Raw genomic sequence first — 56314 nt, forward strand, 5'->3', positions numbered from 1 at the left:
AAAACCCGCCTACACCGCCGTCCTCAACGCCCTCAACACCGGCGGCACCACCACGCCGCCGGGTCAGGTCGACACGAGTGCCTGGTACGTGCTGGTCAACCGCAACAGCGGCAAGGCCCTCGATGTCTACGGCAAGTCCACCGCCGACGGCGCCCGCATAACCCAGTGGACCCGCAACGACGGCGCCAACCAGCAATGGCAGTTCGTGGACTCCGGCGGCGGCTACTACCGCCTCAGGTCCCGCAACTCCGGCAAGGTCCTCGACGTCAACGGCGCCTCCACCGCCGACGGCGCCGCCATCATCCAGTGGACCGACCACAACGGCACCAACCAGCAGTTCCAACTCGCCGATTCCAGCGGCTACCTGCGCCTGATCAGCCGCAACAGCGGCAAGGCCGTCGAGGTACAGGGTGCCGCCACCACCGACGGTGCCAACGTCGTCCAGTACACCGACTGGAACGGCGCCAACCAGCAATGGCAACTCGTCCGGGTGGGCTAGCCGGCTCGCCCACCGCCGCGGGCGTACGCTCGCGAACCGGCTTGATCCGCTGACCGGGCGTCCCGGTGCTGCCTCGACGGAAGCACCGGGACGCCGACGCGGTAGCGCAAGGGGGCAGCGCCGACACCCGCCCCGATGCCATAGTGGCGCGATGAAGGCGGACCTGCACAGTTACCTGAAGGGCGGCCGCGACACGCTGCTGTGGAAGCTCGACGGGCTCAGCGAGTACGACATTCGGCGCCCGCTGACCAAGACCGCCACCAACCTGCTCGGTCTGGTGAAACACTCGGCGGCCAGCGAGATCCTCTACTTCGGCGTCGTGTTCGACCGGCCGTTCGCAGAGGAGCTGTCGTACGTCGGCGACGGAGCGGAGACCAATGCCGACATGTGGGCGACCGCGGACGAGACCCGCGAGGAGATCGTCGACCAGTACCGTCGCGCGATCGCCCACGCCGACAGCACCATCGAAGCCCTTGCGCTGGATCATGTCGGCCGCGTGCCGTGGTGGGGCGATGCGGCGGTCACGTTGCACCACGTCCTGGTTCACGTCATCGCGGAGACACAACGGCACGCCGGCCACGCTGACATCGTGCGCGAACTCATCGACGGCGCGGCCGGGCTGCTGCCCAGCAACGACAACCTGCCCCCCGCCGACGAGACATGGTGGCGGGACCACCGCCAGCGAGTGGAGCAGGCCGCCCTCGACGCCGGCAGACGCGGCAATCAGGTGTCGGTCGAGTCTCGATCGCTGCCGGGTCTGCTGAACGGCCGGCCGACATGACCGAACTCGGCCCCGTCGCCTGGCCGCCCGAGCCGATCCGGACCGAGCGGCTCACGCTCCGGGCGTCCGAGGCCCGGGACCGTCCGGCGTTCATCGAGCTGCTGGCGTCGCCGGAGGTGCACACCTACCTCGGCGGCCCCCGCCCGCGGGACGAGCTCGAGCGCGAGATGCCCGGGGTGCCCGGGCGGTGGCCCGGAAGTTTCGTCGTTGACCTCGACGGGGCGATGATCGGCCAGATCCTGCTCAGGAGAGCAACCGGGCACCGCCGGCCGGCGGCCGAAGGGAAGGCCGATCTCGGCTACCTGTTCCTGCCGAGGGCGTGGGGATGCGGGTACGCCGCCGAGGCGTGCGGGGCGGTGCTCGGCTGGTTCGACGGCGTCCTTCCCGGCGAGCCGGTGGTGCTCACCACCCAGACCGCCAACGCCGGCTCGATGCGCCTCGCCGCGAAGCTGGGGTTCACCGAGGTGGAGCGGTTCCAGGCCTGGGGCGCCGAGCAGTGGCTCGGCCTGCGGTCCCCGGTCACACTCCCTGTTTGAGCTCCCTCGCCGTGGCCGGGCGACCGCATCCGTCGCCCGGCCACGCTGCGAGTGGTCAGCTGCGCAGGATCCACTGCTGGTTGGCGCCGCCGTGGCAGTCCCAGAGGACGATCTTCGTCCCGTTGGCGGTGCCCCAGTTGTACGCGTCGAGGCATCGCCCGGACTGGACGCCGCTGATGGTGCCGTTCGGGTTGATGTTCCACTGCTGGTTGGCACGGCCGTTGCAATCCCAGGTGATCACCCGGGTGCCGTTCGCGGTGCCACCGCCCTCGGCGTCCAGGCACTTGGTGCCGAGCACCTGCAACTGCTTGGCCGCCGTGTAGGTCCACCGCTGCATGGTGCCGCCCCAGCAGTCGTAGAGCTGCACCTGGATGCCGTTGGTGGTGCTGCCGTTCGGCACGTCCAGGCACCGCCCGGACTGCGCGCCCACGATCTGGGTGGTCGATCCGCCCGTGTCACCCGGGGTGCCGATGCTGCCGGGCACCGCCTGCAGGGCGCCGTACCAAACGGCGGCCATCTTGTCGTAGCCGTTGGCGGTGGGATGGATGCCGTCGATCAGGTCGGCGGTCGTCACGGCGCTGTGCATGTCGACGAGGTGGACGTGCTTGCCGGCGTTCACCTTGCTCTGCACGATGCCGGGGATGGCCGCGTTGAAGGTCCGCACGGCGGATTCCTGGCCGCTGTTCGCCAACGGAGTCAGCTGCGCGACGAACACCTCCGCCGCCGGGGCGGTGTTCGTGATGTGGTCGATCAGCGTGGACAGCCGGTTCGGTGCGGTGGAGACGTTGTAGTTCTGCAAGATGTCGTTGGTGCCGATGTGCAGCAGGACGGTGTGCGGCTGGTACGTGTTCAACCAGCCGACGATGTTGGCGTCGATCTGGTCGATGCGCCAGCCGGGGTGGCCCTCGTGGTCGTGGTCGCCGAGACTGGCCGGCCCGTTGTACTGGGATCCGACGAAGTCGGTGGTGTACCGGCCGTTGGCGAGTCGCTGCCACAGGCCGATGCGGTAGCCGCCCGGCACCTGGGTGCCCTCGGTGATGGAGTCACCGAGCGGCATCACCCGTACCCCACCGTTGGATTCCGCGCTGGCCGAACCGGCCTGGGCCACCAGGCCGGCGACCATGACGGTCATCGCGGCGCCCGCCGCGAGCCACCGTGCGCTTGTTCGCATGACTCTTCCTCTCAGGTCTGCGCGTCAGGTGGCGGAGAGCGTGCCACTCCGCCACCTGGCGCGCGGGAAGGTTCGGGCAGGTCGTCCCTGCCCGATCGCTAACTCACGCCGCTGGTGCAGGTGAGCGATGGTGTCGACGCCGAGCCGTTCGCCAGGAAGCCGAAAGTGGTCGATCCGGCCGGGGGCAGGGACCCGTTGTACGACACATTGCGAACGGTCGCCGTGGAGCCGCTGGTGCTCAGGGTGCCGTTCCAGACCTGGCTGATGCTCTGACCGCTACCGAGGGTCCACTGCACGGTCCAGCCGTTGATCGCCGCGGCGCCGGCCGTCACGGTCACCTCGCCCTGGAAGCCGCCCGACCACACGTTGGTGGTGCGGTAGCTCGCCGCGCAGGCACCGCCGCCCGGTGGCGGGCTGCTCGGCGGCGGGCTGCTCGGCGGCGGTCCGCCGTCGCCGGGAGCGAACTGCCAGTAGTTGACGTTGAACAGGTAGCCGCTGCCGCCGGTGAACCTCAGGTAGAGATCGTGGGTCCCGGTGGCCCCGCTGACCGGACAGGTCGTGTCGGTCCAGGTCTGCCAGCCACCGGTGCCGGTCACCCGGCAGGTGCCCACCAGGGGGCCACTCACGCTGTCCAGGCGCAACTCGATGTTGCCCCCGCTACCGCCCGACGCCACCCGGGCCGTGTACGAGGCGGCGCCGGTGCCGAAGCCCACCCCCTTGACCTTGAGGTAGTCCCCGTTCTCGATCCAGCCGACGTCCATCCCACCGCCGGTCGTCGGCTCGGTCTCGACCCCCGACTCCCAGGCGATCGTCTCGGCCTCCTGCCGGACGTACGGATCCACGGTCCCGACCTGGGGAGCCCCCGTGGTCGTCATGGTGATCGTCGGGATCGTGCCGTCCGCACCGTAGGCGAACTTCTCCACCGCCACCGACCGGGTGAAACCACCGCCGCCCGGCAGCGCCCCGTTGTGGTAGAAGAAGTACGAGCCGCCCTTGAAGTCGATCACCCCGGGATGGTTGGTGAAGCTGCTTCCCTGGGTCGGCATGATCGTCCCGCGATACGTCCACGGCCCCAGCGGACCGGGCGCCGTCGAGTAGGCGATGAACTCCGAACAGCACTTGGCCGCGAAGACCAGGTAGTACAGGCCGTTGCGCTTGTACACCCACGGCCCCTCCTCGAACAAGGTCGGCCGGTTCGCGTCGCCCGTCCGGGTGCCGAACCCGGCCGTGGTCAACGCGATCTGTGTCGGGCTGCCCGAGTACGAGACCATGTCCTGGTTCAGCTTCACGTACCACAGGTGCGGGTTACCCCAGTACAGATACGCCTGGCCGTCATCGTCGATGAACACCGTCGGGTCGATCTCCCCGTTGCTCACCAGCGGATGCCCGATGGCGTCCCGGAACGGCCCGGTCGGGCTGTCGGCCACCGCCACCCCGATCCCCATCTGGCCGGTCGCGCGTACCGTCATCGGCACGTACCAGTAGAACTTGCCGTTGCGGTAGACCGCCTGCCCCGCCCAGGCGTCGGCACTGGCCCAGCTGAAGCTGGCCAGGTTGAGCGGTGAGCCGTGGTCGGTCCAGTTCACCATGTCGTCCGACGACCAGACCCGCCACTCCTTCATGGTGAACCAGGTCGAGTTGTCCTCGTCATGCCCGGTGTACAGGTACACCCGGCCGTTGTGCACCAGCGGGGCCGGATCAGCCGTGTAGATGGTCTGCACGATCGGGTTGTCCGCCCGGGCGGTCCCCGGGAACAACCCCAGCAGCGCCAGCAGGCTCACGACCAGTGCCACCCTGCGCCTGGTCCTGCGGTTGTCCCGCGTTGGCCGCCGCGCCGCGACACGACGGCCGCGGCGGCCGAACATCGAAGACACTGACATGGTCGAAATCCGCATCAGCCCCGGCTCCACTTCTGGTCGTTGCCGCCGGTGCAGGTGGCGAGGACGATCGGGGTGCTGTTGGCGCTCCCGCCGCCGTTGGGGGCCAGGCAGATGCCGGACTGGACACCGGTGATGGTGCCGTCGGTGTTGACGTTCCACTGCTGGTTGGCGCCGCCGTTGCAGTCCCAGATGATCACCTTGGTGCCGGGGGTCGTGCCCTGGCCGTAGGCGTCCAGGCACTTGCTGCCGTACACCTGGAACTGCTTGCCCGAGGTGTAGGTCCACTGCTGGTTGGCGCCGCCGTTGCAGTCCCAGAGCGTCACCTGGGTGCCGCTGGTCTGCGACTGGTTGGGTACGTCCAGGCACCGGCCGGAGTTGGTGTTGCGAAGCGGACTGGTGGTGCCGCCCGGGTCGCCGCCGGGGCCGGCCACCACGGACAGGTTGTCGAACTGGGCGGTCTGGCCCTGGCTGGTGCCGAAGCCCACCTGGCCGGCGACGAAGGAGGTGTCGCTCGCGGTGCCCACCGTCGTGCCGTCGATCGTCGCGGTGATGGTGCTGCCGGAGAAGCCCAGGGACAGGCTGTGCCAGCGGTTGGTGCCCAGCGCCGGGACGGTGCCGCTGCGCAGGGTGGCCAGTTGCCCGGCGGTGTTGTTGCGCAGGATCGACCAGGAGCCGGTGTCGGTGACGCGCAGGAAGTAGGCGTTGTAGCGGCCGATGGGATCCAGGTTCGTGGTGCCGACCCGGCCTTCCAACTGGGCGTAGCCCGACTTCTCGAGCATGGCGTCGGCGGAGACGGTGTAATTGCCCCAGGCCAGGCTGCCGCCGTAGGTGGCGGGGTCGGCGAGGGTCTTCCAGGTGATCGGGGCCTGCGGCGACATCTGGCGCAGGCACATGCCGGACCGGCCGCCGCCACAGGCGACGGTTTCGAAGGCGCCCTGCATGTCCTGCAGGTACTTCGGCATCCGGCCGCTGGCGTAGCTGTCGAAGTCGTCGCGGTACGGCAGGTTCAGCGAGCCCTGGCCGGGGCTGGTGGCGGTGCCTTTGCCCTGGCCGGTGGTGGTGGTGATGCTGTAGAGGTAGCCGGGCTGGACGGTCAGCGAGAAGGTGCCGCCCGACGGGGTGATGTCGCTGGTGTGCACGAAGAAGTCGTTGGTGCTGTTCGAGTTGAGGTTGGTCGCCCAGACGTGCACCGGGCCGGTGGACAGGCCGCCGGTGACGCTGACGTTGAGCTGCTGGGCGCTGGTGGCGTCCATCGTCTCGATGATGGTGCTGTAGTCGGTGTTGTTGGTCGACTTCAACGACACGTAGCTGCCGTTGTTGCGGTTCCCGCCGAGGTAGCCCGTGGCGGAGTCCAGGTACTTCCAGCCCGGCGCGGTGAACTGGGTCGTGTGGGCCAGGGCCCAGGTGTTCTTGCCGACCGAGTACCAGCCCGACCACGGCTGGTTGGCCAGGACCAACCCGACGGTGGCCCACGGGAGGTTCGGGGTGATCGCCGCGATCAGGTCCCAGTTGAGGTAGGCGACCATCCTGCCGTCGAGGTAACCGCGGTTGATGCCCCGGGCCAGTGGCTTGGCGCCGTCGTTGTAGTCCTGTGACCCGCCCTCGCTGTCCCACAACGTCTTGCCGGTGCTGGTGGCGGTCGACGACACCGTGCACGAGGTCTGCGCGCTGAGGTAGCCACAGGGGTAGTGTCCGCTGAGCACATCGATGCTGTTTCGCAGCGTGGTGTTGCTCGCCACCGCGTTGGCCGGGTTCCAGCTGCCCGGGTAGTCGTCACCGTAGATGATCTTCACGCCGCTGTAGCCGTTGCTGTTCAGCGCGCTGCGCAGGTTGATCGTCCAGCTCGCGTCGGTCTGCTTCTCGTTCTGCGCGGCGGTGATGTAATCCATGGTCAAGTTGTGCTGCCTGGCGCAACCCAGCCAGTCCACGAAGTAGTTGATCATGTCCTGGGACATGAAGGTGCCGTTACCGATCCAGCCCGGGGCACCCCAGGGCAGCGCCGCCAGCTTGATATCGGGGTTGCGGGCCTTGGCCTGCTCCATGATCCACCACTCGTAGCCGCGGTTGCAGTTGAGGTCGCCGCGGAAGTGCTCGTGGCTGGGCTCGGAACCGCTGGTCGAGTTGGTGTCTCCACCCATCTCCACCTTGAGGATCTGCAGGGCGGCGCCGTAGCCGGGCTTGAACAGGTAGTCGAGGATCTGGCCACGCTGCGGCTCCGGGTAGTCGATGAGCAGTCGACTGTTGCCGCCACCGCCGCTGACCGCGCCGACACCGTCGAACGTCTGCCCGCCGGAGGACCCGTTGATGGTGATCGACGTGGCGGCCTGGGCCGGGCCGGCCGTCGCCGCCACCAGACCGGTGGCGGCCAGGACCGCGGCGGCCAGCGCCGCCGCCGGTCGCGATGGACGGAGGAGATTCTTCAGTCTCGACATGCGCGGATCCCTTCGATAGCGGTACGGATGCGCCGGGGCACGGCGGCGGACAGCCCCGCTCCCCGGGCCGGGCCGGCCGCGAAACGGCAAGAGGTGCTGGTCAGCGGTAGCCGGCGGCGACCACGTTGGCCTGGACGGCGTTCTCGGTCGCGTCGGACGGGTAGCCCGCCACCATGGCGCCCTCGTAGAAGGTGCCGGCGCTGAGGTTGGCGCCGCCGCCGGGCTTGCAGCAGTCGCCACCGCTGCCCAGGATGATGGCGCCCTGCTTCTTCATCGGGCTGTAGCCGTTGGGTAGCGCGCCGTCGTAGAGGGTGTAGAGGTTGCCGGACTGGGCGTTGCTGCCCTTGATGGCGAACCGTGAGGTGCCGTTGTTCTTCAGGGTGGCGGTGACGAACTTGCTGGTGAAGGCGCGCTGGTTGTAGTTCCAGGACTGGCTGCCGCCGGGGTAGAGACCCCACTCCAGGTCCGCCTGGACCCAGGGACCGGTGCCGGAGCAGCCGCCGAACCAGCAACTGGTGCTGAAGTTGATCGCGTCCATCGCGCCGGCGGCGTCGGCGCTGCGGGTGGTCTCGCTGTTGCCGTAGTCGAAGCAGCAGCCGCTGTTGACGTGGGTGCCGCTGGTGACCATGTACATACCCTCGGGTGCGCTGCCGGTGGGGACGCCGGTCGCGTGCCCGTCCCGCCAGTAGCTGTTGCCGGGATTGATGTACAGCGAGTACGCCCTGGCGCCGCCGACGGTCAGCGACTCGCTGGTGGCGACGGCGGGCCGGCTGGAGGTCGACCCGGGGACCTGCGGCGAGCCCTGGTACCACAGGTCATTGCCGCGCCCGGACTGGTCGTAGACGACGGTGATGACACAGGTGGCGCCGGCGCAGAACGAATCCTGCGCCGCCGCGTTGGCGGAGCCGCCGGCGCTGAGCACCCCGATGTCCCGCGTCGCGTTGTCCGAGGAACGGCGGACCTGGTAGAGGTTGCCGCCGTACGCCGAGAACAGCGCCCGGGTGGTGCTGTGCGCGGCGACGCAGGGGGTGCCGCCCGCGGCGTAGATGTCGCACGGACGGCCCCCCGGCGGCGGGGTGGTGGACGGCGGAGACGACGGGGCGGTCGACGTGCTCCACCGCTGGTTGGCCTGCCCGTTGCAGGTCCAGAGGATGATCTTGGTGCCGTTGGCGGTGCCGGCGCCGTTGGCATCCAGGCAGAGCCCCGACTGCACGCCGGTGATGGTGCCGTCCGAGTTGACGCTCCACTGCTGGTTGACCTGGCCGTTGCAGTCCCAGATGATCACCTGGGTGCCGGGGCTGGTGCCCTGGCCGTTGGCGTCCAGGCACTTGCTTCCGTACACGGTGAACTCTCGGGCCGACGTGTACGTCCAGGTCTGCATGGCCCCGCCCCAGCAGTCGTACAGCTGGACCTGGGTGCCGTTGGTGGTGCTGCCGTTCGGTACGTCGACGCAGCGACCGGACTGCACGCCGACGATCGCGCCCGGCCCGGGTGCGGCGACGGCCGCGCGGGTCTGCGCCACCAGGGCCGTGCCGCCGACGACGAGGGCGAGCACCAGGACCGGAAGTATCAGACGCGATCTTCTGGACCGGGCCGGCCGGAATTGCGAGACCACCATGACGGCTCCTCGGATACGCAGGGCTCCGCCCCGGCGGTGGAGCCTCACGGGTAAATGGACGTCGATATAAACGCTAACATCCGCAGCAGGCACCCGATCGACGGCAGCCCCGGCGCCCTCTCGTCCTAGCGGTTCAGGCAGCCAATGTGACGACGGCGATTGAGCAACGGCCGTGATGTTATCGATAACATCGACGCAAGTGATTAAAGCACATCCTCCCCGGCGACGCCGCATCCCGACGGCAACGGACCGCCAGTTTCCGGAGCTCGGGTCCCGCGTTCGTCCGCAGTGGCCGGTGACCCGGCAGGTCTTCTCGAGCGGTCGTCAGTGGAGCTTCGGCCGCCCGGACGCCTCGTGCGGTGACACGACAACCAATATCGTCCAGATATATCGAGGCGATATATCTGGACGGCAGTTCCGGCCGACCGGCTGACGCGGAGGGTGCGATGAGGTCGATCGACTACGACACCGAGCAGTACCAGGACTACGCGCGCGGCCGCGCGCTCAACCAGCGGCAACTCCAGGTATGGATCAGCGCCTTCGCAGCGGTGCTGCCCGACCGGCGTCCACTGGCGGGTCTGGACGTCGGCTCGGGCACCGGCAGGTTCACCCCGGCGCTGGCGGAAGCGTTCGGGCCGGTCACCGGCATCGAACCGTCGGTCCGCATGCGCGAGGTCGCGCAGGCCCGGTCCCAGCACCCCGGTGTGCGGTACCTGGCGGGCAGCGCCGAGGACCTGCCGGTGCCGCCCGGCAGCGCCGACTACGCCCTGATGTTCCTGTCCTGGCACCACGTCCAGGACAAGCCCCGGGCGATCCGGGAGCTGGCCCGGGTGCTCAGGCCCGGCGGACGGCTGCTACTGCGCGGGAACTTCAGCACGGCGCCCGGACTGTACTGTCCAAGTGACCGGCACCGGCCACCCCGTCAGTCAGCCGTCAGTGAGCGGAAGCAGCAGCGGCGATCGTCAACAGTTCCGCCGCGAGGGCGGCCGGGGTGCGGCCCAGCCAGAGAGCGTGCAGCGGGCGGGTCAGCGGGAGATTCTCGACCCGGAGTTCGACCAGTTCTCCCGCGGCGACACCGGGCGCGGCGGCGCGCGCGCTGATCACACCGATGCCACCACCGGCGCAGACCGTGGACAGGATGGTGGTGGTCGAACCGAGGCTGATGGCGTGCGGCAGCGACGGCGCGAAGCCCAGGGCGTGCTCCATCGCGCTCAGGAACGTGTGGCGGGTGCCGGAGCCCGGCTCGCGCAGCAGCAGTGGCTGATCGGCGAGGTCCGTGGGCCGCAGTGCGCGCCAGGCGTGCGCGGCCAGCGGATAGCTGGCGGCGACGACCAGGGTGAGCCGGTCCTCGCCCACGATGCGGGCGGTCAGACCGGCCGGGATGTCGGGTGACTCGACGAACCCGAGGTCGACCGCGCCCGAGCGGACGGCCTCGACGACACCGTTGCTGTTCGCGACGTCGGCCGAGATGTCCAGTTCGGGATGGGTACGGCGCAGGCTCAGCAGCCAGGCCGGCAGCAGGTACTCGGCCACGGTGAGGCTCGCCGCGATACGCAGCCGCGCCTGCCGGTCGGCGCGCAGGGTCAGCACTCCGTCGGCGAGGGTCTGCGCGGCGTCGATGACGCTGCGCGACCAGACGACGACCGTCTCGCCGGCGGGCGTGAGAAAGCTCCCGCGCCGCGAACGCACCAGCAGCGGTACGCCGAGCCGGCGCTCCAGCTTCGCGAGCCGTGCGCTGGCGCTGGGCTGGGTGATCCCGTGCGCCTGTGCCGCGCGCCCGACGCTTCCCGTCTGGGCGACGGACAGCAGCAGGTCGAGCGCCGGCAGGTCGCTTATCCAGGGCGGCAGTGGCATTCTGCGCAGTCTGTCACAGGTGCTTCGGCGTCCGGCTCAGCCCGGGCCTGGTCATCAAGTCAGCAGGTACTGCAGCCCCAGGCTGGTCGCACTGACCGCGGCCCAGAGGATCAGGCCGAGCAGCAGTGGTCGGGCACCGGCGCGGCGGAGGGCGGCCACGTTGGTGGAGAGCCCGACGGCGGCGAGGGCGACCGCGATGAACAGCAGCGCCACGTGGTGCAGCGCGGTCTGGGCGGCGGCCGGGATCAGTCCGCCGCTGTTCAGCGCGGCCACGGCGAGGAATGCCACCAGGAACCAGGGCACGAGGGAGACCGCAAGCCGGGCCTTCGAGGTCTCTGCCAGGGCCGCGCGGCGGCCGCTCAGCGTGGTGAGGACGAGGACGACCGGGATGATCATCAGGGTGCGGACGAGCTTGACGACGACGGCGTACCCCTCGGCGTCCTGGCCGTAGGCGCCGGCGGCGGCCACCACCGAGCTGGTGTCGTTGACGGCGGTGCCCGCGAAAAGCCCGAACGCGTGCGCGCTCATCCCCAGGGCGTGCCCGACCGGCGGAAAGATCAGCACGGCCGCCACGTTGAAGAGGAAGATCGTCGAGATCGCGTACGCCACGTCGGTGCTCTTCGCCCGGATCGCCGGTGTCGTGGCCGCGATGGCGGAGGCGCCGCAGATGCCGGTGCCGACACCGATCAGCGTGCGCAGATCGCGGGGCACGCCGAGCCGCCGGCCCACCAACCAGGCCAACAGCAGGCACACCCCGAGCGTGCCCAGCATCACCGGCAACGACCCCGCGCCCACCGTCAGCACCTGGCGAAGCGACAACTGGGCGCCGAGAAGCACGACCGACAACTGCAGCACCAGCCCTCTGGCCAGGCCCAACCCCGGCTCCAGCGCCTCGGACCGGCGCCGTGCCAGCGGGCTCAGCAACACCCCGGCGACCACGGCGAAGACGGGCGCACCGACCACGGGGACCAACGTGCCGGCAACCGTCGCGGCGAGCCCCAGCGTCACCGCCGGGCCGAGCCCGATGGCGCGGACCGATGCGCGGCGACGGGTCGGCGCGTCAGCAAGAGAGATCACCGTTCCAGGCTTCGCGCGCGCGGCCCTTCCCGGTAGCGACCGTTTCCGGACCGCGGTCATAGCCGATCCCTATGACCGAACCGGCCGTTGGCGGCCGTGGCGGCCCAGGAAGCGGGGCGGGGATGAGGTCGCTTGCGGCGCTCGTGGGCTAATCGAAGGTGAGCCGCTCGCTGCGGCGCGGCATCAGCAGCAGCGCGCCCAGCCCAAGGACCGCGAGCACGGCCAGCGCGATGAAGACGTGGTGTGCCGCGTCGTACAGTGCCGCGCGGACGTAGTCGGCCACGGCCGGCTGGGTGGACTGGCTGTGCCCGCCGAGCACGACGCTGGTGGCGTCCAGGTGCTCGGGCAGCTCGGCGCCGATCCCGGCCGGCGGGTGCGCGAAACGGTCGGCGAGGGTGGCGTTGGCGATCGCCCCGAAGACGGCGGCGCCGACCGCGCTGCCCAGTGACCGGCTGAACATGTTGGCGCCGGTGACCACGCCCCGGCGGTCCCATCCGACGACGGACTGCACGGCGACCAGGGTCGGACTGGCGGTCAGGCCGAACCCGACGCCGAGCACGAAGGCCGCTGCGGCGGCCGCCCACACCGTCGAGTCGGGCCCGAGCAGCGTGGTCAACGCCGCGCCGCCGATCACGAAGACGGCGCCGATGAGCGCCGTGTCACGGAAGCCGATTCGCAGATAGATTCGCCCGGCGAGGCTGGCCGCCAGCGGCCAGCCGACCGACAACGCCGCGAGGGAGAATCCGGCCACCAGCGCGCTCGTCCCGAGCACGCCTTCGGCGTACGTGGGCAGGTATGAGCTCAGGCCGATGGTGAGCGCGCCGACGCACAGCGCGGTCAGGGCCGCCGGCGAGAACCCGGCGTCCGAACACCCACAGCGGCAGTACCGACTCGGTGGCGCGGCGCTCCACGGCGATGAACGCGGCGAGCGCGAGGACGCCGATCACGAGGATCACCACGCTCTGGACGGACGCCCAGCGCCAGGCCACGCCGCCTTGGAGCAGGCCCAGGATGATCAGCCCGAAGCCGATGGTGAGCAGGGCCGCGCCCGCGTAGTCCACCCGGTGCCGGTTGCGGGTGATCCGTTCGGTGAAGTGACGCGCGAGCGCCCAGGCCGCCACCGCACCGAGCGGCAGGTTGAGGTAGAAGATCCACCGCCACGACAGGTACTCGGAGAAGACACCGCCGAGCGTGGGGCCGAGCACCGCGGAGACGCCCCAGACACTCGCCGGATAGCCCTGCACCCGGGCGCGTTCCTGCACCGTGTAGAGATCGCCGACGATCGTCATGCTCATCGGCTGCACCGCGCCCGCCCCGATGCCCTGTACGGCGCGCGCGACGATCAGCGCGGGCATGCTCCACGCGACGCCGCACAGGATCGAGCCGAGCAGGAACAGCGCGATGCCGAAGAACATCACGGGCTTGCGCCCCAGCGAGTCGGCGAACTTGCCGTAGATCGGCACGGTGACCGCCTGGGTGAGCAGGTAGATCGAGAACAGCCACGGAAACTGCGAGAAGCCGCCGAGATCACGCACGATCGATGGCACAGCGGTGGCGATGATCGTGGAGTCCAGGGCGACCAGGCCGGTGCTGAGCATGATCGCGGCGAGCACCGGGCCGCGGTCGGAACGGAAGCCGACGCTCTTCGCGACCTGGTCACTGTCCGCCGGCCCGGGACCGTTTCCGGCCGCAGGTGTCGCCACCATGCCCGCCACTCCTCCGCTGGACAGCAAACCGCCGAAGTCAACTATTCGTGAGCCGAACCATTTCCGGATCGCGCCGGCTGCCCAGTGAGACCTACGCCACTCTGCGGGGATGGCCGTGGCGGCCGTCCGAGCCGAGGTCGCCGTGGCACCGGCACACGGCGTGGGACGCCGACGGGCCGGTGCCGTCCAGGGAGCTACTCGGTGCGCAGGGCGACGGCGGTGCGGGTGCGGGCGGCCCAGCCGGCCGGCAGGAACGCGACGGCGACGGCGATGAGCAGGCCGCCGAGACCGAGAAGTAGCAGCATGGCCGGCTGGTAGACGTCGGTGATGGAGGCGGGCAGGTTGATGCCGGCGCCATGGCCCATGGCGGGTATGACCGCCCAGTGCACGGCGACACCGATCGCGACGCCGATCGCGCCGCCGGCCAGTCCGGTCACGACCACCGACGCGATGACCATCGCCATGGTGTCAAGCACGACCGTGTTCAGCACGCCCATGGCGGTGAAGCCCGAGGTTGCCAGCGCGCTGTTCAGGCCGGCGAGGTACCTGGTCACGTCGACGCCGTCGACGAGGCGGATGTGGTAGCTCGCGCCGGTCAGGTTCGGCGTGGTGGTGGCGAACGTACCGGATTGATCGACCCGGCGACATCGCCGTAGGCCGCCGGCGTTCGCCAACGCCGCGGCTGGGCGGCCACGCCCCGGACGGCCACGGCGCCGGCACCCGAGCAGCGTCCGGCGGCGCTCGAACCGCCGGGGTGGGTCAGCCCGGCACCTCCCCGCACAGACCTTCGGAAGCCCGAAGCGCGACCCGGTGGACACCGCGCTAGCTTTGCGCGGTGCGTGGGTATCGAGTCGGCATCCTCGGACGGATCGAGTTGAGCGTCGACGGCGTAGCTGTGCCGCTCGCCCCGCTGGAACGGGCATTCGTGGCGAGCCTGGCCGCCCACGGTGGACGGATCGTCCCGGTCGACCGGTTGATCGACGGCCTCTGGCCGGATGATCCGCCCACGGGAGCGCGCAACCGGGTCCAGGCGATCGTCGCCTCGGTCCGTCGCGGCACCACGCCGGAGCTGATCCTCACCAGGTCGCCCGGCTATCAGTTGAACCCCGCGGTGATCGTGGACGCGGCGCAGTTCACCGCCGACGTGCAGGCCGCCGCAGCGGCCCCCGACCCCCGCTGCGCCGTGGAGCTGCTCGATCGGGCGCTGGCGCGCTGGCGCGACGACGCCTTCGTCGACGTCGGTGCGAGGCTGGTCGACTTCGAGCGCGATCGCCTTCGCGAGCTGCGCGACCACGCCGTCGAGCTGCGCGTCGAGGCGATGCTGTCGCTCGGCCTGCACCAGGAACTCGTACCGGAGCTGACCACACTGGTCCGCGACCGGCCGCTGCGGGAGCGGTTGCGCGGCCAGCTCATGGTGGCCCTGCAGCGCAGCGGCCGGCAGGCGGAGGCGCTCGCCGTCTACCGGTCCGGAGCCCGGGTCCTCGCCGAGGAGCACGGCATCGACCCGGGGCCGGAACTGCGACAACTGCACCGGGACATCCTCCACAGCGAGCAGGCGACGGCCCCGCGAGCGTGGATCCGTCCCCACCAGCTCCCCGGCGTCACCGGTGACTTCGTGGGACGGGACAAGGAACTCGGGCTGCTGCTGTCGTTGCTGGGTCGGCCCCCGTCCACCCCCGGGGCTGCCCAGGTGATCGTCGTGGCCGGGCTTGCCGGAACGGGCAAGACCACGCTGGCGCTGCGCGCGGCGCACGAGAGCCGCCACCGCTTTCCCGCCGGCTGCCTGTACGCGGAGTTGCGCGGTAACACCACGGACCCGGCGCGGCCCGGCGCGGTGCTCGGCGCCTTCCTGCGCGCACTCGGGGTGGCGGGTGAGGCCATCCCGGTGGCGGCCGAGGAACGCGCGGCGCTGTACCGATCCGTGCTCGCCGAGCACACCATGCTGGTGATGTTGGACGGCGCGGCGGACGCCGCGCAGGTGCTCCCGCTGCTCCCGCCCGGCGGCAGCACTGCCCTCATCACCAGCACGACGGCGTTGCCCGGTCTGCCGGGCACCGAGGTGGTCCCGCTCGACGTCCTGCCGATCGACGACGGCTTGGACCTGCTGGCCGGCCTGGCCGGAGCCGAGCGGATCAACCGGGAGGCCGCAGCGGCCGCCGACGTCGTGGAGCTGTGCGGCCGGCTGCCGCTGGCGTTGCGCATCGCCGGGGTACGGCTGGCCGAGCGGGAGGCGATGACCGTGGCACGACTGCGCGAGCGGCTGCGCGACGAGCGACGCCGCCTCGACGAACTGTCGCTCGACGGGCTCGACGTGCGCAGCAGCTTCACCCTCGGGTTCGAGCGGTTGCCGCCGCCCGCCGCGCGGCTGCTCGCCGTGCTCAGCCGCACGTCACTGGGCAGCTTCGGCATGTGGGACGAGACCACCGAGCCGCTGCTGGAACAGCTGTGCCGGGCCCACCTGCTGACCGACGACGCGAGCGGCCGGGTACGCATGCACGACCTGGTCCGGCTGCACGCCCGGGAGCGCACCGAGGTCGCTGCGGATGAGGTGATCGCCTGGTACGCGCGGCTGCACGGGTACGCCGAACGGGCCGACGCGTCGCTGCCCTGCAAGATCCTGCCGGTGGCCGACGCGGGGACCCCGATCGACGCGTGGGCCGCCGTCGACTGGTTCGAGGCCGAGCGGGAGAACCTCGTCGCGGCGGTGCGCGACCTGCTGCGACTGGACGCGATCGAGCTGGCGGGGCGGCTGGCCTGCACGATGGGCAACTTCGCGATGATGCGCACCCAGCACCTGCCGGAGGTCGTCGACTGTCTGCGCGGCGTGCTCGACCGGCACGCCGACCTGCCGTCGCCGACCCGGATGTCGCTGCGGCTCCACCTCGGCACCGCGTACCGGATGTTGAACCGGCACGCCGAAGCGGTGCCGCTGCTGCGCGCCGCCCACCGGGACAGCCGCGGGCCATGGCTCGCGCACCGGCTGGTCGCGTTGCAGGGCTACTCGCTCTGCTGCCGGCAGATCGGCCGGTTGCGGGAGGCGGACGCCGCGCTGCTGCTGACGGTGCGGTTGTGCGCCGCGCACTGGCCGGTCGGTCCGGTCGGCGGGCACGTGCTGCTGACCCTCGGCATGCAGTACGGGCAGTACCAGCTCACCTCCCCGTTCGCCCACGCCGCGTGCGAAGCGGCCCTGCAGGTCTTCGCCGACGGTGGCGACCGGTGGGGCGAGGCGCTGGCGCGGGAGAGCATCGGGCTGCTGCACCGGCATGCCGAGCGGTGGCCGCAGGCGCTGGCGCAGCTGCGGCAGGCGGTGGCCGTCGCGCGCCGGCTCGGTGACCGGATGAGCGTGACCACCGCCGAGCAGGCGCTCGCCGCCACGCACCTCGCCGCCGGGGACCGCGACTCCGCACGACGCCTGTTGAGCCGTACCGCGCCGGCGTTCCGGGAGATGCGCTACGGGTGGGGCGAGGCGATCTCCCGCCGGCTGCTGGGGAAGTCGCACCTCGAGGAGGGCGACGCGGACCAGGCGGTGGTCGAGTTGGAAGGCTCGGTGGCGATGCTGCGCGAGATCGGGCAACCGTTCCCACTGGCGAACTCGCTGCACCTGCTGGCCCGGGCCCAGGCCAGCCTGGGCCGGCCCGACCGGGCCGTGGCGCTGGGCGAGGAGGCGCTGCGCATCTTCGCGCACTTCGACGCCCCGTACGCCGATGAGCTGCGCGTACAGCTGCCGGGCTGGCGGAGCGCAGCCGGCGCGCAGTAGAAGCGCAGGGCGCGCGCAGCGGCGAGCGGCACAGTGATGGGCAACCACCCACAACAGGAGGTCTGCTCATGACCAGGATCATCAGCCGCGTCGGCGACACGTTCCTCGGCAAGGTGCTCGGCCGCGAGGAGGCCGGCGCCTGCGTGCCGGAGAACGGCCAGGCGTGCTCGTGCGTCGCGTCCAACGGCTACTGCTCGGGCGGGACGTACTTCCGCTACTACCGCCAGGGTTACTACAACTGCTACGGCTCGTGCGTGACCTCGACGTCGCGGCCGGTCTGCTACGTGAAGAAGGCTGGCGTCTGCTGACCTGGCTTCCCCTCGGGGCCGCGCCGGCCGGCGCGGCCCCACCCCCCTGACTCGCCGAGGAGTTCCCCATGCCGGGTTTCGCCTATGCCGCCGTCGCTGTCATCGGTGCCGTCGCGGTGCTCAACCTCGTCCTGACCCTGGCGTTGGCCCGGCGGCTGCGCGAGGTGCGGGCCGGCCACACCCACGACGGGGAGCCGATCCCCGAGGTGCTGCCCGCCCCGGGCCTGGACGTCAGCGGCTTCCCGCACGCCGACCTGGCCGCCGGCCGCCGCACGGTGGTCATGCTGACCCCGACCTGCCCGCCGTGCCAGGACGTCCTGGACGCCCTGACCGGCGACGCGGACCGCTACCGCCACGACGCCCTCGTTCTCATGATCGGCACGCCGGCGGAGACGGCGGCGATGGCCCCCCGCCTGGCCGGCTTCGACACCGTGACGGTCTCCGAGTCGCTCGCCGAGAAGGAGTTCCGGGTCAAGGGCTTCCCCGCCGTGCTGTCGGTCGTCGACGGCGTCGTCGTCGACGCCAGCCATCAGCTTCCGGTCCTGGCCTGACGGTGGGCACCCTCCGAGCCGCCCTGCGGCTGGGCTGCGCCGCCCCGAAGGCCCTCACCGCCATGGTGGTTCTCGTCCTCGTCGGCGCGGTGCCGCCGATCGGCATCGCGTGGTTCACCAAGCTGCTGTTTGACGAGGTCAGCAGGGGCCGCTCGGCCAGCCCGTCGACCGCGACCTGGTACGCCGTGGCGATCGCCGTCCTGGGGGCCCTGGCGGCGATCGCCAACCGCCTGTCCGGCTACTTCACCACGGCGTTGCAGCAGGCGATCACGATCGCCGCCGATGTACGGCTGTACCGGAAACTGAACAGCTTCCTCGGCCTGGGCCCCTTCGAGCAGCCGGCCCTGCGCGACCGGCTGGCACTGGCCCAGCAGGCCGCCGACCAGGCGCCGTACGCGGTTGTCATGTTCACCGTCCAGGTGGCCCAGAGCGTCGTCACCATCGGCGGCTTCGCCGCGATCCTGGCGTCCCTCTGGCCGCCGGCCGGCCTGCTCCTGCTCGCCGTGGCCGGGCCCGAGTTCCTCATCCAGCTGCGGCTGTCCCGGCGCGCCGCGCGGGCGGTGGAGGACAGCGCCGGGCTGTTCCGGGCCCGATTCCTGTTCCAGACGGTACTGACCGACCTGCGCGCCGCCCGGGAGGTGCGCCTCTACCACCTCGGCCGGTTCTTCCACGACCGGCTCACGGGCGCCCTGCGGGCCGCCGGCCGGATCGAGCTGGCCGCCGCGCGGCACGCCACCGTGGTACAGACCTGCTGGGCGCTGGCCGGGGCCGCCGTGACGCTCACCGCGACGGTGATCGCGGTGAGCGCCGCGGTCCGCGGCCGGCTCAGCCTCGGTGACCTCACTCTCCTGCTGGCCGCGTTCGGCGCGGCGCAGAGCGGCCTGGCCGGCATCGCCGGCCAGCTCGGCGAGGTCGGTACGGCGATGCGGCTGTTCCGGCACTACGTCGAGGTTCTGCACAGTCCCGCCGACCTGGCCGACGGGACCCTGCCCGCGGCGCCGCTGCGCACCGGGATCCGGTTCGAGGACGTGTGGTTCCGCTACGACGAGGGCGGCCCCTGGATCCTCCGGGGCGTCGACCTCACCATCACCGCCGGCGAGGCCGTCGGGCTCGTCGGCCTCAACGGCGCCGGCAAGAGCACCCTGGTCAAGCTGCTCTGCCGGTTCTACGATCCCGACCGCGGTCGCATCACCTGGGACGGCGTGGACCTGCGTGAGCTGCGGATCGAGACGCTGCGCCGGCGGATGGGGGCGGTGTTCCAGGACTTCATGTGCTACGACCTCACCGCGGCGGAGAACGTCGGCATCGGGCGGCTGCCGTACACGACCGGACAGGTCGAGGAGGCCGCCGCGCGGGCCGAGATCCACGACCGTCTCCGCGCCCTCCCCCACGGATACGCCACGCTGCTCAGCCGTACCTTCGCCGACCAGGACGGCGAACCCGGGGTGACGCTCTCCGGCGGGCAGTGGCAGCGGGTCGCGCTGGCCCGGTCCCTGATGCGCGCCGACGCCGACCTGCTCGTCCTGGACGAGCCCAGCTCCGGGCTGGACGCCGACGCCGAAACCCGCGTGCACGCGTCGCTGGCCCGGATCCGCCGCGGCCGCACCGGGCTCTTGATCTCGCACCGGCTCAGCACCCTTCGCGACGCGCGGCGCATCGTGGTGCTGGACGCCGGACGGATCATCGAGTCCGGCGCGCACGACGAGCTGATGGCGACCGACGGCGAGTACGCCCGGCTGTTCCGCCTCCAGGCCGGCGGCTACCAACTGGCGGCGTCATGACGGGCTGGCTACGCCGCCGGTGGCGCCTGGTGGTCGTCCGTGGAAACAGCATGGCGCCGACGCTGCACGACGGCGACCGACTCATCGTCCGCGTCGGGCGGGCACCGGCCACCGGTGACCTCGTGGTCTTCCGGGCCCGCGACGTGGTCCCGGGGGCCGACCTGCCGTGGATGGTCAAGCGCGTCCAGCGGGTCGAGCCGGACGGTGCCGTGACGGTACGCGGGGACAACCCGCACAGCCAGGACTCGCGACATTTCGGGGCGGTGCCACGTGCGGCGATCCTCGGCGTGGCCACAGGGAGGCGATGACAGGTGTACGTCGAGATCGGGTGCCGGGTGCTGCTCGGCACGGTCCTGCTGGCGGCGGCGATCGGCAAGGTGACCGGCCGGGCCGCCTACCGCGAGTTCACCCGCTCGGTGCGTGACCTGGGCTACCGGCCGGCCGGCCCGCTCGCCGCGGCCGTGGTCGCCGCCGAGTTCACCGCCGTCGTCCTGCTGGCGGTGTTCCCTCCGGTCGGCTTCGGGGTGTCGGCCGCGCTGCTGCTCGCCTTCACCGTCGCCATCGCCACGAACCTGCGGCGGGGTGGCGGCACTTGCCGGTGCTTCGGCCGCACCGCCGCACCCCTGGGCCGGCACCACCTGTGGCGAAACGCGTTCCTCGTCGGCTGCGCGGTCACCGGCGCGCTGGCGCCGTCCGGGCCCGTACGCCCGGACGGCGCGGTGCTGGCCGTCGCCGGCGCGTTGCTCACCGGCGTGCTGGTCGTCATGCTCGACGACCTGCGGTACCTGTTCGGCGCGACCGGGCGGACGTGAGGCCGTGCCCGGCGGGCTTTCCGGGGGCGCGGCCCGGTCCCGTCACCGGCCCAGCCAGCCTCCGTCCACGGCGAGGATCGTGCCGTGCACGTAGGCGGCCGCGTCGGATGCCAGGAAGACCGTCGCCCCGGCCAGGTCGTCGGGCCGGCCCCACCGGCCCGCCGGGATGCGGTCGAGGATCGCCTGGTTGCGTTCCGGCTGGTCGCGCAGCGCCCGGGTGTTGTCGGTGGCGATGTAGCCCGGGGCGATCGCGTTGACGTTCACCCCCCGGCCGGCCCACTCGTTGGCCAGTGCCCGGGTCACCCCGGCGATGGCCGACTTCGCCGCCGCGTACCCGACGACGTTGACCCCGCCCTGGAAGCTGAGCATCGAGGCGGTGAAGATGATCCGGCCGGCGCCCCGGGCCAGCATGTCCCGGCCCAGCTCACGGGCGAGCACGAACGGCGTCGACAGGTCGACCTGGAGCACCTCGTCCCAGTCCGCGTCGGGGTGTTCGGCGGCCGGCGCGCGCCGGATGGTGCCCGCGTTGTTGACCAGGATGTCCACCGGCCGGGGTCCGGTGGTCAGCTCGGCAGCCAACGCCGCCACCGCCACCCGGTCGGCCAGGTCCACCCGGTACGACGTGAACGTCCGGCCCCGCGCCTCGACCCGGCGGGCCGCCTCGCTGCCCTCGGTCTCCAGCGAGGCGCTGACCCCGACTATGTCGGCCCCGGCGCCGGCGAGAGCCTCGGCCATGGCCAGACCGATGCCGCGGCGGCAGCCGGTGACCACGGCCAGCCGGCCGGTCAGGTCGAACATGGTCATGCATCGCCTCCGCAGTCGATCAGGACCTTGACCACGCCGCCACGTTCCAGCGCGTCGAACGCCTCGGTGACGTGCCGCAGCGGCACCACCTCGGAGATCAGCTCTTCGGTGGGCACCGCGCCGGCCGCCAGCAGCCGGACCGCCTCGGTGAAGTCGTCCCGCTGGTAGACCCGAGCGCCGACGATCTCCAGTTCCCGCCAGAAGACCCGGTGCAGATCCACCTCGCGAGGGGTCGGGTGGATGCCGACCACGACCAGCCGACCGCGCACCGCGAGCAGGCCAGTGGCGGTACGCACCCCGCCCGCCGAGCCGGAGACCTCGAACACCACGGCCGCCCCGGCCATGCCGGTCCAACCGCCGACGAACTCGGCGGGATCCGTCGCCGCCGGGTCGAGCACGGTGAATCCGAGTCCGGCGGCGACCGCACGCCGGTGCGGGTCGAGTTCCACCAGCGCCACCTGCGCGCCGACCGAGCGGGCGACGCAGGCGATCAGCAGCCCGACCGGGCCGGCCCCGATCACCACCGCGTGCTCGCCGGCCGCCAGCCGGGACCGGCGTACGTCGTGCACCGCCACCGCGGCCGGTTCGATCAGCGCGCCGTGCCGCAGGGACAGCCCTTCGGGCAGCCCCACCAGCAGCTCGGCGGGGACCGTCCAGGACCCCTGCATCGATCCCGGGGAGTCCACGCCGACGAAGGTGAGCCGGTGGCAGATGTGCTGGTGTCCGGCCCGGCAGGCCGGGCACTCACCGCACCAGTCCAGCGGCATCACGGTCACCGCGTCGCCGACCTGCCAGTCGGTGACGCCCGCGCCCACCTCGGCGACCCGGCCGGCCATCTCATGCCCGATCACCGCCGGCACGGCCACCCGGTGGTCCATCGTCCCGTGCCGGACGTGCAGGTCGGTCCCGCAGATCCCGGTGTAGGCGACGTCGATCCGGACCTCACCGGGCCCCGGTGGCACCGGCGGCCGTGGCTCGACGGTGAAGGTCCGGTTCCCCACGTACAGCGCGCCCAGCGTCATGCCTCTCCACCTTCGCTCAGATGCCAGACCTCCCGCATCGGCGTCCACCAGTGCCCCGAACCCGGCTCGGCCAGGGACTCCTGGCACGGGTCGGTGAGCCGCCACCACCGCTGCGTCTGCGGGTCGGCCGCGATCCGTGCCTGGTCGGCGTCGTGGTCGGCGCCGACGTACTCGTAGTAGCCGAACAGCAGGTCGCCGTGCAGGAAGATCGTGTAGTTGCGGATGTGGGCCGCCCGCAGGGTCCGCTCCACCGCCGGCCAGACCTCGGCGTGCAGCCGCAGGTACTCCGCTCGCCGCTCCGGGCGTAGCCGGATCACCGTGCCGTACCGTTGCATTTCTCTCCTCCGCTGTCCGGGCCCGGTGCGCCGGTCACACCGCGAGCCCGTACGTCCGCACGGCGGTGGCGGCGAAGATCTCGTCCCGTTCGGCGGCCGAGAGCGGGGGTAGCGCCGCCACCAGCCCGTCCCGCACCCCGCGGTAGTCCGCGACCAGCAGGCACACCGGCCAGTCGGAGCCGAACATCAGCCGTGACGCCCCGAAGGCGTCCACCGCGGCGGCCACGAACGGCCGGAGCGCGGCCACCGTCCAGTCCGGTCCGGCCTCGGTCACCAGCCCGGACAGCTTGGCCGTCACGTTGGCGTTGGCGGCCAGCGCGGCCAGGTCGTCGCGCCACCCGACCAGCCCGGCCGCGCCGGCGTGGATGCGTGGCTTGCCCAGGTGGTCCAGGACGAACGACAGTTCCGGCAGGGCCCGGGCGGCGCGGGCCGCGGCGGGCAGCTGGTCGGCCCGGACCACCAGGTCGAAGACCAGGCCGGCATCGGCCACCGCGGCCAGGCCCCGGCGGACCGCCGGGCGGTCCAGGTAGTCGGGGTCCGGCTCGCCCTGGACCTGCGCGCGGACCCCGACCAGCAACTCGCCGCCGCGCAGCCGCCGGTAACCGGCCAGGATCGCCGGCAGGTCCGGGTCGGCGACGTCCGCCCAGGCCACCACGCCGGCGATCGGCTCGGTGTCGGCGGCGTACCCGAGGAACTCGGGCACCTCGTCGGCGTGGCAGCGGCCCCCCTCGACCAGCACCGTGTGCCGTACCCCGGCGCCGGCGATCTCGGCGCAGAGGTCGTCCGGCGTGAACGGCCGCCGGATGCGGGCCAGCTCGGGATCGTCCAGCCAGGCGTAGCCGCGCTCGGGACGCCACAGGTGGTGGTGCGCGTCGACGGCCGGGTGGGCGGCGGGCGAGGGTGGTGGTTCGGGCATCGCTTCCTCGTTCGGTCGTCGGTGCTTCTGGCGTCGGCGGCGTCCGGGGGCGGTGTCCCGGCCCCCGCCAGGACAGCGCCGGCCGTTCAGCCGACCGCCGTGGCGGCTGCCACCGCCCCACCGGCCGCCGCGCTCCACTGCGGCCCGTCGGGGAAGCGGTAGGCCGCGAGGGATTCGGCGATCAGCTCGCCGCTCATGCCCGGCGCGGTGGGCGCGAGGTAGCGCCCTCGCTGGATCCGGACCGGGTCGACGAAGTGTTCGTGCAGGTGGTCGACGTACTCGATGGCGCGGTCGTCGAGCGTGCCGCTGACCGCCACGAAGTCGAACATCGCCAGGTGCTGCACCAGCTCACAGAGCCCGACCCCGCCGGCGTGCGGGCAGACCGGTACGCCGTACTTGGCGGCCAGCAGCAGGATCGCCAGATTCTCGTTGACCCCGCCCACCCGGCAGGCGTCGATCTGCACGACGTCCACCGCGCCGGCCTGCAACAGCTGCTTGAACATGACCGCGTTGTGCACGTGCTCGCCGGTGGCCACCCTGATCGGTGCCAGGGCCCGCCGGACCACCGCGTGGCCGAGAACGTCGTCGGGCGAGGTCGGCTCCTCGATCCAGTACGGGTCGAAGCCGCGCAGCTGCTCCATCCAGCCGATCGCCTCCGGGACGCCCCAGATCTGGTTCGCGTCCACCGCGAGACGCACCCGCGGGCCGACCGCCTGGCGGGCCAGCTCCAGCCGGCGCACGTCGTCCGTCAGGTTGCCGCCGACCTTGAGCTTGATCAGGTCGTAGCCGTCATCGACCGCTTCGCGGCACAGTCGGACGAGCTTCTCGTCGTCGTAGCCGAGCCAGCCGGGAGTGGTGGTGTAGGCGGGATAGCCCTCGGCGCGCAGCAGCCGCTCCCGCTCGGCCCGCCCCGGCACACCGGCGTTCAGCAGCGTCAGGGCCTCGTCCTCGGTGAGGGCGTCGCGCAGGTAGCGGAAGTCCACCTGGGCGACGAGCTGCTCGGGGGTGAGGTCGGCCAGCAGCTTCCACAGCGGCTTGCCGGCCCGCCGCGCGGCCAGGTCCCAGACCGCGTTGACGATGCCACCCGCGGCCATGTGCACGACCCCCTTCTCGGGACCCAGCCAGCGGATCTGGCTGTCCCCGACCAGCCGGCGGGCGAGCGCCCCGGGGTCCGCGACCAGCTCCTCCACCGGTTCGCCGACGACCAGGGCGGCCAGCGCCCGTACCGCGGCCACCTGCACCTCGGTGCCCCGGCCGACCGTGAAGACCAGGCCGTGGCCCGCGGCCCCGGCGGTGGTGCGCAGCACCAGGTAGGCGGCGGAGTAGTCGGGGAAGGGATTCATCGCGTCGGACCCGTCCCGGTGCCGCGACGTCGGGAATCGCACGTCGAAGGTGTCTACGGCGGAGATGAATTCAGTCACCGTCGGGCTCCCGGAGGTTGGTCGGCGAAAGGGGTGGCCGGGTGCACGGCTGCGGCCCGGTCATTCCTGGGCCTTCCCGCCGGTGATCCGCGACAGCACCAGGGCGACCAGGATGACCGCGCCGTTGAGGAAGTTGGTCCACTGTGCCGGCACCCCGGCCAGCGTCAGCACGTTGACGATCATGAACAGCAGGAGCACCCCGGTGAAGGCCCCGAACATGCTGCCCTTGCCGCCGTTCAGGCTCACCCCGCCGATCACCGCCGCGGCGAAGACCTGGAAGATGGCCCCGTCGCCCTGACCGCTCGGGATCGAGGCCAACCGCCCGGCCTGCAGCAGACCGGCCAGCGCCGCCAGCACGCTGGCGATGATGAGCGTCAGCCAGAGGATCCGGTCGGTCCGGATGCCGGCCGCCCGGGCCGCGTCCAGGTTGCCGCCGATCGCGTACAGCGCCCGGCCGCTGGTCGTGAAGCCCAGGGCCACGATGGCCACGGCGAACGCCACCAGGCACAGCCAGATGGAGACCGGCACACCGAGCCAGGAGGCGCTGCCCAGGTAGGTCATCGACGGCGGCAGGCCGAAGAAGGTGCTGCCGCCGGAGATGCCGGTGAGCAGACCGCGCAGCACGATCAGCATGCCGAGGGTGACGATGAAGCCGTTGAGCCCGTACCGGACGATCAGCAGACCGTTGAACGCGCCGATGAGCGCCCCGACCAGCAGGGTGACCGGCACGCCCCAGCCCCCGTCGAGCAGGTTGACGCCGAGGCCGTGGGTGATCGCCGGGTCGACCACCAGCCAGGCGGCGATGCCCGGCGCCAGGCCGAAGGTGGACTCCAGCGACAGGTCCATCTTGCCGGTGATCAGCACCAGCGTCTCGGCGAGCACGAGGATCGCGATGGCGGACATGCTCTGCAGGATGTTGATCAGGTTGTCGCCCTGGAGGAAGACCGGGTTGACCACCTGCCCGACCACCGCGATCACCACGATCGCGGGTACCAGCACCAGGTCCCGCAGCCGGGCCAGCGCGGGCAGCCGACGGCGGGCCGGCGCACCGTCGGCGGGCGCCGGGGCACCCGTGGTGATGAGCGTGTCAGACATGGCCGACGTCGACCCCTTCCATGGCGGCCACCAGGTCGGCGTCACGCCAGCCCCGGGGCATCTCCCGGACGATGCGTCCGGAGAACATGACGAGTACCCGGTCGCAGTCGCGCAGGTCGTCGAGCTCGTCGGAGACCACCAGCACCGCGGTGCCGCGGGCGGACACCTGGTGCACCGCGCCGAGCAGGTTCTGCTTCGACCGCACGTCGACGCCGGCGGTCGGGGTGATCAGGACCAGCAGCTTCGGGTCGCTGGCCAGGGCGCGGCCCAGCACCACCTTCTGCTGGTTGCCGCCGGAGAGGCCGGAGACCGGCTGGCCCGGACCGCCGGTCTTGATGGCCAGCTCGGCGATGGTCCGCTCGGCGAACGCGTCGCGCCGGGCCGGCGACACGAAGCCGCGCCGGCGCAGCCTGCCCGGCACGGTCATGGTGATGTTCTCGCCGACGGACAGCATCGGCACCAGTCCCTGCCGGTGCCGGTCCTGCGGCACCAGGCCGACGCCGGCGGCGAGCGCGTCGGGCACGCTGCCGGGGCGCAGGCGCCGTCCGTCGAGACGCACGGTGCCGGCCGCGGGGCGGCGCAGCCCGACGATCGTCTCGGCCACCTCGACCTTGCCGCTGCCCCCACCGCCGGCCAGGCCCACCACCTCGCCGGCGCGGACCCGCAGCGAGGCCTCGGCTCCGGTGTTGGTGACCAGCCCGTCGACCGTCAGCAGGTCGGCGGCGTCGGCCGGCGGCGCGGGCCGGGTGGCGGACGGGACGACGGCGTCTTCCCCGGTCATCGCGGTGATCAGCTCGGCCGGGGTGACGTCGGCGACCGCCGCGGTGCGGATGTGCCGGGCGTCGCGGAACACCGTCACCGTGTCGCAGATCTCGAAGATCTCCTGCAGGTGGTGGCTGATGAACAGGAAGGTCACGCCCTGCCGCTGCAGCTCGCGGATCCGGATGAAGAGCCGGTCGATCCCGGCGGCGTCGAGCTGCGCGGTGGGCTCGTCGAGGATGATGAACCGGGCGCCGAACGACAGCGCCCGGGCGATCTCGACGAACTGCCGGTCCTCGACGGTGAGCGTGCCCGCCGGTTGGTCCACGTCGGCCGCCACCGACCAGTCGCGCAGCAACCGCTCGGCCTCGCGGCGGACCGTCGCCCAACGGATCAACCGGTCCCGCCCCCGGGCCTGCCGGTTGAGGAAGAGGTTCTCGGCCACCGTGAGGGTGGGGATGATGGTCGACTTCTGGTAGACACAGGCGACCCGGCGGCGCCAGGCCCCCCGGTCGCTCAGTGGTGGCGCCGGTCGGCCGGCGAAGGCGACCTGGCCGTGGTCCGGCTCCTGCAGGCCGGTCAGGATGCTGACCAGAGTGGACTTACCGGCACCGTTGCGGCCGACCAGCGCGTGGGTCTCCCCCGACCGGATCAGGATGCTGGCCGAGTCGAGGGCCAGGGTGGAGCCGTACCGTTTGGTGATGTCGACCGCCTCGACGACGGGCGGGCCGAGCTCAGCCCGCCCGTCGTCGGGGCCCCCTGCGGCCTGACTCATCAGGAGTTGCCCCAGAGGGTCTTGTCGTCGTACTTCACGGTGGGCTCGCCGGCGATCGGCGCGCCGTCGGCGGTGACCAGCGGCGCGGCGAGCTGGTCCTCGAGCAGGCCGTCGCGGACCTGGATGATGGTGCTGCTGTGGTCGGTCGGGCCCGGGGCGAAGGTCTTCCCGTCGATCGCGGCCTTGACGTAGTAGAGGCCGTACTTGGCGAACAGGTCGGCGGGCTGGCTGACCGTGGCGTCGATCAGACCCTCCTTGATGTCCTTCAACTCCTCCGGGATGCCGTCGTTGGAGACCACGAAGACGTGCCGCGGATCGGTCGGCGGGAACTGGAGGTTGCGCTGCTTGAGCACCTGGAGGGTGCCGGCCAGGGCGAACGAGGACTGCATGTAGACGCCCTTGATGTCCGGGTCGGAGGAGAGCCGGGTCTGGAACTTCGACGCGGCCAGGTCGCCCTTCCACTCGGTCGCCTCACCGAAGACGGTGATGCCCGGGTAGTTCTGCTTCATGCACTCGTTGAACGACTCGGTACGGTCCCGGCCGTTGATCGAGTCGAGGCCGCCCTGGAACATGATGACCTTGCCCTTACCGCCCAGCTTCGTGCCGAGGAAGCGACATGCCTTGGTGCCGTAGGCACGGTTGTCGGCCCGGACCACCATGAACACCTTGCCGCTGTCCGGGCGGGTGTCGATGGTGACCACCGGGATCTTCTTGTCCGCCAACTGCTGCAAGGAGGGCGCGATGGCGGCCGTGTCCTGCGGTGCCATCACCACACCCTTGACGTTCTGGCTGATGAAGGTCTGGGTGTTGGAGATCAGGTTGGCGATGTCGTTCTGGGAGTTGGTGGTCTTGAGCTCCACCCCCAGCTCCTGCGCCGACGGTGGGACGTACTTGATGTAGGAGTTCCAGAAGTCGGTGTCCGACCGGGGGTAGTCGACCCCGATCAGCGGCTTGCCGCCCGCCGTCCCGCCAGCGGCCACGCCGCCGTCGGACGAGCAGGCGCTCAGCAGGCTCAGACCCACCAGCGACACCAGACCCAGGCGTAGCGAAGTATTGACGTTCACCGTTCTCCTATTCGGGTTCTACCTGCGCGGAAGGTGCTGTCTCGTCGGCACACCGCAGCCGGCGACCGACCCGCCACCGGCCGTCCGCCGGCGACGGACCGCCGCGCCGGGATGATCCGGTGGGAAACGAGGAAGATCAAAAGTCGACGAACAGAGATCTGATGTCTTTATAGACGAGGTTCTTTCCGCTTGTCTAGGGTCCGGTTTCGCGGAGGTTACGAACCCACGCTCTGACATGGCGCTGGCGGCACACCGGCCCGCGTGTCCGCCCGAGCCCCGGGTCCGTGCCCGACGAGCAGCCGACAGCGAGAAGATATGATGTCTTCGCGGAAGCGCCAGGTGAAGGAGGCCGCATGGCACTGACCGACGAGGCCATCGCAAAGATCAGACAGATGATCCAGGCAGGCCAACTCCCGCCCGGTACCCGGCTCCCGCCGGAACAGCAACTCGCTGCCCAGATGGGGCTCTCCCGCAGCGGCGTGCGGGAGGCCGTCAAGGCTCTCGAATCGGCCCGGGTGCTGGACGTACGCCGCGGTGACGGCACCTACGTCACCAGCCTCGCGCCCCGGTTGCTGCTCGAAGGCGTCGGCCTCGCGGTCGAGCTGCTGCGCGACGACACCCTGCTGGAGGTCATGGAGGTACGTCGACTGCTGGAGCCGGCCGCCACCGGACTGGCCGCGGTCCGGCTCACCGACGCTCACCTCGACGAGCTGGCTCGGATCCTGGAGGACATGCGGATGGCCGCCGAGGACGCCGAGAAGCTCATCCAGTACGACACCGCCTTCCACCGCACGGTCATCGCGGCCACCGGCAACGAGACGCTCACCTCGCTGCTCGACGGCCTCTCCGGTCAGACCGTGCGGGCCCGGGTCTGGCGCGGCCTGATCGAGGGCAACGCGGCGCACCTCACCCTCGGCGAACACCAGGCGATCTACCGGGCGTTGCGGGCCCGGGACCAGTCACTCGCCCAGGCGGCGGCCCTGATGCACGTGAACACCTCCGAGTCGTGGTTGCGGGCGATCCTGGCCGACGCGGCGGTCGAAGGTGACGACCGGCCGAGTTGACCGGCGCGCCACCCGGACCCGCTCAGGACGGCAGCGGCGCGTCCTCCCGCAACAGCCCTTCGGCCACCAACTCGGCCCAGAGCCCTGCCGGCGGCGCCGGCCGCGCGAACCACTCGGCGCTGCGGGTCACATGCGCGGGCCGGCCCGCGCCGACCACCACCGACGCGACAGCCGGGTGCGCGCCGGCGAAGGCGAGCGCCGCGTGCGGCAGGCTCACCCCGTGCCGGCGGCACACCGCGGCGATGCCCTGCGCCCGGCGCAGGATCTCCGCCGGGGCGCTGCCGTACTCGTACGGCCGGTTCTCGTCGGGCCACTCCACCGCGAGCAGGCCACTGTTGAAGACGCCGACGTTGAGCACCGAGATGCCCCGCTTCTGGCAGACCGGCAGGATCCCGTCGAGCGCCGGTTGTTCCAGCAGCGTGTACCGGCCGGCGACCATCAGCACGTCCACATCGGTCTCGACAGCGAACCGGGTCAGCGTCGCCGGATCCTTCGAGCCCACCCCGACGGCCCCCACCACACCCTGGCGACGCAACTCGTCCAGCGCCGGGTACGCCTGCCGCAGCGCCACCTCCGGCTCGGGGCTCTCCTCGGGGTCGTGCAGCAGCACCACGTCGACCCGGTCCAGGCCCAGCCGGTCGAGGCTGGCGTCCAGGCTGCGGCGTACCCCGTCGGCGGTGAAGTCCCACACCCGGCGCAGCGTCGCCGGGGTGTCGAAGCCGTTGTCCAGGTCCGAGCCGCCGTCGGGATTCTCCCGCAGCAGCCGACCGACCTTGGTGGAGAGCACGTACTCCGCCCGGGGGTGCGCCGCCAACGCCCGGCCGAGGCGGCGCTCGGAGAGCCCCAGCCCGTAGTGCGGCGCGGTGTCGAAATAGCGGATGCCCGCCGCCCAGGCGGCGTCGACGGTGGCCATCGCTCGGTCGTCCGGGACGCTGCGGTACAGGTTGCCGATCGAGGCGGCGCCGAAGCCGAGCGCGGTGACGGCGACGGCCGACGGGCCGAGAGAGCGGGTCATGACGGGGCCTTTCGGACTCGGGAGGGATGTGCCGGGCCGCCTGTCGGGCCGGCGGGCCCTGCGCGCCGTCCACCCGGACCGGCTCGATGTCGCTGGTCGCGGGGGGCGCGGAGATCATCGCGACGGGTCGGGTGGAGTCGGCCACGGGGTGGGCGAGTCGCTCCAGCACCGTCACGGGTGGCGATGCCGGTCTGGGGGGGAGGGAGCGTCGTTGAGGCAGGTGACGAAGAGCGCGCCGCGCACCGGAGCCTCCTCGCCCGGGACCACGATTGACCACATCCTATATGATCTACGATGGCCGGCGCGGAGATTCCTCCCCACCGGGGCGGGCGGCGGCCGGTGTCTCCGGAAGGGCCCGGTGCGCGCTCGGCACCCGGGCGGGAGCGTCCCTGACCACCGGCGAACGAGGTGCGGAGATGACGGATTTCGACGGCCTGGTCGCGGTCGTCACGGGCGGTGGCTCGGGCATCGGCGCGGCGGTCGCCGACCTGCTGGCCGAGCGCGGCGCACGGGTGGCCGTCCTGGACCGCGACCCCGGCTCGGGCGGGCCGCACCTGCGGCTCGCCGCCGACGTGACCGGTCCGCTGGAGGCGACGATGGACCGGGCCGCGGCACTCCTGGGCGGCCTCGACGTGCTGGTGAACTGCGCGGCGATCAGCGCGGTGGGGACGGTGGAGAGCAGCAGCGACGACGAGTGGCACCGCTGCCTGGACGTCAACGTCGTCGGCGTGGCCCGGGCCTGCCGGGCCGCCCTGCCCCATCTGCGCCGCTCGACCGGCGGTGTCATCGTCAACGTCACGTCGATCGCGGCGACGGCCGGGCTGGTCGAGCGAGCGGTCTACTCGGCCACCAAGGGCGCGGTGCACGCGCTCAGCCTGGCCATGGCCGCCGACCTGGTGCGTGACGGCGTCCGGGTGTGCACGGTGGCGCCCGGCACGGTGGACACCCCGTGGGTGGCCCGCCTGCTCGCGAGCGCCGAGGACCCGGTGGCCGAGAAGCACCGGCTGGCCGCCCGGCAGCCCACCGGCCGGCTGGTCACCGCCGCCGAGGTGGCGCACGCGGTGGCGTTCCTCGCGTCCCCGCTCTCCGGGGCGACCACCGGCACCGCGCTCGCCGTCGACGGCGGCATGTCGGGGCTGCGGCTGATCCGGTGAGCCGGGTCGGCCCGGCCGGTCAGGCCGCCGCCATCACGACCCGCTGCCGCCCCAGGCCATCCACCTCGACCTCCACCACGTCGCCCGGGGCGAGGTAGGGGAATCGGCCGGAGAGCGCGACCCCCTCCGGCGTACCGGTGTTGATCACGTCGCCCGGTTCGAGCACCGTGTACTGCGACAGGTGCCAGATCAGGTACGCCACGTCGAAGACCATGTCGCTGGTGCGGGAGGCCTGCCGCGGTGCGCCGTTGACCCAGGAGCGCAGCCCGAGATCCTGCACGTCGGCGATCTCGTCCGGGGTGACCAGCCACGGGCCGAGCGGCTGGAAGGTCTCGCACGACTTGCCCTTGGACCACTGGCCGCCGGAGTGGCGCAACTGGAAGTCGCGTTCGGACACGTCGTTGGAGAGCATGTAGCCCGCGACGTGGGCCAGGCTCTGTGCGGGCGAGTCCAGGTAGCGGGCGCGCCGGCCGATGACCACGGCCAGTTCGACCTCCCAGTCGGTGCTGGTCGAGCCGCGCGGCACCAGCACGTCGTCGTACGGGCCGACGACCGTGTTGGGAGCCTTGTAGAAGATGATCGGGGTTTCCGGCGGGGCCGCCCCGGACTCGGCGGCGTGCGCGGCGTAGTTCTGCCCGACGCAGAGCACCGCGCCGGGCCGGGCCACCGGGGCACCCACCCGCAGGCCGGTGATGTCGAGTTCGGGCAGGTGCCCAGCGGCCCGGATCCGGTCCGGACCGCCGGAGGCGAGGAACGCCCCGTCGATGTCCGGGGTGAGGGAGGAGAGGTCGTAGTGCCGACCGTCGGCGTGCAGGACCGGCCGCTCCGCGCCCGGCGGGCCCACCCGCATCAGCCTCATCCGACGAGCCTCCACATCCGCGCGCGCGTCCTCGACGCCGCCGCCGCCACGACAGATCGTAGATCATATATGATCAACGGATCTGGGACAGTCCGAGATCGACGAAGGGGCCGGGGACGCGCGATGGCCACACTGCCTGACGGGCTCCGCCCGATCCAGCGGATCACCCTGGCCGACGACGTCTACGAGTCGGTGAAGGCCCTGATCATGGAGCACACCATCGCCCCCGGTCACCGGATCAACATCGACGGGCTGGCCCGTTCCCTGGCCGTCTCCCCCACCCCGGTCCGGGAGGCGCTGGCCCGGCTGGAGTCCGACGGCCTGGTGCACAAGCGGGCGATGACCGGATACACGGTCAGCCGGCTGCTGTCCCGGCGCGAGTTCGAGGAGTTGTTCGAGCTGCGGCTGCTGCTCGAACCGGCCGCGGCCGGACGGGCGGCGGCGCACGCCACCGCCGATCAGCGCGAGCGGATCAGTGCGCAGGCCGCTGCGACGGTGGCGGTCGAGCCGGGTGCGGACTACCTCCGGCGGGCCGCCTTCACCGCCCTGGACGCCCGCTTCCACGACCTGGTCGCCGAGGTCTCCGGGAACCGGCTGCTGCGCGACTGCACCACCCGACTGCACGCACACCTGCACCTGCACCGTCGCTACTTCCCGGCCACCGATCCGGCCGTGACGGTGACCGAGCACGGTCGGATCGCCGCCGCTGTGGCGGCCGGGGACCCGGCGGCCGCCGCCGAGGCGATGCGCCGGCACCTGCTCGCCGCGCACAGCCGGCATCTGCCCGCCTTCGCGGCCGACGACTGAACCCGGCCGTGGCCCGGTCCGCCCGGTGACGGTGGGTCGACCGGCAGCCCGGCCGACGCGCTGACCGACCCGGACCAGGTCGAACCGGTCGAACGCCAGGCTGTAGCCGCTGGGGCCGGAGCTCTTCCCGACCACCACGGCCCGCAGCCCGTGGTGGCCCGCGGAGAGCAACAGTGTGCCGTAGTCGCTGGCGTAGTTGCGGCGGGCCGACCATGGCGCCGTCGGTGTAGCGGGCCGGCAACGCCGGGTTGGTGTTCCGCCGTCAGGCGAGGACCGGCGGCAGGTGGCCGCGCGGTACGCCGGCCGGGCCGCTCAGCTCGGTCAGGAGGGCGTCCACGGCGGGCCGTTGCGGCGCACCGCCGAGGGCGCGGGTGACGGCGAAGATGCGTCGCGCGGTGACCGGTTCGGCCAGTGGCTGCACGTGCACCCCGGGCGGTACGTGGCGCAGCGCCAACTCCGGCACCAGCGCGGCGCCCAGACCGGCCGCGACGAGGTCCAGGGTGAGCGCGAAGTCGACCGAACGGTGCCGGATGTCCGGCTCGAAGCCGGCGAGCCGGCAGGCGTGCAACGTGGACCCCAGGCACGGTGTGTGCTCGGCGCTGGCGATCCACGGCACGTCGCGCAGCTCGCTCAGCCGGCCGGTGCCACGGCGCCACCCGACCGGGGTGACCAGGTGCATCGGGTCGGTGGTGATCGGGTGCCGGTCCAGGTCGTCGACCAGCGGCGCGGGCACGTGGTCGTACTCCTGCAGCACCACCACGTCGAGGGTGCCGGAGCGCAGGTCGAGACGGCTCTGCTGGTCTTCGGCCTCGATCACCCGCACGTCCAGCTCCGGGTGCTTCGCCCGGGCGCGGGCGGCGGCGGGGGCCACCAGCGCGCCGGCCGCGGACGCGAACGCGCCGACCCGCACGGTGCCGCTGACCCTGCGGTGGAGCGCGGCGAGCCCGGCCACCGCCTGCTCCACCGCGCCCAGCACGTCCTTCGCGTGGGTGGCCAGCACCTGACCGGCCGGGGTGAGCACGATGCCGCGCCCGGCGCGCTCGACCAGCTCGTGCCCGGCTTCCCGGGACAGCTGGACGAGCTGCTGGGACACCGCCGAGGGGGTCACGTGCAGCGCCGCGGCGGCGGCGGTGACGCTGCCGCGCAGCGCGACCTCGTGCAGGACGCGGAGCCGCCGCACGTCGAGATCCATGTAGCTACGCTACAACAGCGATGAAGAACATTGAACTGGTCCTTAAGGGTTGACTCCGGCAGCGTAGCCGGCATGAAAGCATCGCACCGACTTCTCGCCGTGCTCGTCGCCGCCATCTGGGGCGTCAACTTCGTCGCCATCGAGCTGGGCCTGCGCGACCTGCCGCCGCTCGTGCTGACCGCGCTGCGCTTCGTCGCCGCGGCGGTGCCGCTGGTCTTCCTGGTGCCACGCCCCAGCGCCCGGCTCCGCTACGTGGTGACCTACGGGCTGGTGCTCGGCGTCCTGAAGTTCGGCGCCCTCTTCACCGCGCTCGCGGCCGGCATGTCGGCCGGCCTGGCCTCGCTGGTGCTGCAGGCACAGGCGCTGATGTCGGTGCTCCTGGCGGCGGCGGTGCTCGGCGAGCGGCCGGCGCGGGCGCAGGTGGCCGGCGTACTGGTCGGATCGGCCGGGATCGGCGTGCTGGCGGTCGGCAGCGGCGGCCACGCCACCGTGATCGGCTTCCTGCTGACGCTGTTCGCGGCGGCCAGCTGGGCCGTGGCGAACCTGGTCATGCGGGCCAGCGGCGAGCAGCGACCGCTCTCGCTGCTGGTCTGGTCGAGCCTGGTGCCGCCGTTGCCGCTGCTCGGCCTGGCCGGCGTGATCGACGGCGGAGAGGCGGTGCTGGATGCCATCACCGGCCTGTCGTGGCGCGGGCTGCTCGCCGTGGCCTACGTCGCGTACGTGTCGACCCTCGTCGGCTTCGGGATCTGGAACCGGCTGATCGCCCGGTACTCGATCGCGCGGGTGGCCCCGTTCAGCCTCCTGGTGCCGGTCTTCGGGCTCAGCGCGGCCTGGCTGCTGCTCGACGAGCCCGTCGGCCCGACGGAGCTGGTCGCCGGGGCCATCGTTCTCGCCGGGCTGGCCTTGGTGGTCCGGCGCTCCACACCCGACCGCGACGACGCCACGACTGCTGGTGAGGGCGGCGAACCCGAGCACGCCCGGCCCGTGGCTGCCTAGTCCCCCGCCGGGCCGTGCGTCACGAGTGGGAAGCAGGGAGGTTGCCCGGCCGCCGAGGAGATCCTCGGCCATGACGGCGCCGGGCTCCGACCGGTCCCGTGACGACCGTCCAACCACGTTTGACGCGGCTCGGGTGTGGGGTAGATGCCACCGCGTCAGCAACGGCGACGGCTCGCGGAGCCGAGGGTGAAGGCAGGTCAGTCGATGGTGGTGAACTCGCAGCCCAGGCCGACCATGTCGAGGACGGCGACGGTGACCCGGGACGGCCTGCGCAGCACCATGGTGCGTCCGCAGGCGGCGACCCGCCGGCGGGCCGCCAACAGCGCCGTGACCCCGGCGGCGCAGAAGAAGCTGACCCCGTTCAGGTCGAGCACCAGCACGGGGGGTGGCTGGCTCGCCATCAGATTGTCGACGACATCCGCCAGCCGGCCGACGGTGTCCAGGTCGAGTGGACCGGTCGCCTCCACCACGATCGCCGGACCCTCCCGGACGACCGCGAGGGACAACAGTGGCGCTCGGGTGGTGGCGTCCGGCGGCTGGAAGCAAGGTGCGTGATGCACGGACATGAGCCGCTCCTCGGTGAGGAGATCAGGGGACCGGGTCTGCGCCGGTGCCCGCCGTCAGCGGGCGGCACTGGTCCTGGGCTCATGTCCGAACCCACTCCGACCCTATCCGGCTCCCGTCCGATCCGCACCTGCCCGTCCCGGGCGACCGGTCGTGAATTCCGCGTTCCAGGAGGTAACGGTGGTGTCTCCCACTGCTGCTGATTCCCCTCTGGCCTCGGCGTACGGCCAGTTGCTGGCGCTGCTCGCCGACTCGCTCCACGTCGACGTGTTCCTCGACCAGGTCGTCAAGGTCGCGGCGGAGGTCATCTCCCCGGCCGTGGCCTGCGGGCTGACCATGCGCCGGGACGGCGATGCCTTCACCGTCGCCAGCAGCGACGACCTCGCCGCCCGGGCCGACGAGATCCAGTATGGGGCCGACGAGGGACCGTGCCTCGAGGCCCTGCGCCGGGAACGGGTCGTCGAGGTCGTCGATCTGCGCGAGGACCGACGCTGGCCGAGGTATCGGGAACACGCCCTCCGGCTGGGCATCGTCAGCTCCCTGTCGCTGCCGATGACGGTCGACCGCGAGACCCTCGGCGCGTTGAACCTCTACGGCATCCAGCCCGCCGCCTTCACCCAGACGGCGCGCCGGCACGCCCTGGCGTTCACCGACCAGGCGACGGCGGCGCTGACCGTCATCCTCCGCCAGGCCGATCAGTCGCTGCTGCACCAGCAGCTCACCGACGCGATGGCCTCCCGCAGCATCATCGACCAGGCCCTCGGGGTGCTGATGGGCCAACAGCGGTGCACCGCCCAGGAGGCGTTCGCTCTGCTCCGCCAGGCGTCCCAGCACCGCAACCGCAAGCTGCGCGACGTCGCCGCACAGATCATCAAGCAGATCAGCGGCGAGGATCCCCCACCGGCTCCCGAATTCGCCGCGCCGCGCCCGTAGTCGCGACGTCCCACCAGCCGGAGAACGAGAACCGCCGGCTGCCGCCGGTCGGGCGCGGAGCGTACGGATCGTGATCAGCGCCGGGTAGCTGTTCCGCCCGTTCCCTCGCCGGCGGCGATGACGTGGAGTGCTGCGGAGATGCCCGGCGGCGTAGCCGGCCACCGCGGCCGGGCTGGTCGGCCGGGGCTGTCCCACCGGCCCAGGCGTCGTGCGTGGTCCGCCCACCGCCAATAACACCAATACACGCTATTGAAATTGCCGCCCGCTGCGTGCAGCATGGAGATTAAAGATAGCGCCGGTTGGTGAAAATACTGCAGGTGGACGGCGTGGATCGAGCCATGGAGCAGGCCAAACGGCCAGTGACCGGGCTGGCCGGCAGGTACGGGCATCCGCTGCACCCCGCGCTGGTGGCGGTGCCGATCGGGGCGTGGATCGCCAGCTTCGTCTTCGACATCGCCTCCCACCTGGTCCCGGACCCGGGGTTCCTGGCCCAGGGCTCGCGGTGGCTGATCGCGCTCGGGGTGCTCGGCGCGCTGGCGGCGGCGATGTTCGGGTTCCTGGACCTGTTCGCCATCCCGACCGGCACGAAGACGTTCCGGACCGGCCTGCTGCACATGTCGATCAACCTGGGCGTCACCGTCCTGTACGCGGTCGGCTTCATCATCCGCGGCGGACCTGCCGCCGAGCCCGTGGACTGGCCACCGCTTGCCCTGTCCGCCGTCGCGCTGGCCGGGTTGGGGGTGGCCGGGTATCTGGGCGGGGAGTTGGCCTACCACTACGGCGTACGGGTGGCCGACGAGGCGACCCAGGCAGTCGGCTACACCCGCACCACCACGCACGAGTCCACCACTGTGAAGAAGGAGAGGGTCTGATGGCTGTCGCCGCACTGATCACCTGGCTGATCACCGCCGTCGGCGGGTTCATCATGCTGGGCGTCTGGATCTCTCGGGGCGGGCACCGACCCGACAGCGGCACCCGGCTGGCCCCCGGCCTGGTGTTCGGTCACTTCGCCCTCGCCGCGGTCGGCCTGGTGCTGTGGATCGGGTACCTCGCCGTGGACCGGACCGCTCTCGCGTGGGTGGCGTTCGCGCTGCTGCTGCCGGTGGCGCTGCTCGGGTTCACGATGCTGGCCCGCTGGATCCCGGCCCGCCGCGCCGGCACCGCCGAATCCCACTTCCCGGTCCCGGTCGTGGTCGGGCACGGCCTGTTCGCCGCCACGACCCTGCTCCTGGCGCTGCTGGCCGCCCTCGGCGTCGGCGGCAGCTGACGTGACCTGACCCCACGGCTGGCGCGAGCCCACGGGCTCGCGCCAGCGCGCATACCGGGAGGGCAGCGACTCTCGCCTCCGGTTCGTACCGCCGCCAGAACCACCCGGGTCGCGTCCTCGGGCAGCCCGAGTTGATCGAGCTGGTCGGACTATTGCCGAGAATCATTCACGAGCGTAGGAAGAACGTCCTCGGCTCCGTGCGTCCGTCCACCCTCGAAGGAGATGCCGGTGACCACCCTCAGGCGGCTGCCTTTCGCCGTGTCCGTGCTGGTGACCGCAGGTGCCGTGCTGTTCGGGACCGCCGCCGCCGCGGCACCGCCCGCGGTGCCGCCGCAGCTGGCCGCGCATGGCGCCTGCGACCCGATCGATCCGGCGGCGTGCCTGCTGCCGTTCCCGAACGACTACTTCACGGTGCCCGACCCGGTCAGCCCCACCGGGCGGCGGGTGCAGATCCCGGCCGCGTCGATGCCGGCGAACGTCCGCGGGGTCCCGATCGACCCGACCGAATGGAACCGGCAGGACGGGTACAGCCCGGGCACGCCGATCCTCGTGCACGTGCCCGGCCTCGACGCCGCGGCCACCGGCATCGCGCCGGTCACCGACATCGGCCGCTCGCTGGCGCCGGACGCGCCGATCGTGCTGCTCAACACCGCCACCGGCCGGCGCACGCCGTACTGGGCCGAGTTGGACGCGCACGCCGCCGGCCAGCCCGATCGCCAGCTGCTGATCATCCGGCCGGCCGTCGCGCTGGCCGAGGGCACCCGGTACGTGGTGGGGCTGCGCGGCCTGCGGGACCGGAACGGAGCGCTGATCCCGGCGCCGGCCGCGTTCCAGGCGTACGTCAACGGCGCCGGCGCCTCCCCCCGGGATCCCCGCACCCCGCAGCTCAAGCGGATCCTCGCCGACCTGACCACCGCCGGCGTCAAGCGGCACGACCTCTACCTCGCCTGGGACTTCACCGTGGCGAGCCGGCAGGGTCTGACCGGCCGGATGCTGGCGATCCGCGACGACGCGTTCGCCGCCCTCGGTGCGGCCGCGCCGTCGTTCGCCGTCACCCAGGTCGTGAACTATGCGCCGGAGCAGGATCCGCGGATCGCCCGCCAGGTGAGCGGCACCATCGCCGTGCCGTCCTATCTGACCGGCGACGGCGGCCCCGGGTCGCGGCTGCACTACGGGCCGGCCGACGGCGACGGGAAGGCGCACACGCCCGACGCCCGGCCCACGCCGTCCGGCGCGACGCTGCGGGCCGACTTCGTGTGCAACATCCCGCGCAGCGCGTCGGCCGCCGATCCGGCGCACCTCTCGCTCTACGGCCACGGCCTGCTCGGCCGGCCGACCGAGATCAACGCCGGAAACGTCAAGACCATGTCGGCCACCCACAACTTCACCTTCTGCGCCACCAGCTGGATCGGCATGGCGAACGCCGACATCCCGTACGTGGCCGGCGCGTTCACCGACCTCAGCGCCTTCCCCGCGGTGGCCGACCGGCTCCAGCAGAGCTTCCTGAACTTCCTCTTCCTCGGCCGGGCGATGATCCATCCGGGCGGTTTCGCCGCCGCCCCGGCGTTCGAGGACGCCAGCGGGCAGCCGCTGATCGACGGCCCGGGCGGGCTGCACTACGACGGCAACAGCCAGGGCGGCATCAACGGCGGCGCCCTCACCGCCATCGCTCAGGACTGGACCCGGTCGGTGCTCGGCGTGCCGGCGATGAACTACTCGACACTGCTGCAGCGCAGCCTCGACTTCGCCCCGTTCCAGAGCATCATGGACCAGTCCTACCCGGACAAGGCAGACCAGCAGCTGATCTTCGCGCTGCTGCAGATGCTGTGGGACCGGTCCGAGGCCAACGGGTACGCCCAGCACATGACCGACCAGCCGCTGCCGGGCACCCCGGCGCATCAGGTGCTGATGCACGTCGCCTTCGGCGACCACCAGGTCTCCCCTGCCGCGGCCGAGGTCGAGGCACGCACCATCGGCGCCCGCCTGCACACCCCGGCGCTCGCCGACGGCTGGTCACTCGACGTCAAGCCGTACTGGGGCATCGCGCCGATCCCCGGGTACCCGTACACCGGCTCGGCGATCGTGATCTGGAACAGCGGTGCCGCGGCCGCGCCACCCCCGACGAACCTCGCGCCCGCCGGGGCGGAGTACGGCGACGACCCGCACGAGTTCCCGCGCGCCCAGCCCACGGCGCAGGAGCAGAAAGCCACGTTCCTGCTCACCGGCGCCATCGTCGACGTCTGCGCGGGGGCGCCCTGCCCGTGACGAGCCGGCGTGGCCGGGTACGGACCGTTTCACCAGCGGGTCAGCGCGGCGGCCAGCTGGGCCAGGGCGACGTGGGCGGCGTCGAACAGGGCCAGTTTCCGTGGGAAGTTGTGGATGAGCGCCTGGTACCGGGTTGCCGTGACCGGGACGCCGGCGGCCAGCAGCCCGGCCGCGTACCGTTCGCCCTCGGCCGACAACAGGTCGAGTTCGGCGGTGATGACCACGGCAGGCGGCAGGCCGGTGAGGTCCGCCCGTAGCGGGTCCAGATCCGGCTGGCTCCGGTCGGTCCCGGGTGGGGCGTACGCGTCCCAGAAGAACCGCATCTCCTCCCGGTCCAGGCCGTACTCGTCCAACGCCGGATAGTCGGCCGCGGGGTCGATGACCGGGCAGATGAGGAGCTGTCCCGCGAGACGGATCCCGGCATCCCGTGCGCGCCGCGCGGTCACCGCCGCGAGGTGCCCGCCCGAGGAGTCACCGGCCACCGCGATCCGCCTCGGGTCGAGGCCGTGCCGAGCCGCCCCTGGTCCCCGTAACCAGGTCAGGGCGCGCGCCATGTCGTCCACCGCGGCCGGGTACGGATGCTCGGGGGCGAGCCGGTAGTCCACCGAGAGCACGGCCCAGCCGGACGCGGCCGCCAGGTGCCGGCACAGCCCGTCGTGGGTGTCCACACTCCCCATCACCCAGCCCCCGCCGTGCGCGTAGAGGACCACCGGCATCGCGTCGTGCTGCCCGTCCCGGTAGAGGCGGGCGGGCACGCCGCCGGCATCGACGCTCACCACCGACCGGATCGCCAGCGGGTCGCCCACCTCGGCGGGCGTGGCCTCGAGCATGCTCAGCCGGGCCGGCGGCAGTTTCGCCCGGGTGAGCGGGACACGCCGCTGGACCCGCATCGCCGCCCGCGCCTGCGGGTGGAGCCGGTTGGGGTCCACCGGCCCATTCTCGCTGACTCGACGGATGCCGGTGTGGCCGACACGGCGGTGACGGATCGGCGGACGGGTGGCTACGGTGGGGATCGTGGACGAGCTTCTACCGGCGCTTCCCGAGGACTGGGAGCGCTGCCTCGCGGTGGCCGCGCACCCGGACGACATCGAGTACGGCGCGGCCTCGGCGATCGCCCGCTGGACCGCACAGGGCAAGCAGGTCGCCTATCTGCTGGCCACCCGCGGCGAGGCAGGAATCGACACCGTTCACCCGGACCAGGCCGGGCTGTTGCGCGAGGAGGAGCAGCGCGCCGCGGCCCGGGAGGTGGGCGTCGAGGTCGTGGAGTTCCTCGACCACCGCGACGGGGTCGTCGAGTACGGTCCGGAGCTGCGCCGCGACATCGTGCGGGCGATCCGCCGGCACCGGCCCGACGTCATGGTCTCGGGCGACTTCGGCGTCCGGATGGTGGGCGGAATGACCAACCAGGCCGATCACCGGGCGGTGGGGCTGGCGACCCTGGACGCCGCGCGTGACGCCGGCAATCGGTGGATCTTCCCGGAACTGCTGGACGAAGGGCTGGCGCCCTGGAACGGCGTGCGCTACGTCTGCTTCGCCGGGGCCGAGCACCCCACGCACGGCGTGGACGTCACCGGTGAACCGTTGCGGCGCGGTATCGCCTCGCTGGCCGCGCACGCCGAGTACACCAAGGGCCTGGGCGTGGGCGGCCCCGATCCGGGGCCGTTCCTCAACTGGGTGGCCCGCCAGGGCGGGCCGGCCCTGGGCGTGGCGGCGGCGGTCCTGTTCGACGTGCACGTCCTCGCCTTCGAGGGCCCGCCGCCCTGGGTGTGAGCCCGGCCGATCCTCGGGCAGCGCCGGCTTCGCGCCGCCGCATTCGCCGGCCCGGTCTACCGCGGTACGGCCCGGAACCACGCCTCCCGGTCAGCCGGGTCGGGTCCGCGCCGGTACACCGTCGGTGGGTCCGCACCGGCGACCGACGCGTAGTGGTCGAAGTCGGTGGTCAGGACGGCCTCGCCCCCGGTGAGGTCGGGAAGAGCGGCGACGAGCTGCGGCACCCGCGAGGACGGCAGGGTGCCGCCCACCTCGAGGTACCCGCCGGCGGCGGCGGTGTCGTGGACCACCGCGCCCAGCCGGCCGAGCAGCGCCAGCACCGTCTCCACGGTGTGCTGCGGAAGGTTGACCTCGAACCGCTCGATCGGCTGGCACACCCGGGTACCGGCCCGACGCAGCGCCGCGGCGACCACGACCGGGGCGAGATTGCGGAAGTCCGCCGCCACCGTCGAGATCGACTTGTCGAACTTCTGGTGTGGCCTGCTCTGCCGGGGCCAGTACTGGGAGGACGTCATGGTGACCGTGCAGTCGGTGACCGGCCAGCCGTGCGGTCCCTGCCGAAGCGCCGCCCGCACGCCCTCCTCGGTGGCGGCGACGAATGCCGGCGGCAGTCGGCCTGGTTCGACCCCGGGACGGAAGTCGATGCCGTGCCCGACCGGGGCGGCCGCGATCCGCAGCCCGAGCCCGGCCAGGTACGGGTTGCCGCGCTCGTGCACCCGCTCCTCAGCGGCTCCGGTGCCGGCCACCCGTTCGATGCAGGCCGTCAGCGTTCCGGAGAACCGCACCCGGACGCCGTACCGGTCCGCCATCAGGGCGGCGAGCACCTCCTTCTGGACCTCGCCGTGCAACCGGATCACCGCCTGCGCCTGCTGCTCGTCGAGCCGCAGGTCCACCAGCGGATCCTCGTCAGCCAGCTCGGCCAGGCCGGCGAACATCGCCAGGCGCTGGTCCGGGTCGACGGGCTCCACCAGCGCCTGCCTGGTGGGCGGCGGGAACCGGTAGACGTGCCGCCGCGGCGGGTCCCCGATGTGCTGGCCGATCCGGGCCGACAGCCCGCGCACCGCGGCGATCTGGCCGGCGGCCACCGAGGGGCGCACCAGGACGCCGGCGGGCTCGATGACGGCGATCTGGGTCACCGTCTGCGGGCGGGGTCCGCCGAGCCGCACCCGATCCCGTACCCGGAGGCTCCCGGACCACACCCGCAGCCAGGCACGCCGGCCATGGCCGTCCCGGTCGACGGCGAAGACCGTACCCGTCAGTGGACCGTCCCGCTCCGGGCCGCGCGGCAACAGCTGGGCGAGAAGGTGGCAGAGCTGCCGTACGCCGGCCCCGGTGATGGCCGAGCCGCACGCCACCGGGGTGAGCTCGGCGCGGCGCACCGCGTTCCGGATCGCCCGCCGGACGTCGCGGACGCGGACCGGCTCGTCCGTCAGCCACCGCGCCGCTACCGCGTCGTCGACCTCCGCCACCGCCTCCACCACCGGTTCGGTGTCGAGGCCGACGGCGCGCACCCGGGCGTCGGGCCCGCCCTGGCCGGTGACCGCGGTGAGGATGACCGGGCGCGCCCCGAGCCGCTGGCGTACCTGGGTCGTCACCCGGTCGACGTCGGCACCCCGGCGGTCCACCTTGTTGAGGAAGAGCACCGTCGGTACGCCGATGCGGCGCAGCGCCCGCCAGATGGCGACGGTCTGCGGCTGCACGCCCTCCACACTCGACAGCACGAGCACGGCGGCATCCAGCACGGCCAGCGACCGCTCGACCTCCGCGATGAAATCGGGGTGGCCGGGGGTGTCCAGCAGGTTGATGGTCAGATCGCCGATGGCGATCGACGTGACGGCCGCCCGGATGGTGATGCCGCGCCGGCGCTCCAGCTCCATCGAGTCGGTGCGCGTCGTGCCGGCGTCGACGCTCCCCGGCTGGGAAACGGCACCGGCCTCGTAGAGCAGGCGTTCGGTCAGGCTGGTCTTGCCAGCGTCAACATGGGCGACGATTCCAAGGTTCAACAACGCCAAGGCAGAGCTCCACGGTAGGACGGTCAAGGGTCCGAAGCGTGGAAGCTGCTCGCATTGTCACTCCTCGTCGCGGTCGTTGCGGACGTATGCCCTCCCCGGTGGCGTACCGCGGCGAGCGGTCTCCAGCCTCACACCGGCCGCCGCGAGGGCGCCACCGAATTCGGCGTCTCGATGGCGCGTGGGGTGGTGCGGCGCAATCTCCGGCACCGACCTTCATATCGATAATCTTGATTTGATATTGCCCGGTTGCTACCGTCCGGCGTTATGACGGTGTCGAGACGAGTGGCTCTGACCGGGGTGGCCGTCAGCGCGGTGGTCCTCGCGGTGACGACCCCGATGATGGCCGGTAGCGCAGCAACCGTTCCCCCGTCGGCGGGCGGGTGCAGCGCCACGGCACACATCGACTCGGCGTGGGGCAGCGGGCCGACCGGCGGCGAGATCGTCACCGTCACGGTCGTCAACACGTCGGCGAAGGCCGCCGCGACCTGGACGGTGAGCTGGACGCTCGGAAGCGGGCAGCGAATCGTGTCGGCCTGGAACGCGACGGTCTCCACGTCGGGCAGCACGGCTACCGCGGTCAACGCGGGTTACAACGGGTCGCTGAACCCGGGCGCGTCGACGACGTTCGGCATGCAGCTCGCCGGCACCGGCCCGGCGCCGGTGCTCAGCTGCGGCAACGACGCCGCGCCGCCGGCATCCGGGTCGCCGAGCGTGACACCGCCAGCCGGTGCCGACGTGGCGGTCACCGCGGCCGACAACGGCACCACGATCACCCTCTTCGTCGGGCAGACCCTCGGCGTCGCCCTGCCCGCCGACTACCGGCCGCCCACGGTCTCCGGCGTGGCTCTGGCGCAGCAGTCCAGCACCGGCGGGTACCCGACCGGGCAGCCGGTCTCGGCGTTGTACCGCGCGGTCGCAGCCGGCACCTCGGACCTGACCTCGCAGACCGACAACGCGTGTCACTACACCACGCCGCCGTGCGCGGCACCGGTGGCGCTGTGGCTGGTGCACGTCAACGTCCTCTCGGCCCCGAGCGGTACCGGGCAGACCGTCACCGTCACGCAGACCGACAACGCGCGCACCGTCGCGCTGCGCGTCGGCGACACCCTGGAGGTCAGCCTGCCGAGCATGTACACGCCGCCCACCGTCGCGCCGAGCGGTCCCCTGGTCCGCAGCGACCTCACCGGCGGCTACCCGACCGGCCAACCCCTGCTCGTCCGCTACGTGGCCGTCGCGGCCGGCCAGGCCGACGTCTCGACGATCAGCGACGGGGGGTGTCTCCACCTGCCGACACCTTGCCCCTCGCCCCAGGTGAGGTGGGTGGTGCACGTGACGGTCACGGCCTGACCCCCGCTCGGCGCTGGACCTGCTCGGCACGATGGTGGGCCGGAACGTGGCCGGTCACGGCGTCCAGCGCACGCCCGGGTTCACCCGGCCGGACCAGTCGAAGAGGGCCATGTTGTCCCACTGGTTCCCGGTGCCGTTGATGTTGGCCGGGTCCCAGCCGTTACCGCTGATGGCGTACCAGGTCGGCTCCCAGTAGAAGACACCGATGGCCCCCGCGTTGCGGGCTGTGTTCTGGACCCAGTCGAACTCCTGCGCCTGCCCCGACCAACTCGCGCTGATGCCGTCACAGGTCGCGTCGCCGACGGAGTTCGGCTCGCTGTCCGCATTGTTCCGGGTGAAGGGATACGCGGTCTCCACGATGACGACCGGCTTGCCGTAGCGGCCACGCAGGTCGACGATGTTGTTGTAGAGGTTCGACAGGGTCCCGTGCCACATGCAGTAGTACGACAGGGCGGTGATGTCCCACTGCACGCCCTGGGCGCGGATGCCGTCGTAGAACCATCGGGCGTTGGCGTTGCTGTCGGCGTCGGCGGTGTGGATCATCACCGGAATGCCGCTGCCGCACGCCTTGGTCGCGTTGTAGCCCTGCTTCAGCAGGCTGGCCAGCGGAGCGAAGTTGTTGTTGACGACCTTGCCCTCGTCCCACAGCATTCCGACGTTGATCTCGTTGCCGATCTGGACACTGTCCGGTGTGGTGCCCTGCCAGCTGAGGCTGGAGCAGACGTCGTAGGTGAAGTTGTACACGTCGGTTCGAAGCTGGCTGAGGCTGTGGCCGGCCCAGGCGGTCGGCTTGTACTGCTTGCCGGGGTCGGCCCAGGTGTCGGAGTAGTGGAAGTCGATGAGCACCTTGAGGCCCTTCGCCTTGGCGGCCCTCGCCTGGGCCAACACCCTGGTCTTGTTGTTGTAGCCGCTGGCCGGGTTGTTCCAGACGCGCAGCCGGACGTAGTTGACGCCGACGGACTTCAGGATGTCCAGCGGGTCGCGGGCGACACCGCCGGCGTCGTAGTACTTCGCGCTCAGGTCCAGGCTGCGCTGCAGGGAGGAGACGTCAGCGCCCAGCATGCTGAGGGTGTTCGCGGCGGAGGCGGGCGCGGGCATGCCGCCGAGCGCGGCGGAGAGGGCCATGATGCCGGCCGTGACAGCCCGGATCAGGGCCCTGCGGCGATGGCGGAGTGTGGACGGAGTTGTTTTCACGGCGCTCCTTCTCACAATGAGGGACGGGTCGGGAAGGAACCGAGCCGGATGGTCTCCCCATTGATCCCATCCGCGGGCTGCCGGACGGTCGTCGACCCCGGGTCGCGCAGCGGGAGCGAAACCGGCTGCCGCCGACTCGCACGCCCTCAAGCACACCACCGTAGGGCCAGGATCGCGACCCCAGCACGCTCAGCATCTGGGAAGTGAGGCGGGACCGGCAGCCCGACGACCCGCCCGGGCGGCTGACGGGTCACCCACCACGGGGCGGCTGACGGGCCGCGACGCCGGACCGCGGGGCGCCGCCTGGAGCGCGTACCCTGGGCCGCGTGATCCGCAGGAGGGCGCTTACCTCGCTGGCGGCGCTGACGGCGATCGTGGTCGGCCTCGGTCCGGGTGGCTGCGCCGCCGGACCGGCCGCCTCGGCGCCGGTCTGGCACGGGGCCACGCCGGGTCCGACGTCGCGCGCCACCGGCACCGCGACGCCTGAGCCGCCCGCCGGGGTCGAGGTGCGGCTGGCCTTCGCCGGTGACGTCCATTTCACCGGCCGTACCCTGCGCCTGCTCGACGATCCGGAGACGGCCTTCGGGGCGATCGCGCCGACGCTACGCGACGCCGACGTCACGCTGCTGAACCTGGAGACGGCGGTGACCGACCGGGGCACCCCCCAGCCGAAGACGTACCACTTCCGGGCGCCGAAGACCGCCTTCGCGGCGCTGCGCGCAGCCGGGGTCGACGCGGTGTCGATCGCCAACAACCACATCCTGGACTACGGGCGGCAGGGGCTCTCGGACACCCTGGACGCCGCGAGGGAAGCCCGGTACCCGGTGTTCGGCGCGGGCCGCGACACCGACGCCGCGTATGCGCCGTGGCTCACCACCGTACGGGGGCTGCGGATCGCGGTGCTCGGCATGTCACAGGTGCACGACCTGGCCGGGTCGTGGCGGGCGACGGACACCCGGTCGGGGGTGGCGATGGCGTTCGATCCCGCCCGGGCCGCCGCCGCGGTGCGTTCGGCGCGGGAGCAGGCCGACCTGGTCATCGTCTTCATGCACTGGGGCGTGGAGGGCAATTCGTGCCCCAGTGGAGAGATGAGGACGTTCGCCCGACGGCTGTCCGAGGCCGGCGCCGACATCGTGGTCGGCGCGCACGCGCACACGCTGCTCGCCGGCGGCTGGCTGGGCCAGACCTACGTGCACTACGGACTGGGCAACTTCCTCTGGTACGGCAGTTCGCACAGCACGGACTCCGGCGTGCTGACCCTGACCGTGCGCGACCGGGCGGTGGTCGACCGCCGGTTCGTTCCGGCGACGGTCTCCGGCAATGGCCAGCCGGTGCCGGTCACCGGGGTTGGCAAGCAGCGCATCCTCGACAAGCTCGCCACCGCACAGCGGTGCACCGGCTTGGCGGCACAACGCCTCAGCTAGCGGCCCGTGTCAGTCGTGGCGTCAGGGGCGTGTCAGGGGGGTGACAGGCCGGCTCCCGACAGTTGGCCGCATGACAACCTCAGCGATCGCGGCCTCGGGACTGCGTAAGGCGTACAAGGACAAGGTCGTGCTCGACGGCATCGATCTTGATGTCCCAGCGGGAACGGTGTTCTCCCTGCTCGGCCCGAACGGGGCGGGTAAGACGACGACGGTGAACGTGCTGACCACGTTGATGAGAGCCGACGGTGGGACGGCCCGGGTCGCCGGCCATGACGTCGTGACCGAGGCCAGGGCGGTGCGCGCGGCCATCGGCGTCACCGGCCAGTTCGCGGCGGTGGACGAGTTGCTGACGGGGCGGGAGAACCTGCAGCTGATGGCGGACCTGCACCGGGTCCCCGGCGACGGCGGCAAGCGGATCGTCGCGGAGCTGCTGGAACGCTTCGATCTGATGGAGTCGGCGCAGCAGCCCGCGTCGACCTACTCCGGGGGTATGCGCCGGAAGCTCGACCTCGCGATGACGCTCGTCGGCAACCCGAGGATCATCTTCCTGGACGAGCCAACGACCGGGCTGGACCCGCGCAGCCGCCGCACCATGTGGTCGATCATCCGTGACCTCGTCGCCGAGGGCGTGACCATCTTCCTCACCACCCAGTACCTCGAGGAAGCCGACCAGCTCGCCGACCGCATCGCGGTGCTCGACCAGGGTCGCCTGGTCGCGCAGGGCACTCCCGACGAGCTCAAACGCCAGATCCCCGGCACCCACGTCCGGCTCCGCTTCACCACCGCCGCCGAACTCGACGCGGCCGCCCGGGTCCTCGCCGACTCGAAGCGGGACGACGAGGCACTGGTGCTGCGGCTGCCCAGCGATGGCGGCACGACGTCGCTGCGGGCGCTGCTGGACCGGCTCGACGAGTACTCGATCAGCGCCGAAGGGTTCTCCGTGCACACGCCCGACCTCGATGACGTCTTTCTCGCCCTGACGGGCCACACCACGGAGGTGGTCGCGAAATGAAGTCCCCGTCGATCGTGATGCTGCGCCGCAACTTCAAGCACATCGCCCGGAACCCGACCACGGTGTTCAACGCGGTCCTGATGCCGGTCGTGGTTATGTTGATGTTCGTCTACGTGTTCGGTGACGCGTTCAGCGTCGGCGTCGACTACGTCGACTACGCGACGCCGGGCCTGCTCCTGCTGGCCGTCTGCTACGGGCTGGGGTCCGTGGCGGTGTCCGTGAATTCCGACGTGACCAAGGGCATCATCAACCGGTTCAAGGTCATGGACGTCCCGCGCAGCGCGGTGCTGACCGGTCACGTCATCGCCAGTGTGCTGACCAACCTGCTCGCCGTCGCGGCGATCATCGGGGTCGCCTTCGCGCTGGGATTCAACCCGTCGGCGGGTTTCCTCGAGTGGCTCGGCGTGATCGGTGTCGTCGTACTGCTCAGCTTCGCGGCCGGCTGGCTCACGATCGCCATGGGACTGGCGGCGAAGTCCCCGGAGACGGCGGGTCTGGCCGCGGTGCCGCTGGTCATGCTCCCGTTCTTCAGCAGTGCGATCGCGCCGACGGACAAGATGGGCCCCGGCGTCCGGGAATTCGCGGAGTACCAGCCCTTCACGCCGATCATCGAAACGTTGCGCGGGCTGCTCAACGGCGCGCCGGCCGCCGGCGACGTGATCCCGGCCCTCGCCTGGTGCGTCGGGGTCGCTCTCGTCGGGTACCTGTGGGCGTCCTCCGCGTTCACGAAGCGAGCGTGACGGCGACCAGCTCGGTCCAGCTGGCCTGCGCCCCCTCCTGTGTCGCCTCGGTGAACCGCGTGTCACCGAGGCGGCGCCGCGCGTCCTGCTCGATCCGCACCACGTCCGGTTGGGAACGGTCCGGCAGGCCACGCATGGCGGCGCTCGCCGCGAGCAGCCGCGCGGCTTGCTCGTACCGCTGTTGACGCAGCGCCAGGTCCGCCATCCCGACGAGCAGCCGGGCGATCGCGAGTACGTGCCCCGACTCGGACACCGCCTGGAACGCCGCGGCGCGGTGCTTGCGGGCCTCGTCGACATCCTCGGCAAGGTAGCCGAGCAGGTCCTGTGCCACCGCACGCATGCTCGGCCGCTCGGCGGCGCTGCCCAGCATGGCTGTCGCCACGTCGAGTTGCCGGTGGGCCTGCTCGGCGTCGCCGCTCCAGCGGGCGAGTTCCGCCTTCGACAGGGCCAGCTCGGTCAGCGCCTCCGGCCAGGCGACCCGTTCCGCGTACCGCTGCGCCTCCGCCATGGCGGCCGCACTCGACTCCTCATCGCCCGACAGCCAGTACAACTGGGCCTGGCGGGACCGCATCCGCACGACATCCTCGATGGCGCCGACCTCGGTGACGACCGCGATCGCGTGTTCGTAGTGCTCGCACGCGCCGGCGAACTCGCCGCGCATGGCGATTCGATCGGCCAGCTCGGTCAGGGCGAACGACATCCCCCACCGTTCGCCGAGCGCGCGAAACTCGGTGAGCGCCGCCTCGAGGTACGCGTCCGCGTCCCGCCCTCCCCAGCCGAGCTGGATCCGCATCTTGCCGAGCTGCAGCCGGGCAACGGCGCGTACCCAGGGGTCCTCGTCGGTGAGCAGCGGTTCCCACGCGGGCAGGAACGCATCCGGCGTTCGCAGCATGCGTTCCAGCGCGGCGACGAGCGCCACCGCCGGGTGGCGGCGCTGGACCCGCTGGCTGATCTTGTGCACCTCCTGGATCCACTCCGCCGCCTGGTGCTGGTCACTCTCCCGCCCGGAGGTCAGGAATCCCGTGACGAACGCGTACACCACGGCCCGGATCTCGTCGGTCACCTCGCCGGGCACGGTGGTGGCCGCAATGATCAGCTCATGGCCCTCGGCTTTGTGCCCGCCGAGCCACCAGTACCAGCCGGCGGCAGCGGCGAGCCGCATCGCCCCGTCGGCCTCGCCGGCCGCGAGCGCACCGCGCATCGCAGCACTGATGTTGTCGTGCTCGACCTCAAGCGTGGCAAGCCAGTCCAGTTGTTCGGCACGGCGAAGGTGCGGCTCCGCGGTCTCGGCGAGGTCGGTGAAGTACGCGAGATGTGCCCGGCGCGCCAGGTCGGATTCGCCCGCCTCCGTGAGCCGTTGCCGGGCGTACTCCTTGATCGTGCCGAGCATCCGGTAGCGCGGCGCCCCCGTGCTCTCGGTGACCACCAGCGACTTGTCGGTCAAGGCAGTCAGCAACTCGAGCACCTCCCCCGCGTCGACGGCATCGCCCGCGCAGACCCGCTCGGCAGCTTCCAGGCTCGCACCACCGGAGAACACCGAGAGCCGGCGCAGGACCATCCGTTCGGCATCGGTGAGCAGTTCCCAGCTCCAGTCGACCACCGCGCGCAGCGTCCGGTGCCGCGGCAGCGCGGTACGGCTGCCACCGGTCAACAGTCGGAACCGGTCATCGAGCCGGTTGGCGAGGTGATCGAGGGACATGGTGCGCAACCTGGCCGCGGCGAGTTCGATCGCCAGGGGCATCCCGTCCAGCGCCCGGCAGACGCGCGCCATGGTCGACAACGTGCGGGCGTCGGTCGCGAGGTCCTTGCGCACCGCGCCGGCGCGGTCCCGCAGCAGGCGGATGGCCGGAGCGGACTCGATCTCGCCGGGGCCGGCGTCCGCCGCGGGTAGGGCCAACGGCGCGACCGGCCACAGTGCCTCACCGGTGATGCCGAGCGGTTCCCTGCTCGTGGCGAGGATCCGCAGCCGCTGGCACTCTCCGAGCACCCGATGGGCGAAGGTCGCCGCGGACTCGATCACGTGCTCGCAGTTGTCGAGGATCAGCAACATCGCCCGCTCGCGGACCGCCGCGATGACCCGATCCGTCGGTTCCGCGTCCGGTGCCTCGCCGAGCAGCGCGTCGCGCAGGGCGAGCGCCGCGAGCGTCGCTTGCGCCACGTCACCGTCGGCGCCGATGGCCGCGAGTTCGACCAGCCAGGCCCCGTCCGGCAGGTCGTCCAGCAGGGTGCGCGCGGTTTCCGTGGCCAGTCTGGTCTTACCCGTACCGCCCGGTCCGATCAGGGTGGTGAGCCGATTTTCGGCGACGAGTTCGCGGACCGCGGCGACTTCGGCGTCCTTGCCGACGAAGGTCGTCAGCTCGGCACGCACGTTGGTCTTCCGGATCTTCTCCCGCCGTACCAGCTCGCCCCGCAGCAGCGCGACGTGCAACGCCGACAGCTCCGGTGCGGGGTCGACGCCCAGCTCGTCGGCCAGGGTTTCCCTCATGCGCTCGTACACGAGCAGCGCCTCGGCGTCGCGACCGGACGCGACAAGGGCACGCATCAGCGCGGCGACCAGCCGTTCCCGCAGCGGATGCGCGGCCACCAGGTCGGTCAGTTCGGTGACCAGTTCCGCACCGTGGCCGAGGCTGATCTCCGCGTCGAACCGGTCCTCCATGGCTGTCAGGCGTAGCCGCTCGAGCCGGGTGACCGCCGCGTCGAGCGCGGCGCTCCCCGGCAAACCGACGTCCTGCATGGCCGCGCCGCGCCACAACGCGAGAGCCTCGCGCAGCCGCCGCAGCCGTTCCGGATCCTGGTCGTCGCGGGCGCGGGCGACGAGACGCTCGAACCGCACGGCGTCAACAGCGTCCGGTGCCACCCGCAACCGGTAGCCGTCCGCCTGCCCCTCGACCGACCCTTCCGGCAGCGCCTTGCGCAGCCGGGAGACCAAGCGTTGCAAGGCATTCGCCGCGTCGGAGGGCGGCTGTTCGCCCCAGATCCAGTCGACGAGCGTCGCCTTGGGGACTACGCGACCCGGTTCGAGTGCGAGGGCGACCAACAGCCCGCGCAGTCGGGCACCCGGCACGTCGGCCAGGGCGCCGTCGTCCGTGCGAACCTCGAACGGTCCGAGTATCCCGACCTTCACTCCGCAGATCCTGCCATGGGCGACGGACGGTCATACCAGCCGGCGACGCCGAGGTGGGGCGCGTCCGGGACAGCCAGCACTGCCCGCCGCTCGCCTCTGGTCGGCAGCCGTGGCCCCGATCAGCGGCGGGTCGCGGTTGGTCTCCTTCGCCGCATTTGCTAGAGCCTGACCCGTTCCGAGTGCATCCCGTCGACCATCTCGTGCCCCGGCAGGTTGGTGCAGTGCGAGCCTGGCTGGGCTCCGCGCACCGGGCACGGCCGCCACTCCTGCACCGGGCCGGCGTCGTGACCCAACATCATGGCGACTTCGCTGATCTCGTCAGCCAGTTCGTGCAGGCTCGGGTCGCGGTGCCGGACCGCAGCCTGGTGGATCTTCTGAACCGACTGTCGCGCCCGCTCAAGCAGGCGCCGTGCCGATGCGCCAGGGTCAGAGGACATGCGTGGCGGCTTCCCGGGAGCGTCGGACTGAAACCGGCCAACTCGGGACTGCCGGCGCAGGCGCACCGTCGACGCCGTCGGGCCGGATCACCTGCGTAGCCGACCCCGCCGGTGGCGGTCTCAGCCGCCATGACGAGTGACTGCTCAGCGGGGCGTGGCGGCGGCGAGCAGGTCATCGACGAGCTGGGTGGCGGCGGCGGACGCGGTGGCCGCGTCGGGGCGGGCGGCGCTCGCGTAGAGGCCCTCCACGATCAGCCAGATCCGGTCGGCGAGCTGTTCGGGGTTCGGCATGTCCAGCCGGGCGACGAGGTCGTCGATCTCGGCTCGGGTGTCGCGCAGGTAGTCGCGGGCCACCCGGGCGGGCTCGCCCTCGTCCTCGGGGAACTCGGTGAGGTACATCCGGAACGCGCAGCCACGGAAGTCCGGCCGGGTGGTGCTGGCGGCGATCTCCGCGACGAGCGCGCGCAGGCACGCCGCCGGATCGCCCCCGAGGCCCGCGGTGGCGGCCGCCGAGTCCCGGTCCCGCACCGCCCGGCAGGCCCGCAGGTACGCGGCCACCAGCTCGTCCTTGCTGGGGAAGTGGGTGTAGAGCAGGTTCTTGCCGCAGCCGGCCGCGCCGATCACCTGGTTCATCCCGACGGCCCGGACGCCGTGCCGGTAGAACAGGTCACCGGCCGTGCGAAGGATCCGTTCTCGGCTGCCCGGGGCGGCGCTGCGCGCCATGGCCATCCCCCCTCTCGTCTGGTGTGGCAAGGATAACGGACCGGTCGGTCCGCCAACGATTGACGGACGCGGCCTCGGCAAGCATGCTCGGACCAATCGGTCCCGGACCGGTTGGTCCGGATCAACTGGCAGGAGGCATGATGCGGGACGCGGTCATCGTCGAGGCGGTACGAACCCCGATCGGTAAGGCCAGGCGGGGCGCGTACCCCGAGGTCCACCCCGTCGAGCTGCACGCGCACGCGCTGCGCAGTCTCATCGCCCGGGTTCCCGGCCTCGACCCGGTCGAGATCGACGACGTGATCGGCGGTGCTGTCGGACAGGTCGGCGAGCAGAGCACCAACACCACCCGGCTCGCCGCCCTCGCCGCCGGATTCCCCGAGTCCGTGCCCGGGGTGACCGTGGACCGGCAGTGCGGCAGCAGCCAGCAGGCGCTGAGCTTCGCCGCCCAGGGCCTGATCGCCGCGGCGTACGACATCGTGGTCGCCTCCGGGGTGGAGTCGATGAGCCGAGTGCCCATCGGCAGCTCGGCCCTCGTCGACGGCGCGCGGGCCGACGTCGCCGGGCCGGGGGTCGCCGCCCGCTACCCCGGCGGGCTCATCCCGCAGGGCGTCAGCGCGGAGCTGATCGCCCGCAAGTGGGGACTGTCCCGCCTGCAGCTCGACGAGTACGCCGCCACCAGCCACCAGCGGGCCGCCGAGGCCTGGCGCCAGGGACACTTCGACAGCCAGGTCGCCCCGCTGCCCGGCATCGAGGTCGCCAGGGACGAGACCATCCGGCCCGGCACCACGGTGGACCGCCTCGCCGAGCTACCGCCGGCCTTCGCCGCCGCGCACTGGAGCACCCGCTTCGGCGAGATCGACTGGAAGGTCACCGCCGGCAACTCCAGCCCGCTCAACGACGGGTCGGCGGCACTGCTGCTCACCACCAGCGACACCGCCCGGCGACACGGCTGGCGCCCCCGGGCCCGGATCCACACCGCGACCGTCGTCGGGGACGACCCGATCCTCATGCTCACCGGCATCATCCCGGCCACCGCCAGGGTGCTCGCCCGGGCCGGCCTCACCCTCGCCGACATCGACGCGTTCGAGGTCAACGAAGCGTTCTCGTCGGTGGTGCTGGCCTGGCTCGTGGAGACCGGCGCCGACCCGGCAAAGGTGAACGTCGACGGCGGAGCCATCGCCCTGGGCCACCCGCTCGGGGCCAGCGGCGCCCGCCTGGCCACCACCCTGCTGCACGTGCTCGAACGCACCGGCGGCCGGTACGGCCTGCAGACCATGTGCGAGGCGGGCGGCACCGCCAACGCGACGATCATCGAGCGTCTCGACGCCTGATGGCCCGTCGGAGGCGAGCCGGTCGTCCCGGCCGGCTCGCGGCGCCCTGCTCGAGCGGGTGAGCCGGCGAGGCCCCCAGCGAGGGCTTGGCCGCGCCCGCACCTGCCGGCCCGCACGTCGAAGGAGCCGG

Annotated in this window: 48 protein-coding genes and 3 pseudogenes; 24 read left to right on the forward strand and 27 right to left on the reverse strand. The window is 72.0% G+C overall.

Annotated elements, in window-relative coordinates; all coding sequences use genetic code 11:
* From EFE23_RS14560 to EFE23_RS14570, 3 genes and pseudogenes are all read left to right on the forward strand, one after another.
* Positions 1 to 496, forward strand: a pseudogene (locus EFE23_RS14560) (RICIN domain-containing protein); the annotation flags it as partial.
* A 154-nt stretch (positions 497 to 650) separates the two neighbouring features.
* Positions 651 to 1280, forward strand: coding sequence for a DinB family protein (locus EFE23_RS14565; RefSeq protein ID WP_123241466.1), 630 nt, complete (start codon positions 651 to 653; stop codon positions 1278 to 1280).
* The gene (locus tag EFE23_RS14570; protein ID WP_123241467.1) at positions 1277 to 1816 is read left to right on the forward strand and encodes a GNAT family N-acetyltransferase; all 540 of its coding nucleotides are present in this window, start codon (positions 1277 to 1279) and stop codon (positions 1814 to 1816) included. The genes EFE23_RS14565 and EFE23_RS14570 overlap by 4 nt, the downstream gene beginning before the upstream one ends.
* A gap of 55 nt (positions 1817 to 1871) precedes the next feature.
* Here the strand turns inward: EFE23_RS14570 and EFE23_RS14575 are convergent, their stop codons facing one another.
* The 4 genes from EFE23_RS14575 to EFE23_RS14590 form a co-directional block, all read right to left on the reverse strand.
* Positions 1872 to 2987 (reverse strand): RICIN domain-containing protein, encoded by a 1116-nt coding sequence (locus tag EFE23_RS14575; protein WP_123241468.1) that lies wholly within the window; start codon positions 2985 to 2987, stop codon positions 1872 to 1874.
* 98 nt (positions 2988 to 3085) lie between these two features.
* Positions 3086 to 4852 carry a family 43 glycosylhydrolase gene (locus EFE23_RS14580; protein WP_123241469.1) on the reverse strand — a complete coding sequence of 589 codons (1767 nt, stop codon included), beginning with the start codon at positions 4850 to 4852 and terminating at the stop codon, positions 3086 to 3088.
* A 29-nt stretch (positions 4853 to 4881) separates the two neighbouring features.
* Positions 4882 to 7299, reverse strand: a complete 2418-nt coding sequence (locus tag EFE23_RS14585; protein WP_123241470.1) for a ricin-type beta-trefoil lectin domain protein — start codon at positions 7297 to 7299, stop codon at positions 4882 to 4884.
* A gap of 100 nt (positions 7300 to 7399) precedes the next feature.
* Complete coding sequence (locus tag EFE23_RS14590; RefSeq protein WP_233600984.1) at positions 7400 to 8854, reverse strand: arabinofuranosidase catalytic domain-containing protein; 1455 nt, start codon at positions 8852 to 8854, stop codon at positions 7400 to 7402.
* Between the two features lie 509 nt (positions 8855 to 9363).
* Between EFE23_RS14590 and EFE23_RS29550 the strand changes: the two are divergent.
* Positions 9364 to 9768 (forward strand): annotated as a pseudogene (locus EFE23_RS29550) (class I SAM-dependent methyltransferase); the annotation flags it as partial.
* Positions 9769 to 9850: 82 nt separating this feature from the next.
* On the opposite strand, the gene EFE23_RS14600 reads toward EFE23_RS29550, so the two are convergent.
* The 5 genes and pseudogenes from EFE23_RS14600 to EFE23_RS14615 form a co-directional block, all read right to left on the reverse strand.
* Positions 9851 to 10771, reverse strand: a complete 921-nt coding sequence (locus EFE23_RS14600) for a LysR substrate-binding domain-containing protein (RefSeq protein WP_123241471.1) — start codon at positions 10769 to 10771, stop codon at positions 9851 to 9853.
* Positions 10772 to 10825: 54 nt separating this feature from the next.
* The gene (locus EFE23_RS14605; RefSeq protein WP_233600985.1) at positions 10826 to 11848 is read right to left on the reverse strand and encodes a YeiH family protein; all 1023 of its coding nucleotides are present in this window, start codon (positions 11846 to 11848) and stop codon (positions 10826 to 10828) included.
* Positions 11849 to 11996: 148 nt separating this feature from the next.
* Complete coding sequence (locus EFE23_RS28915; protein WP_309226204.1) at positions 11997 to 12689, reverse strand: MFS transporter; 693 nt, start codon at positions 12687 to 12689, stop codon at positions 11997 to 11999.
* A gap of 127 nt (positions 12690 to 12816) precedes the next feature.
* Positions 12817 to 13554, reverse strand: a pseudogene (locus tag EFE23_RS28920) (MFS transporter); the annotation flags it as partial.
* A 194-nt stretch (positions 13555 to 13748) separates the two neighbouring features.
* A complete protein-coding gene (locus EFE23_RS14615) occupies positions 13749 to 14228 on the reverse strand; it encodes an ABC transporter permease family protein (protein WP_123241473.1) in 480 nt (159 codons plus the stop codon).
* 161 nt (positions 14229 to 14389) lie between these two features.
* Between EFE23_RS14615 and EFE23_RS14620 the strand changes: the two genes are divergently transcribed.
* The 6 genes from EFE23_RS14620 to EFE23_RS14645 all read left to right on the forward strand — a co-directional run bounded on the left by EFE23_RS14620 (position 14390) and on the right by EFE23_RS14645 (position 20763).
* Positions 14390 to 17311 carry an AfsR/SARP family transcriptional regulator gene (locus tag EFE23_RS14620; RefSeq protein WP_123241474.1) on the forward strand — a complete coding sequence of 974 codons (2922 nt, stop codon included), beginning with the start codon at positions 14390 to 14392 and terminating at the stop codon, positions 17309 to 17311.
* Positions 17312 to 17379: 68 nt separating this feature from the next.
* Positions 17380 to 17619 (forward strand): hypothetical protein, encoded by a 240-nt coding sequence (locus tag EFE23_RS14625; RefSeq protein WP_123241475.1) that lies wholly within the window; start codon positions 17380 to 17382, stop codon positions 17617 to 17619.
* Between the two features lie 68 nt (positions 17620 to 17687).
* Entirely contained in the window at positions 17688 to 18170 is a 483-nt protein-coding gene (locus EFE23_RS14630) for a hypothetical protein (RefSeq protein ID WP_123241476.1), read from the forward strand.
* Between the two features lie 2 nt (positions 18171 to 18172).
* The gene (locus tag EFE23_RS14635; RefSeq protein WP_123241477.1) at positions 18173 to 19951 is read left to right on the forward strand and encodes an ABC transporter ATP-binding protein; all 1779 of its coding nucleotides are present in this window, start codon (positions 18173 to 18175) and stop codon (positions 19949 to 19951) included.
* A complete protein-coding gene (locus EFE23_RS14640) occupies positions 19948 to 20259 on the forward strand; it encodes a S24/S26 family peptidase (RefSeq protein WP_123241478.1) in 312 nt (103 codons plus the stop codon). The genes EFE23_RS14635 and EFE23_RS14640 overlap by 4 nt, the downstream gene beginning before the upstream one ends.
* A 3-nt stretch (positions 20260 to 20262) precedes the next feature.
* Positions 20263 to 20763: a MauE/DoxX family redox-associated membrane protein gene (locus tag EFE23_RS14645; RefSeq protein WP_123241479.1), complete on the forward strand. Its 501-nt coding sequence runs from the start codon at positions 20263 to 20265 to the stop codon at positions 20761 to 20763.
* A 42-nt stretch (positions 20764 to 20805) separates the two neighbouring features.
* Here EFE23_RS14645 and EFE23_RS14650 read toward each other — a convergent pair whose 3' ends face one another.
* From EFE23_RS14650 to EFE23_RS14685, 8 genes are all read right to left on the reverse strand, one after another.
* The gene (locus EFE23_RS14650; RefSeq protein ID WP_123241480.1) at positions 20806 to 21567 is read right to left on the reverse strand and encodes an SDR family oxidoreductase; all 762 of its coding nucleotides are present in this window, start codon (positions 21565 to 21567) and stop codon (positions 20806 to 20808) included.
* Entirely contained in the window at positions 21564 to 22589 is a 1026-nt protein-coding gene (locus tag EFE23_RS14655) for a zinc-dependent alcohol dehydrogenase (RefSeq protein ID WP_123241481.1), read from the reverse strand. Before EFE23_RS14655 ends, EFE23_RS14650 begins: the two co-directional genes overlap by 4 nt.
* The gene (locus tag EFE23_RS14660; protein WP_123241482.1) at positions 22586 to 22924 is read right to left on the reverse strand and encodes an L-rhamnose mutarotase; all 339 of its coding nucleotides are present in this window, start codon (positions 22922 to 22924) and stop codon (positions 22586 to 22588) included. The genes EFE23_RS14655 and EFE23_RS14660 overlap by 4 nt, the downstream gene beginning before the upstream one ends.
* A gap of 34 nt (positions 22925 to 22958) precedes the next feature.
* On the reverse strand, positions 22959 to 23840 hold the full coding sequence (locus EFE23_RS14665) for an amidohydrolase family protein (protein ID WP_123241483.1): 882 nt from the start codon (positions 23838 to 23840) through the stop codon (positions 22959 to 22961).
* 86 nt (positions 23841 to 23926) lie between these two features.
* Entirely contained in the window at positions 23927 to 25261 is a 1335-nt protein-coding gene (locus EFE23_RS14670) for an enolase C-terminal domain-like protein (protein WP_123241484.1), read from the reverse strand.
* Between the two features lie 60 nt (positions 25262 to 25321).
* Positions 25322 to 26356, reverse strand: a complete 1035-nt coding sequence (locus EFE23_RS14675; RefSeq protein WP_123241485.1) for an ABC transporter permease — start codon at positions 26354 to 26356, stop codon at positions 25322 to 25324.
* Positions 26349 to 27890, reverse strand: coding sequence for a sugar ABC transporter ATP-binding protein (locus EFE23_RS14680; RefSeq protein ID WP_123241486.1), 1542 nt, complete (start codon positions 27888 to 27890; stop codon positions 26349 to 26351). Before EFE23_RS14680 ends, EFE23_RS14675 begins: the two co-directional genes overlap by 8 nt.
* Complete coding sequence (locus EFE23_RS14685) at positions 27890 to 28954, reverse strand: sugar ABC transporter substrate-binding protein (RefSeq protein WP_123241487.1); 1065 nt, start codon at positions 28952 to 28954, stop codon at positions 27890 to 27892. The genes EFE23_RS14680 and EFE23_RS14685 overlap by 1 nt, the downstream gene beginning before the upstream one ends.
* Positions 28955 to 29307: 353 nt before the next feature.
* Between EFE23_RS14685 and EFE23_RS14690 the strand changes: the two genes are divergently transcribed.
* Positions 29308 to 30018 carry a FadR/GntR family transcriptional regulator gene (locus tag EFE23_RS14690; protein WP_123241488.1) on the forward strand — a complete coding sequence of 237 codons (711 nt, stop codon included), beginning with the start codon at positions 29308 to 29310 and terminating at the stop codon, positions 30016 to 30018.
* A 22-nt stretch (positions 30019 to 30040) separates the two neighbouring features.
* Here EFE23_RS14690 and EFE23_RS14695 read toward each other — a convergent pair whose 3' ends face one another.
* Entirely contained in the window at positions 30041 to 31033 is a 993-nt protein-coding gene (locus EFE23_RS14695; RefSeq protein ID WP_123241489.1) for an aldo/keto reductase, read from the reverse strand.
* A 416-nt stretch (positions 31034 to 31449) separates the two neighbouring features.
* On the opposite strand from EFE23_RS14695, the gene EFE23_RS14700 reads away from it, so the two are divergent.
* Positions 31450 to 32187 (forward strand): SDR family NAD(P)-dependent oxidoreductase, encoded by a 738-nt coding sequence (locus EFE23_RS14700; protein ID WP_123241490.1) that lies wholly within the window; start codon positions 31450 to 31452, stop codon positions 32185 to 32187.
* Positions 32188 to 32206: 19 nt separating this feature from the next.
* Here EFE23_RS14700 and EFE23_RS14705 read toward each other — a convergent pair whose 3' ends face one another.
* Complete coding sequence (locus EFE23_RS14705; protein WP_123241491.1) at positions 32207 to 33046, reverse strand: fumarylacetoacetate hydrolase family protein; 840 nt, start codon at positions 33044 to 33046, stop codon at positions 32207 to 32209.
* A gap of 123 nt (positions 33047 to 33169) precedes the next feature.
* On the opposite strand from EFE23_RS14705, the gene EFE23_RS14710 reads away from it, so the two are divergent.
* Positions 33170 to 33853: a GntR family transcriptional regulator gene (locus tag EFE23_RS14710; protein ID WP_123241492.1), complete on the forward strand. Its 684-nt coding sequence runs from the start codon at positions 33170 to 33172 to the stop codon at positions 33851 to 33853.
* Between the two features lie 262 nt (positions 33854 to 34115).
* Here EFE23_RS14710 and EFE23_RS14715 read toward each other — a convergent pair whose 3' ends face one another.
* Positions 34116 to 35045 (reverse strand): LysR family transcriptional regulator, encoded by a 930-nt coding sequence (locus tag EFE23_RS14715; protein ID WP_123241493.1) that lies wholly within the window; start codon positions 35043 to 35045, stop codon positions 34116 to 34118.
* 72 nt (positions 35046 to 35117) lie between these two features.
* Between EFE23_RS14715 and EFE23_RS14720 the strand changes: the two genes are divergently transcribed.
* Positions 35118 to 36041 carry an EamA family transporter gene (locus tag EFE23_RS14720; protein ID WP_123241494.1) on the forward strand — a complete coding sequence of 308 codons (924 nt, stop codon included), beginning with the start codon at positions 35118 to 35120 and terminating at the stop codon, positions 36039 to 36041.
* 197 nt (positions 36042 to 36238) lie between these two features.
* Here EFE23_RS14720 and EFE23_RS14725 read toward each other — a convergent pair whose 3' ends face one another.
* Entirely contained in the window at positions 36239 to 36607 is a 369-nt protein-coding gene (locus tag EFE23_RS14725; RefSeq protein ID WP_123241495.1) for an STAS domain-containing protein, read from the reverse strand.
* A gap of 178 nt (positions 36608 to 36785) precedes the next feature.
* On the opposite strand from EFE23_RS14725, the gene EFE23_RS14730 reads away from it, so the two are divergent.
* From EFE23_RS14730 to EFE23_RS14745, 4 genes are all read left to right on the forward strand, one after another.
* Complete coding sequence (locus EFE23_RS14730) at positions 36786 to 37538, forward strand: GAF and ANTAR domain-containing protein (protein ID WP_158675862.1); 753 nt, start codon at positions 36786 to 36788, stop codon at positions 37536 to 37538.
* A gap of 326 nt (positions 37539 to 37864) precedes the next feature.
* Positions 37865 to 38410 carry a DUF2231 domain-containing protein gene (locus EFE23_RS14735; protein WP_199737077.1) on the forward strand — a complete coding sequence of 182 codons (546 nt, stop codon included), beginning with the start codon at positions 37865 to 37867 and terminating at the stop codon, positions 38408 to 38410.
* Positions 38410 to 38805, forward strand: coding sequence for a hypothetical protein (locus EFE23_RS14740; protein WP_123241498.1), 396 nt, complete (start codon positions 38410 to 38412; stop codon positions 38803 to 38805). The genes EFE23_RS14735 and EFE23_RS14740 overlap by 1 nt, the downstream gene beginning before the upstream one ends.
* A 222-nt stretch (positions 38806 to 39027) precedes the next feature.
* Positions 39028 to 41070, forward strand: a complete 2043-nt coding sequence (locus tag EFE23_RS14745) for a hypothetical protein (RefSeq protein ID WP_204335413.1) — start codon at positions 39028 to 39030, stop codon at positions 41068 to 41070.
* A 29-nt stretch (positions 41071 to 41099) separates the two neighbouring features.
* Here the strand turns inward: EFE23_RS14745 and EFE23_RS14750 are convergent, their stop codons facing one another.
* Positions 41100 to 41999 carry an alpha/beta hydrolase gene (locus EFE23_RS14750; RefSeq protein ID WP_233600987.1) on the reverse strand — a complete coding sequence of 300 codons (900 nt, stop codon included), beginning with the start codon at positions 41997 to 41999 and terminating at the stop codon, positions 41100 to 41102.
* 85 nt (positions 42000 to 42084) lie between these two features.
* Here EFE23_RS14750 and EFE23_RS14755 point away from each other — a divergent pair, with 85 nt between their 5' ends.
* The gene (locus EFE23_RS14755) at positions 42085 to 42840 is read left to right on the forward strand and encodes a PIG-L deacetylase family protein (protein WP_123241510.1); all 756 of its coding nucleotides are present in this window, start codon (positions 42085 to 42087) and stop codon (positions 42838 to 42840) included.
* A gap of 56 nt (positions 42841 to 42896) precedes the next feature.
* Here the strand turns inward: EFE23_RS14755 and EFE23_RS14760 are convergent, their stop codons facing one another.
* Entirely contained in the window at positions 42897 to 44852 is a 1956-nt protein-coding gene (locus EFE23_RS14760; protein WP_123241499.1) for an elongation factor G, read from the reverse strand.
* A 264-nt stretch (positions 44853 to 45116) separates the two neighbouring features.
* On the opposite strand from EFE23_RS14760, the gene EFE23_RS14765 reads away from it, so the two are divergent.
* Positions 45117 to 46199, forward strand: a complete 1083-nt coding sequence (locus tag EFE23_RS14765) for a cellulose binding domain-containing protein (RefSeq protein WP_123241500.1) — start codon at positions 45117 to 45119, stop codon at positions 46197 to 46199.
* Positions 46200 to 46253: 54 nt separating this feature from the next.
* Here the strand turns inward: EFE23_RS14765 and EFE23_RS14770 are convergent, their stop codons facing one another.
* Positions 46254 to 47324: a glycoside hydrolase family 53 protein gene (locus EFE23_RS14770; protein WP_123241501.1), complete on the reverse strand. Its 1071-nt coding sequence runs from the start codon at positions 47322 to 47324 to the stop codon at positions 46254 to 46256.
* Between the two features lie 395 nt (positions 47325 to 47719).
* On the opposite strand from EFE23_RS14770, the gene EFE23_RS14775 reads away from it, so the two are divergent.
* The 3 genes from EFE23_RS14775 (at position 47720) to EFE23_RS14785 (ending at position 50569) form a co-directional block, all read left to right on the forward strand.
* Positions 47720 to 48817, forward strand: a complete 1098-nt coding sequence (locus EFE23_RS14775) for a CapA family protein (RefSeq protein ID WP_199737078.1) — start codon at positions 47720 to 47722, stop codon at positions 48815 to 48817.
* A gap of 70 nt (positions 48818 to 48887) precedes the next feature.
* Positions 48888 to 49829 carry an ATP-binding cassette domain-containing protein gene (locus EFE23_RS14780; RefSeq protein WP_123241503.1) on the forward strand — a complete coding sequence of 314 codons (942 nt, stop codon included), beginning with the start codon at positions 48888 to 48890 and terminating at the stop codon, positions 49827 to 49829.
* Positions 49826 to 50569 (forward strand): ABC transporter permease, encoded by a 744-nt coding sequence (locus EFE23_RS14785; RefSeq protein ID WP_123241504.1) that lies wholly within the window; start codon positions 49826 to 49828, stop codon positions 50567 to 50569. The genes EFE23_RS14780 and EFE23_RS14785 overlap by 4 nt, the downstream gene beginning before the upstream one ends.
* Here the strand turns inward: EFE23_RS14785 and EFE23_RS14790 are convergent.
* The 3 genes from EFE23_RS14790 to EFE23_RS14800 form a co-directional block, all read right to left on the reverse strand.
* Positions 50553 to 53693, reverse strand: a complete 3141-nt coding sequence (locus EFE23_RS14790) for an ATP-binding protein (RefSeq protein ID WP_123241505.1) — start codon at positions 53691 to 53693, stop codon at positions 50553 to 50555. The genes EFE23_RS14785 and EFE23_RS14790 overlap by 17 nt on opposite strands.
* A gap of 158 nt (positions 53694 to 53851) precedes the next feature.
* On the reverse strand, positions 53852 to 54130 hold the full coding sequence (locus EFE23_RS14795; RefSeq protein ID WP_123241506.1) for a hypothetical protein: 279 nt from the start codon (positions 54128 to 54130) through the stop codon (positions 53852 to 53854).
* Positions 54131 to 54274: 144 nt separating this feature from the next.
* Positions 54275 to 54859, reverse strand: coding sequence for a TetR/AcrR family transcriptional regulator (locus EFE23_RS14800; protein WP_233600988.1), 585 nt, complete (start codon positions 54857 to 54859; stop codon positions 54275 to 54277).
* Positions 54860 to 54993: 134 nt separating this feature from the next.
* Between EFE23_RS14800 and EFE23_RS14805 the strand changes: the two genes are divergently transcribed.
* Complete coding sequence (locus tag EFE23_RS14805) at positions 54994 to 56184, forward strand: thiolase family protein (RefSeq protein ID WP_123241512.1); 1191 nt, start codon at positions 54994 to 54996, stop codon at positions 56182 to 56184.
* Positions 56185 to 56314: the final 130 nt, after the last annotated feature.

The organism is Micromonospora solifontis (assembly GCF_003725545.1).
GTDB classification, from domain to species: Bacteria; Actinomycetota; Actinomycetes; order Mycobacteriales; family Micromonosporaceae; genus Micromonospora; species Micromonospora solifontis.

Coding starts and splice junctions, on each gene's coding strand:
- EFE23_RS14665 (WP_123241483.1), bottom strand. CDS start 23,840: ATGCCCGAACCACCACCCTCGCCCGCCGCCCACCCGGCCGTCGACGCG.
- EFE23_RS14770 (WP_123241501.1), bottom strand. CDS start 47,324: ATGGCCCTCTCCGCCGCGCTCGGCGGCATGCCCGCGCCCGCCTCCGCC.
- EFE23_RS14585 (WP_123241470.1), bottom strand. CDS start 7,299: ATGTCGAGACTGAAGAATCTCCTCCGTCCATCGCGACCGGCGGCGGCG.
- EFE23_RS14570 (WP_123241467.1), top strand. CDS start 1,277: ATGACCGAACTCGGCCCCGTCGCCTGGCCGCCCGAGCCGATCCGGACC.
- EFE23_RS14625 (WP_123241475.1), top strand. CDS start 17,380: ATGACCAGGATCATCAGCCGCGTCGGCGACACGTTCCTCGGCAAGGTG.
- EFE23_RS14785 (WP_123241504.1), top strand. CDS start 49,826: ATGAAGTCCCCGTCGATCGTGATGCTGCGCCGCAACTTCAAGCACATC.
- EFE23_RS14740 (WP_123241498.1), top strand. CDS start 38,410: ATGGCTGTCGCCGCACTGATCACCTGGCTGATCACCGCCGTCGGCGGG.
- EFE23_RS14655 (WP_123241481.1), bottom strand. CDS start 22,589: ATGACGCTGGGCGCGCTGTACGTGGGGAACCGGACCTTCACCGTCGAG.
- EFE23_RS14650 (WP_123241480.1), bottom strand. CDS start 21,567: ATGACCATGTTCGACCTGACCGGCCGGCTGGCCGTGGTCACCGGCTGC.
- EFE23_RS14565 (WP_123241466.1), top strand. CDS start 651: ATGAAGGCGGACCTGCACAGTTACCTGAAGGGCGGCCGCGACACGCTG.
- EFE23_RS14640 (WP_123241478.1), top strand. CDS start 19,948: ATGACGGGCTGGCTACGCCGCCGGTGGCGCCTGGTGGTCGTCCGTGGA.
- EFE23_RS14680 (WP_123241486.1), bottom strand. CDS start 27,890: ATGAGTCAGGCCGCAGGGGGCCCCGACGACGGGCGGGCTGAGCTCGGC.
- EFE23_RS14705 (WP_123241491.1), bottom strand. CDS start 33,046: ATGAGGCTGATGCGGGTGGGCCCGCCGGGCGCGGAGCGGCCGGTCCTG.
- EFE23_RS14715 (WP_123241493.1), bottom strand. CDS start 35,045: ATGGATCTCGACGTGCGGCGGCTCCGCGTCCTGCACGAGGTCGCGCTG.
- EFE23_RS14600 (WP_123241471.1), bottom strand. CDS start 10,771: ATGCCACTGCCGCCCTGGATAAGCGACCTGCCGGCGCTCGACCTGCTG.
- EFE23_RS14695 (WP_123241489.1), bottom strand. CDS start 31,033: ATGACCCGCTCTCTCGGCCCGTCGGCCGTCGCCGTCACCGCGCTCGGC.
- EFE23_RS14675 (WP_123241485.1), bottom strand. CDS start 26,356: ATGTCTGACACGCTCATCACCACGGGTGCCCCGGCGCCCGCCGACGGT.
- EFE23_RS14700 (WP_123241490.1), top strand. CDS start 31,450: ATGACGGATTTCGACGGCCTGGTCGCGGTCGTCACGGGCGGTGGCTCG.
- EFE23_RS14765 (WP_123241500.1), top strand. CDS start 45,117: ATGACGGTGTCGAGACGAGTGGCTCTGACCGGGGTGGCCGTCAGCGCG.
- EFE23_RS14795 (WP_123241506.1), bottom strand. CDS start 54,130: ATGTCCTCTGACCCTGGCGCATCGGCACGGCGCCTGCTTGAGCGGGCG.
- EFE23_RS14660 (WP_123241482.1), bottom strand. CDS start 22,924: ATGCAACGGTACGGCACGGTGATCCGGCTACGCCCGGAGCGGCGAGCG.
- EFE23_RS14745 (WP_204335413.1), top strand. CDS start 39,028: ATGCCGGTGACCACCCTCAGGCGGCTGCCTTTCGCCGTGTCCGTGCTG.
- EFE23_RS14575 (WP_123241468.1), bottom strand. CDS start 2,987: ATGCGAACAAGCGCACGGTGGCTCGCGGCGGGCGCCGCGATGACCGTC.
- EFE23_RS14690 (WP_123241488.1), top strand. CDS start 29,308: ATGGCACTGACCGACGAGGCCATCGCAAAGATCAGACAGATGATCCAG.
- EFE23_RS14630 (WP_123241476.1), top strand. CDS start 17,688: ATGCCGGGTTTCGCCTATGCCGCCGTCGCTGTCATCGGTGCCGTCGCG.
- EFE23_RS14710 (WP_123241492.1), top strand. CDS start 33,170: ATGGCCACACTGCCTGACGGGCTCCGCCCGATCCAGCGGATCACCCTG.
- EFE23_RS14780 (WP_123241503.1), top strand. CDS start 48,888: ATGACAACCTCAGCGATCGCGGCCTCGGGACTGCGTAAGGCGTACAAG.
- EFE23_RS14800 (WP_233600988.1), bottom strand. CDS start 54,859: ATGGCCATGGCGCGCAGCGCCGCCCCGGGCAGCCGAGAACGGATCCTT.
- EFE23_RS14805 (WP_123241512.1), top strand. CDS start 54,994: ATGCGGGACGCGGTCATCGTCGAGGCGGTACGAACCCCGATCGGTAAG.
- EFE23_RS14725 (WP_123241495.1), bottom strand. CDS start 36,607: ATGTCCGTGCATCACGCACCTTGCTTCCAGCCGCCGGACGCCACCACC.
- EFE23_RS14580 (WP_123241469.1), bottom strand. CDS start 4,852: ATGTTCGGCCGCCGCGGCCGTCGTGTCGCGGCGCGGCGGCCAACGCGG.
- EFE23_RS14720 (WP_123241494.1), top strand. CDS start 35,118: ATGAAAGCATCGCACCGACTTCTCGCCGTGCTCGTCGCCGCCATCTGG.